Here is a 55036-nt window from a genome sequence, read left to right on the forward strand (position 1 = left end):
GCCTGGGCTTCGCCTGGCTGCCGCGCCACCTGATCGAGCGCGAGCTCAAGGACGGTCTGCTCAAGCCGCTGCCCCTGGACCAGGGCGGCAGTCGCAATACCCGCTACCTGCTGTACTCGAACAAGGACAAGCCGCTGGGCCCGGCGACGCAGATCCTCGCCGAGCTGATCCGCCGCTTCGACGCCGCGCCACTCGACGTGGCCTTCGCCGCCCCCCTGCCGCCCTCCGAAAGGTCCTAGTCCATGGCTTATTTCGACAGCGACGGCTGCCAGCTGCACTACGAGGAATACGGCCACGGCGCGCCGCTGCTACTGGTGCATGGCCTCGGCTCGAGCACCCGCGACTGGGAATACCAGATCGACGACCTGGCCGCCAATTACCGGGTGATCGCCCTCGACCTGCGTGGTCATGGCCGCTCCGACAAACCCCGGGAGCGCTACAGCATCGCCGGCTTCGCCGAGGATGTAGCGGCGCTGATCGAGCACCTGCGCCTGGAGGCGGTGCATCTGGTCGGCATTTCCATGGGCGGGATGGTCGGCTTCCAGCTCGGCGTCGACCGCCCGCAGCTGCTCAGGAGCCTGTGCATCGTCAACAGCTCGCCGGAGGTCAAGGCGCGCAACCTGCGCGAGCGCCTGGAGATCGCCAAGCGCTGGAGCCTGTCGCGCCTGCTCAGCCTCAGGACCATCGCCAAGGGCCTCGGCCGCCTGCTGTTCCCCCACCCGCATCAGGCCGAACTGCGGCGCAAGATCGAGCAACGCTGGCCACAGAATGACAAGCGCGCCTATTTGGCCAGCCTCGACGCCATCATCGGCTGGGGCGTGCGGGAACGCCTGGCGCGCATCACCTGTCCTACCCTGGTGATCAGCGCGGACCGCGACTACACCCCGGTGGCGCAGAAGGAGGCCTACGTCAAGGAACTGCCCGATGCGCGCCTGCTGGTGATCGAAAATTCGCGCCACGCCACACCCCTGGATCAACCACAGCGTTTCAATAGCAGCCTGCTGGCCTTCCTCGCCGAAGTCGAACGGGCCGCCTCCACCCACCACAAGGACCCATGACAATGCTCAAACAACTCGCCCTCGCCGCCTGTACCCTGCTGCTGTCCACCAGCCTGCTGGCCGCGGAGAAGCCCAAGGTGCTGCTGACCACCAGCGCCGGCGAAATCGAAATCGAGCTGGAAGCCGAGAAGGCGCCGATCAGCGTGGAGAACTTCCTCGCCTACGTGGACAGCGGCCACTATGCCGGCACCCAGTTCCACCGGGTGATCCCCGGCTTCATGATCCAGGGCGGCGGCTTCGACGCCGACCTGCAGCAGAAGCAGACCCGCGCGCCGATCAAGAACGAAGCCGACAACGGCCTGCACAACGTGCGCGGCACCCTGGCCATGGCCCGCACCCAGGTGCGTGACTCGGCCACCAGCCAGTTCTTCATCAACCACAAGGACAACGCCTTCCTCGACCACGGCAGCCGCGACTTCGGCTACGCGGTATTCGGCAAGGTGGTGCGCGGCATGGAGGTGGTCGACAAGATCGCCCAGGTGCCCACCGGCAACCGTGGCGGCCACCAGAACGTGCCGCGCGAGCCGGTGCTGATCCTCGAGGCCAAGCGCCTGTAAGCCTGGCCTGCGCCACTCCCCGGCGCCTGCTGCAGGCCGGCCCTCCGGCCCGGCCTGCAGCTGTCATCGACGCGCCTTCATTTCGTCATCATCGCGTCACGGCACTGGAGCAGATTCTCCGCCACCCTCAGGAGGAGTCTCACCATGTCACCACGCTTCATCTGCAAACCCCTCGCCCTCGCCCTGCTGGCTGGCGCATTGAGCGCATGCAGCCTGCAAGGCACCGCACCCGCGACAAGCGCGACGTCACCGAACAACGAGGACTGGTACCAGGTCCGCACCGACAACGAACTCTACGTGTTCGACGACTACCAGGTGTTTCGTGACTTCCTCGCCACCGGCAAGGCGCCCTACCTGAAGGACCTGGAACAGCAGGACAAGTATGGCCAGTCGGTCATCCTCGCCCTGCGCGCCGAGGACCAGGGCAAGGCACTGGAGCAGATCGCCGCCTACCGGTTCCTCAATGTCAGCCTGACGCCGGCCAATCCCTTCTACGGCGAGATCCGCCAGGACGGGGTGATCTACGTGTTCCAGCGCTACGGCGACATGATCGATACCATCAACCTGCGCGAGCCGATCTTCCGTCATACCGAAATCGGCTCCGGCCCGAACGGCGAGCGGGTGGTCTACGGCATGATCAAGGAAGAGAGCAAGCCACTCGCGCTGATCGAGCAGTTCCAGGCTCGCTACAAGCGCTAAGCGCCCGGCCGAGACTCCACGCCCGACGCCGCCCTGGCGCCGGGCGTTTTTCATTGCCTGACCCCTGCCCGTCGAGTGCCGGGCGTGGGAGACGGCAGCCCCTGCGGGGCAAAGGCAACACATCGAAATAAGCGTTCATCGGGGGGCAGCGGCCCGGCTCAGCCCTGCCGATAGGGCAGCAAATCGCGCGCCTGCTCGGCATAGCCCTGCACGCCGCCCCGCTCCTGCTCGAGAAAGTCCGCCACCGCCGCGCGCAGGCCCGGGTGGCAGAGGTAATGCCAGGAACGCGTGAGCACCGGCTCGAAGCCGCGGATCAGCTTGTGCTCGCCCTGGGCGCCGGCATCGAAGCGCTGCAGGCCCTGGGCGATGGCCTGGTCCATGCCCTGGTAGAAACAGGTCTCGAAGTGCAGGCGGTCGAACTCCGCCAGGCAGCCCCAGTAGCGCCCGTAGAGGCTGTCGCCACCGACCAGGCTGAAGGCCATGGCCACCGGCCGGCCGCCCTGGTGCGCCAGCACCACGCGGATGGCCTCGGGCATGCGCGCGGCCAGCAGGCTGAAGAAATCGCGGCTCAGGTAGGGGGCCTGACCGCGCACCCGGTAGGTATTGGCGTAGCAGAGGTAGACGAAGTCCCACTCCGCCTCGCTGAGCTGATGCCCGCCGCGCCAGTCGAAGTCGATGCCCTGGCCGGCCACCTGCTCGCGCTCCTTGCGGATCTGCTTGCGCTTGCGCGAACTGAGCGCGTCGAGGAAGTCCTGAAAATCCCGGTAACCACGATTGCGCCAGTGGTACTGGCAGCCCAGGCGCTCCAGCCAGCCCTCGCGGCCGCGCAGCAGCTCGTCGGCGGCCGGATCGGTGAAGTTGATGTGCAGGCTGGACAGGCCCTGGCGCTCCAGGCTCTCGCTCAAGGCATCGAGCAACCGGCCCGCCGCCAGTGGATCGCCGAGCAGGCGCGGACCGCTCACCGGCGAGAAGGGAATGGCCCCCAGCAGTTTGGGGTAGTAGGCGATGCCGGCGCGGCGGCAGGCATCGGCCCAACCGTGGTCGAACACGTACTCGCCATAGGAATGGTGCTTCACGTAGGCCGGCATGGCCGCCAGCGGCCGCTGCCGCTCGTCCAGCCAGATTTGGTGGGCCGCCTGCCAGCCGCTGCGGCCGCCGACGCTGCCGCTGTCTTCCAGCGCGGCGAGGAAGGCATGGCGCAAGAACGGCTGGCCGGCCGGGAGCAAGGCATCCCAGGTGGCGGCATCGAGTTCACTGAGGTGGTGCAGGGTGGCAATCGGCATGGCCGCAGTCTGGCCCCTCGCGCGGACGAAAAAAAGCCCCGCACGGGGCGGGGCTTCAACGGAGCGACAAGTCTTGCGTCGTAACGCCGGTTGCTTAGAACACGTACTGCAGGCGCAGGCTGACAGCATCGCCGTCGTCATCGCCAGCGGCGTTGCCCGTGTTGTCGACCTTGGCCTTGATGTAGTTGGCCGCCACCTTGACCGATTCGTTGGCGTACCAGTTCACCCCCAGGGTGTGGACCTTGCCCTTGGTATCGACGAAGCCACTCTCTTCGGCCTTGACGTTGTCGTAGCGGTACACCAGTTCCCAGGCGCCGGTCTGCTTGTCGGTCGGCTTGATGCTGTCGAACTTGGCGCCATCCAGCTTGTAGCCACGGGCTTCGCCGGTCAGGGTGTAGGCCAGTTGCACGTTGTAGCCGGTGGCTTCGCGGTCGCCACGGGCCGATCCGGACTTGGCGTCGATATCGCGCATCAGGTATTCGCTCTGCACCGAGAACGGCCCCGTAGCGTAGGCGAATTCCGCACCCCAGGCGCTGTCGCCGTCGAACTGGCCGGCCACGCCGGGGGCGAAGATAATGCGGTCCTGCTTGTTCTTGCCGTTCTCGGTCATGCCCCGCACATTCAGGCGCGAGCGCACGCGGCCATCAAAGTCCTCGACGTCACGCTGCGCGTAATCCACACCGAAGTGCAGCACCTTGCCAGGCTCGGCCATCGGCGCAAACACGCCGCGCAGGTTGTAGCCGCCGTTGGACTGGCCGTCGGCATCCTCGTTCTCGCTGCCCTCGCGGTGGAAGTAGCCGGCCGAACCGTAGAACACGCCGCCGGTCATGCCGGAGACCTGAAGGCCCATGCCGTCCTGCTTGTCGTTGACCCAGTCGGCCAGGTCATAGATCGCCGAGCGCTCGATGGTGCTGATCCACTTGGAGCTGGTGGCCTTCTCCAGGCCGAAGTCCGGGTCGAAACGGCCAACCTTGACCGCCAGGGGCGCGTAGCGGGTGAAGCCGGTGTAGGTCACCGACGCCTCGTCCCACTTACTGGTGCCATTATCGGCGGCGAAGTCCACGTTGAATGCGTACTTCCAGTCCTGGTAGGCGACACCGGAGATTTCCAGGATGGCGCGGCGGAAGTAGGGCTCATCGGAGCGGTTGCCGTTAGCACTGTAGAGGCCATCGAAGCTGTCGACGTCGGCCTGCAGGCGGCCACCGATCTTGAAACCGAACTGCTTGTCGGTGGTGGCGACTTCCAGGCCACCCTTGGTCTTGATCACGATATCGGTGCCGTCGGTGGTGACGGTACCGGCGAAAGCCTGGGCGGAAACGACCAGGGCCAGGGCGCTGGCTGCGAAACCGGCGAAGTGCTTACGGATCATCGAACATTCCCCTAATGGACTTAGTGTTGAAAACACCCGAGCACTCAGGCTCGTTCGTGTTGGAGGGGAATCTTCGCGGCGGAACATTTCAGTGCCGTGGCTGATATATAAATGTTTGATGACAAAGGAACTTTTCCAGCCTGCCGGACTGCAGCGCGAAGCGCCCCTGGCGCAGCTCCGGGCAGTCGCCAGCGCCAGGCGGCACCTGTTGCCTGGTCTGCTGGGAGAGGGGATAGCGCGTACACGCCGGCCAGCCTGCGTGGCGGCAGCGGCATCGGGAAATGGGTTCGGGCGGCGCCAGGCCTGGCTCGCCGAGCGATTCCTGGCGCGAGGAGGAATCAGCCGCCCAGTTCACCGGCCTGGGCAGCGACCTGGCCGTAGTGGGCCTCCAGCACCGCGCTGCGCACACCGGACATGACCTTGAGCAGCTCCGCGCGCGCCTGCTCCCGCGCCAGGCCCCGCTGCTCGAGGATGTTCAGCAGCCGGTCGAACTGCTCCCGGCGTTTATGTCCGGCCTCCGAGTCGTCGCGCCGCGAGCAGCAGGACACCAGCAAGGTGGAACCGCACACGCAGTTGCGGAAGACCTCGACCAGCGGCCCGTCCTCCGGGTCATCGACCCCCTTGAGGCCGGTGATCTCCGGGCGAATCGCCTGGGTCTCGCGGCAGTACTCCTCTTCGCTGGCGAAGGTTCGCCCGCAGTTGCGGCAGCGCTTGGGGAAGTCGTCGAGGCAGAGTGCCTTGAGTCCGGCGTACCAATCGTCATCGGAAGAAAAGCTAGGCATCTGTACTCCCCGGCCCAGGTGTCGAGCCGCTCAGTATAGCCACAGGCGTCATCGCCCCGGACGCGCCAGAGGCCCACCGCAGGCACGGCAGGCCAACCCGGCGCAAACACGGGTGCCTACAGCATATCGCGCCGCTGCCTGGCCAGCGCCTTCGCCAGGGCGTCCAGCTCGGGGCTCTGGCCCTCGGGCAGCTGGCGCAGCACCGCCTGGCTGAGACGCATCTGCCGGATGAAGCGTCGGCACTTGACGCACATCGCCAAGTGGGCGCGCACCGACAGGCGCAGCCGCAGGCTCAGCTGACGATCCAAAAAGTCGCTGGAGTTTGCCACCAGTTCCTTGCAAGTCAGCATTGGCCAGTCTCCTCGAAATGCTCCAGGGTGGCAAAGACCTTCAGACGCGCCCTATGCAGTAACACCCGGACATTGGAGAGCGAGATGTCCAGAAGATTACAGATCTCCTCCAGCTCCAGGCCCTGGCGCTCGCGCAGCAGCAGCACGCTACCCTGCAACTCGGACAGACTGACCAGGGTTTTCTCGAGGCACTCGCGCAGTTCGCTCTCGGCCAGCAGGGCCTCCGGGCTGTCCTGGTGCCAGGCGTGCGGCTCCAGCAACCAGTGGCCGCTTTCGGAGAAACGCTCTTCGCCGATCGAGCCGTGGGGCGCGGGCAGGTCATCCAGCAGCACCTCCCGGCGATTCTGCTTGAGGCGCGTCTTGGCGGCGTTGGCGGTGATGGTCAGCAGCCAGGTCTTCAGGCTGGAGCGCCCCTGGAAACCATCCAGGCTGCGCACCACCGCCAGCCAGGCGTCCTGCACCACCTCGTCGGCATTGCGACTGCCGACGATGGCGAAGGCCACCGCGCGCATGGCGCCCTGATAGCGGGTCACCAGCTCGGCAAAGGCCTGCTGTTCGCCCGCCAGCAGCCGGGCGAGCAATGCACTGTCGGCCGAGTAGTCCATCAGCGCTTACGCAGGATCACGCTGCCGATCGAATAACCGGCACCGAAGGAACTGAGCACGCCCAAAGCGCCACTGGGCAGATCGTCCTGGTGCTTGTGCAGGGCGATCACCGAGCCGGCGGAACTGGTATTGGCGTAGGTGTCGAGAATCACCGGCGCCTCATTGGGCTCGGCATCGCGGCCGAGCAGTTTGCGGGCGATCAGCAGGTTCATGTTGAGGTTGGCCTGGTGCAGCCAGAAGCGCTTGACCTGGCTGACCTCGAGACCGTTCTCCTGCAGGTGCGCGGCGATCAGTTCGGCGACCATCGGGCAGACTTCCTTGAACACCTTGCGCCCTTCCTGGACGAACAGCTTGTCGCGGGCGCCCACGCCCTCCTCGGCGCAGCGGTTGAGGAAGCCGAAGTTGTTGCGGATATTGTTGGAGAACTGGGTCAGCAACTTGGTGCCGACGATCTCGAACTGCTGCGCGGCAGTGGCCAGGTCGGCGCGTTCGACGATCACCGCGGTGCAGGCATCGCCGAAGATGAAGTGGCTGTCGCGGTCGCGGAAGTTCAGGTGGCCGGTGCAGATCTCCGGGTTGACCATCAGCACCGCCCGCGCCTGGCCCAGCTGCACGCTGTTGGCCGCGGCCTGGATGCCGAAGGTGGCCGAGCTGCAGGCCACGTTCATGTCGAAGCCGAAACCCCGGATGCCCAGGGCTGCCTGCACTTCGATGGCCACCGCCGGGTAGCCGCGCTGCAGGTTGGAGCAGGCGACTATCACCCCGTCGATGTCCGCCGCGGTCTTGCCGGCACGCGCCAGGGCCTGCTCGGCGGCGGCTACCGCCATCTCGCAGAGAATGCCCCACTGTTCGTTGGTGCGTTCGGGGATCCGCGGCAGCATGCGCTGCGGATCGAGAATGCCTTCCTTGTCGACCACGAAGCGGCTCTTGATGCCCGAGGCCTTCTCGATGAAGGCACTGCTCGACTCGGCCAGCGCCTCGACCTCGCCACGGGCGATGGCCTCGGCATTGTCGGCGTTGAACTGCTGCACATAGGCATTGAAGGACGCCACCAGCTCGTCGTTGGAAATGCTGTAGACCGGGGTGTACAGGCCGGTACCGCTGATGACGACGTTATGCACGCTCATTCCTCATGTTCGCTGCCGCACCTGGCGGCCGGTTATGCAGGAGCCTGTGGCCAGCACGGGCTGCAGGCGCAGATTCAGGGAGGCGGCGAGACGCCGGCGTTCGGCGCCCTGCCCCTCTTGCAAGGCGCAGAGTGTGCCACAGCCGAGCCGATTTCGTCCGCAGCTCAAACAAGCGACTGACTGGCGGCCTGCAGCGCCGACAGCGACTGCGATTCAGTGTAGCGAGGCGCTGTGCGGCGGCCAGCTCGATTCGCCCGCGACGGCTGGCGGCGGCAATTTCGGCTTGCACACAGGACATCGGCGTGGGGATCATGCCGTTCTGACGGTGAACTTTGCCTAAAGTACAGGTAGCGCTGGCTCGACCGAGCACAATGCGTCCACCCGGAGCCCCAGCAACCCATGCACTCCCCGATGCCACTAGCCCTGAGAATCCTCCTGCTGGCCCTGGCCTTTGCCGTTGCCGGCCGCCTGGCGCTGATGCTGGCCATTGCGCCCGGCTTCGCCAGCGCGGTCTTTCCGCCGGTGGGGATAGCCCTGGCTGCCGTGCTGATCTGGGGCTACCCGATGCTGGTCGGGGTATTTCTCGGCTCGACCCTGCTCAACCTCAGCATCGGCTTCAACAGCCTCGACCAGTTGAGCCTGCAGGACCTGCTGGTGGCCGCCGGCATCGCCCTCGGCACCACGCTGCAGGGGCTGGCGGCCAGCTGGCTGATTCGCAACTTTGTCGGTTTTCCCACCCCGCTCACCGGCCAACGCAGCATTCTCCTGCTGCTCCTGCTCGGCGGGCCGATGGCCTGCCTGATCAGCGCCAGCATCGGCACCGGGGTGCTCTACCTCAGCCAGATAATCGGCGCCGAGGAGTTGCCGTTCAGCTGGTGGACCTGGTGGGTCGGCGACAGCATCGGCGTGCTGCTCTTCACCCCGCTGATGTTCATCCTGTTCGCCGAGCCCCGCCCGCTGTGGCGCAGCCGCGCCAGCAGCGTCGGCCTGCCGTTATTGATCAGCTGCGCGATCATGGTGCTGCTCTTCATCCGCGCCAGCGAAGCCGAGCAGAACAACCTGCGCCTGCGCTTCCACGAGCAGGCGAAGATGATGAGCACCACCCTCAAGTTCCGCTTCGAGCTCTACAGCAAGGCCGCGCAGTCCATCGAACGGCTGTTTGCCTCCTCCGACGCGGTGTCACGCAAGGACTTCGCCCGCTTCGTCGCCAACCTGCCCAGCACCTATCCGGGAATCACCGCGCTGAGCTGGGATGCCCTGATAACCGGTGAGCAGCGAACGGAGTTCGAGGCACGGATGGCCGCCGAAGGCTTGGCGGATTTCCATATCCGCGAGCACGACGGCGCGGGCCAACTGGTCCCCGCCGGACCGCGGCCGTTCTATGTGCCGGTGACCTACGTCGAGCCCTTCGCCCTCAACAGCAAGGCACTCGGTTTCGACGTAGCCTCCATGCCGTTGCGCCGACGGGCCCTGGAGAGTGCCCGTGACAGCGCCCACACGGTAATGACCGCCCCTATCACCCTGATTCAGGACAACGAGACGCCACAGCCCGGGGTGCTGCTGCTGTATCCGGTCTACAAGGGCGACCTTCCACCGTCCAGCATCGCCGAGCGCAGGCGCCAGCTGCGTGGCTACGCGGCAGCAGTCGTACGCATGGCCGACCTGATAGAGAACGCGATGAAGGCCTACCCGGCTGACAGCTATCAGCTGCACCTGGAGGACATCACGGATGCCGAACCGCAGCCCCTCTACGGCCAGGCCGATGCCGCCCTGCCAGCTTATGCAGCGGACCTGCTCTGGGAGGAACAGCTGGAGATCGGAGAACGCCGCTTGCGCCTGGCGATCTCGCCGACCGAGGCCTTCCTGCAGCGCAACCACGGCCTGCAGCCCTGGGCCGTACTGGCAGGCGGCCTGCTGCTGTGCAGCCTGCTCGGCGGCTACCTGCTGACCACTACCGGGCGCGCCGATCAGATCCGCCATGAGGTACGGCAACGCACCCTGGAACTCAGCGAAATCCTGGAGAACGCCGCCGAGGGCATCCTCATCTTCGACGAGCAGGGCCTGATCGAGCGTGCCAACCCTGCCAGCAGCCGGCTGTTCGGCTACGCCACCAGCGAACTGGTCGGGCGTCCCATCGGCAGCCTGATCCCCAGCCTGCGGCCCTGCAGCGCAGCCGCGCTGGACGGACAACTGCGCAAGGCCCTGGAGGTCAGCGGCAGCCATGCGCACGCCAACCAGCTGGAGCTGGAGATCAGCCTGAGCAGCTATGAACTACCGGGACGCCGCCTGTATATCTGCATGCTCCGCGATATCAGCGCACGCAAGCAGGTCGAGCGCCTGAAGAGCGAGTTTATCGCCACCGTCAGCCATGAGCTGCGCACCCCGCTGACCTCGATCAAGGGTTCGCTCGGCCTGCTCACCGCCGGCGCGGTCGGCCCCCTCGGCGCCCAGGCCCACGAACTGGTGCGCATCGCCCAGAGCAACTCCGAGCGCCTGGTCAGCCTGGTCAATGACATCCTCGATATCGAGAAGCTGGAGTTCGGCCACAGCCGCATCCAGCTCACCCGCACCGACCTGCGCCCGCTGCTGCACGAGGCGCTGGCGCACAACCAGGGTTATGCCGACGGCCACCAGGTCAGGCTCAGCCTGGACGACAGCGCCCTGCCCGCCCAGGTGCCGGTGCGGGTCGACGGCCAGCGCCTGCAGCAGGTGCTGAGCAACCTGATCGCCAACGCGGTGAAGTTCTCCGAGCCCCAGGGCCAGGTGGAGATTTCCGCCGAGGTCGTCGATGCCCAGGTCAGGGTCCAGGTGCTCGACCACGGCCCCGGCATCGCCGATGAGTTCCGCGAGCGCATCTTCCAGAAGTTCGCCCAGGCCGACAGTTCCGACAGCCGCCGGCGCGGCGGCACCGGCCTGGGACTGAGCATCTGCAAGACCCTGATCGAACGCATGCACGGGCAGATCGGCTACCGCAGCCAGCTCGGTCAGGGCAGCACCTTCTACTTCAGCCTGCCGCTGGCCGACGCCTGAACCCTCGACAATGCGCGGCCAGCCCTCACCCGTCCGGGCGATGGCTGGAATCGATGCTGTCGTTAACCTCAAGCGACCCCACACAACAACAATAGAGGGATCGTTTCATGCGCAAGCTCGTTCTGCTGTTTCTGCTGACGCTTTCATCCCTGGCCGAGGCCGCCACCGGCGTGTTCCCCGACAGCACCTTCAACAACCTCGACCACGGCCTGTACTGGTTCGGCTACGGCGACAGCTGGCAGAAGGCCGTGCCGGGCTACAGCAACGCCTACTACAGTGCCAACAAGCCGACCGTGATCTATGTGCACGGCTGGCAGAACGGCTCCACCGTCAACAAGAACCGCGAGACCTTCAACCGCCTGGACGCCGGCGGCCCCAACCTGGACCTGGCCCACGCCTGGCTGGCGGCCGGCTACAACGTCGGCATCCTGTACTGGAACCAGTTCGCCGACGAGGGCGAGGTGAAGGACGCCGAGGCGAAGATCTGGACCGCCACCGGCCCGCGCGCCATGCGCTGGCGCAACGCCAGCGGGGTCTACAGCAACGGCCCCTCCCAATCGGTCGGCGACCTGCTGTTCCAGAGCTACAAGGACAACCTGGCCGGCTACACCGGCGACAACATCCGCCTGCTCGGCCACTCCCTGGGCAACCAGGTGGCCATCGTCCTGGCCAAGAAGATCAGCGACGCGGTCAGCTCCGGCACCGTCAGCAGCAAGCTGCTGCCCAAGCGCGTCGCCCTGCTCGATCCGTTCTATTCCAACCAGGCCAAGAGCTACCTGGGCAACAAGTGGGTCGGCGAGGTCTGCCGCAGCTACGTCAGCGAACTGAAGACCAAGGGCGTGATCTTCGAGGCCTACCGCACCTCGGCCGTCACCAGCACCATCTTCGTCGGCGACAACAACGTCGGCCTGATGAACATGACCGCCTTCAGCGAGGTCAAGACCGGCTATTTCGGCAGCACCCAGCAGGCCCAGAAGCACAATGCCGCGGTCTGGCACTACCTGTGGTCGTTCAGCTTCAACCCGCCGCTGATCACCGGCACCAGCAACCAGGCCGCCTCGGCCAAGACCTCCGATAGCCGCATCACCACCCTGATGAACGGTACCCAGAAGCTGGTCCATGACCTGGGCGGCACCACCAAGGAGCCGTCGGACGACAGCTTCAAGCTGTACGCTCGCTAAGTCCTGCCCGCCAGGCCGTCCCGGGGCGGGACGGCCTGCTTGCGGTTTCGCCATCGACTAAGCCCCTGCCGGCGTCTACATTGAGCAATCCTCGCCCGCTCCCGGAGCCCGCATGTCGCTGTCGCTGCTCAGCCGCTACGCCTTCTTCGCCTTCTGCCTGTCGTTCACCCTGGTCAGCCTGGCCTTCCTCGACCAGCAATGGCTGTGGCCCCTCACCCTGGTCACTGCGGCGCTCAGCCTGGTCGGCATCGGCGACCTGTTGCAGACGCGCCAGGCGGTGCGGCGCAACTACCCGATCCTCGGCAACATCCGCTACCTGGTCGAAGGCATCCGCCCGGAGATCCGCCAGTACCTGCTGGAAGCCGATGGCGACAAGCTGCCGTTCTCCCGCGCCCAGCGCTCGCTGGTCTACGCCCGGGCGAAGAACCAGGGCGCCGACAAGGCCTTCGGCACCCTGCTGGACGTCTACCAGAACGGCTACGAGTTCATCAGCCACTCCATGCGCCCGGCCCCGCTGGCCGACCCGGAGAGCTTCCGGGTCAGCATTGGCGGCCCGCAATGCCGCCAGCCCTACAGCGCCTCGCTGTTCAATATCTCGGCGATGAGCTTCGGCTCGCTCAGCGCCAATGCCATCCGCGCCCTGAACCAGGGCGCCAGGCTCGGCAACTTCGCCCACGACACCGGCGAGGGCAGCATCAGTCCCTACCACCGCGAGCACGGCGGCGACCTGATCTGGGAGATCGGCAGCGGCTACTTCGGCTGTCGCGACGGCGAGGGGCGTTTCGACCCGCAGCGCTTCGCCGAGCAGGCGGCCAGCCCCCAGGTACGGATGATCGAGATCAAGCTCAGCCAGGGCGCCAAACCGGGCCATGGCGGCATCCTGCCCAAGCACAAGGTCACTGCGGAAATCTCCGTCACCCGCGGCATCCCCATGGGCCAGGATTGCGTGTCACCGTCGCGCCACAGCACCTTCTCCACGCCCATCGAGCTGCTGCAGTTCATCGCACAACTCCGTCAATTAGCGGAAGGCAAGCCGGTGGGCTTCAAGCTGTGCCTGGGCCATCCCTGGGAGTTCATGGCCATCGCCAAGGCCATGCTGGAGAGCGGCATCCTTCCCGATTTCATCGTCATCGACGGCAACGAGGGCGGCACCGGCGCCGCGCCCCTGGAGTTCACCGACCACCTCGGCGTGCCGATGCGCGAGGGCCTGCTGTTCGTGCACAACACCCTGGTCGGCCTGAACCTGCGCGACAAGATCCGCCTCGGCGCCAGTGGCAAGATCGTCAGCGCCTTCGACATCGCCTGCGTGCTGGCCATCGGCGCCGACTGGGCCAACGCCGCCCGCGGCTTCATGTTCGCCATCGGCTGCATCCAGAGCCAGAGCTGCCACACCAACAAGTGCCCGACCGGGGTGGCCACCCAGGACCCATTGCGCCAGCGCGCCCTGGTGGTCGAGGACAAGGCCCAGCGGGTGCACAACTTCCACCGCAACACCCTCAAGGCGCTGGCCGAGATGCTCGCCGCCGCCGGCCTGGAGCACCCCGACCAGCTGGACGCCAGGCACCTGGTGCGGCGCATGTCGGCCACCGAGATCAAGCTGTTCGCCCAGCAGCACCAGTTCCTCGAGCCCGGCGAGCTGCTCGAAGGCCCCATCGCCAGCGCCTTCTACGCACGCATGTGGCAGATGGCCCGCGCCGACAGCTTCGAGGCGGCGCAGGCCTGATTCAGCCGCGTATCAACTGAGCGAATCGGCCAGCTGGCGCTCCTGCGCTTCGGGCCGATAGGCCGCGTCGATCAGCTGCTTGACCTTGTAGGCACGCCAGCCGAGCAGGCGCGCGGCGGTCAGCACCCCGCCCATCAGCGCGCCGCCGACCCCGGCGGTGACCACGTCGGAGCCGGTCAGGTAGAAATCCTTGATCGGCGTCTGCGGGTGGATCCAGTGCTGCTCGAAGCGCTGCACCGTGTGCTCGATGCCGTAGATCTCGCCGACCTGGTTCCACTGGAACCACTCGGTGGACAGCGGCGTGGACAGCTCACAGTAGTCCAGGGCTTCGCGCAACTGCGGCTGATGCTTGTACAGCGCCTCCAGCAGCACCTCGGTGATCTGCGCCTTGAACGCCTCGTAGTCCTCGCCGCGCTTGTTCCAGGTGCTGCCCTTCCAGCGCTCGAACCACTGGGGGAAACTCGGCGCGACGATTTCCACCGTCGACTTGCCGGGGTAGCGGCGCTCCCAGTCCGGGTCCTTGGCCGAGGGGAAGGAGATGTAGATCATCGGGAAGTCCAGCCCCGGCGAGTCCATGAAACGCTTGACGCTCAGGTCGTGGTCGAACTCGGGATAGAGCCAGAAGTTGGTCTTGGGGATGGCCAGCGTGGCGGCATCGCCCTTGAAGCCGGCATACAGGCACACATGGGAGGCCGAGGGTTCGACCTGCTCGAGCTTGTCGAGCAGGCCATGGCGCTCCACCACCTCGGCTGGCAGCAGGCGCTGGTAGGTCGGCAGCAGGCCGGCGCAGCTGACGACCTTGTCGGCGGTGATCTGGTGGCCGTCCTTGACCAGGCGCACGCCATAGGCGCGGTTGTTCTCGACCAGCACCTGCTCGACCCCGGCATAGGTGAACACATGGCCGCCGGCCGCCTCGATCACCGGGATGATGGTCTCGGCGATACGCACCGAGCCGCCCACCGGGTAGTTGCCGCCGGTGATGTAATGCTTGGCGACCATGGCGTGCATCATGAACGCCGCCTGCGCCGGCGGCAGGCCGTAGTCGCCCCACTGGGCGGTGAGCACGCCGATCAGCTGCTGATTGCTGGTCAGGCCCTCCAGCACCTGACGGGTGCTCTGGAAGAAATAGGCGGGAAACAGGTGCCGGCGCAGCCGGTTGTACAGCACGCCCAGGGTGCGCGGCAGGGCCTGGCCGGCGAAGAAGCGCGGGATCTTCTGGCTGACCTCGCTGATCAGCTCCACGTAGCGGTCGATGGCCGCGCCTTCCTCGGGAAAGTGCCGCTTGATCTCGGCCTTGAATTCATCGCGCCCGGCCAGGTAGCGGAACGGCTGGTCGCCGATGACGATATGGTCGTAATGCGCGTCCATCGGCGCCCACTGCAACTGGCCGTCGCTGATCACATCGAACACCCGGCGGATCACCGACCAGGGCTTGTGCACCTCGCCGATGTAATGCACGCCGACATCCCACTCATAGCCCTCGCGCTCATACACATGGGTGTAGCCGCCGGCGGTGTAGTGCTGCTCCAGCACGCAGACCCGCTTGCCCGCCTTGGCCAGCAAGGCAGCGGTGCACAGGCCGCCGACTCCGGAACCGATGACGATCACGTCGTAGTGGGCGTGGGCCTTGTTCTTGCGAAAGCGGGTTCCTGTGCGTTTCATCGGGGCTCCTGAGCGATTTTGTTATGCAAGTATTTGCATAGATAGTCCAGCGCAGCGACAAATGCAAATTTTTGCATAGCCCCTTAGAATGGCCACACCTCGTCGACCCCGGATTCAACATGTCCCTGCGCCACGCCATCCTCACCCTGCTGGAAACCGAACCGGCCAGCGGTTACGACATCGTCCGCCACTTCAAGGAGTCGCTCGGCTACTTCTGGAACGCCAAGCACCAGCAGGTCTACCAGGAGCTGCGCCGACTCAACGACGAGGGCTGGTTGCTGTGCAGCGAGCAGGCCCAGGCCGACAAGCCGGACAAGAAGGTCTATGCCATCAGCCCCGCGGGGCGCGCCGAGCTCAAGCGCTGGCTGGCCGAGCCGGCGGCGCCGAACAAGATCAACGACGCCCTGCTGGTCAAGCTGTTCGCCGGCGCCCTGGCCGAGCCGGCTGAGTTGCGCGCGGAGATGGCCCGCCACCGGGCCACCCACCAGGCCACCCTCGACAGCCTGCTGGAAATCGAGCGCCAGTACCGGCAACTCGATGCCGCGGAGCAGGCCCGCCAGCGCCTGCCCTACCTGACCCTGCGCCGCGGCATCCTCGGCGAACGGGCCTGGCTGGCCTGGGCCGACGAAGTCGAGGCGGAACTGGTGGCGCGGGTCGGTCAGTCGAGCGAGAAACCAGTCGGCAACTAGCCATAAAGACCGAAGTGGGTCCGTCATTTAACAGCTAAGTTGATGCGACTGGAGCCAGTACCAGCTCATCAGAACTGGCAAAGTAATATCACTTTATATTTGGGGAAAAGTTAAAACTTAACAGTCATACACCCACCAACTAACCCACCCAAAAACATCCACTTATCGGACAAACTTGTCGCCTTACTTTCGAACGCTACGCTCTAAGGGTCAGCCCGCAAGTGCTGGCATTGGCAAATCGAACAACAACCTCCGTGTCCATCAAGAGGAAGTTCCAATGCGCACCATCACCCTCAGTGTCGTGGCGCTAGCCGTTTCAGCGGCCACCTTGCAAATGGCCGCTGCCAGCCAACAAAGCGAAGCAAAAGGCTTTATCGAAGAAAGCACCTTCAATATTCTCAACCGAACTTTCTACTTCAACCGCGACTTCCGGAATGGCGGGTTCAATAGTGCCGGCACCAATGGCGCCAAACCGGGTCGCGAGAACGGCTATCGAGAGGAAGCGGCGCACGGAATCATGGCTGTGTACGAGTCCGGCTTTACCCAGGGCACCGTCGGTTTCGGCGTGGACGCCTATGGCCACCTGGGGATAAAACTCGACAGCGGTGGTGGCCGCACCGGCACCGCCTTGTTGCCGGTCGGCAGCGACGGCAGGCCCAGCGATGACTACAGCGAGGTGGGCGGCGTAGTCAAAATGCGCCTGTCCAACACCACCCTGAAAGTGGGTGAGAAGCGGGTCGAGAACCCGATGGTGGCAACCGGCGATGCACGGCTGCTGCCGCAGACCGCAACGGGGATCTTCCTCAACAGCGATGAAATCGAATCGCTGAATATCGACGCCGGCCATATCACCGCGATGAACGAGTTCGGCAGCACCAACTCCGACGGTGGTCTGCAGATTCAATACGCCGGCAATGTCGGCAACACGGCGGACTGGGCCGGCGGCACTTTCACCGCCACCGACACCTTGAACCTGAGCTTGTTCGCCTCGGAAGTAGAAGACACCTGGCGCCGTTACTACGGCAACGCCAACTACACCCTGCCGCTCGGCGACATGCGTTCGCTGAACTTCGACTTCAACATCTACCGCACCCTCGATGAGGGCAAGGCCCTGGCCGGCGCCATCGAGAACACCACCTGGTCGCTGGCCACGCAGTACGCCATGGGCGCCCATGCGCTGACATTGGGCTTCCAGAAGGTCAATGGCAACGACGGCTTCGACTACATCGGCTTCAACGCCATCTACCTGGCCAACTCGGTGCAGTACTCGGACTTCAACGCCCCCCGCGAGGAGTCCTGGCAACTGCGCTATGACCTGAACATGGCCGATTACGGTGTTCCGGGTCTGACCCTGATGGCGCGCTATATCCGCGGCGACAACATCGACAGCACGGACGCCGATCCGCTCAGCGGCTTCTTCAACGCCGCAGCCAACAACGAGAAACACTGGGAGCGCGACCTGGAAGCCAAGTATGTGGTGCAGGACGGCGCCGCCAAGGACCTGTCCTTCCGCGTCCGCCAGGCGACCCACCGAGGCTCGGCGAACCAGATCGACGGCGACGTCGACGAGGTACGCTTTATCGTCGAATACCCGCTGAGCGTGCTCTGAAACAGCCGCCGCATCGGCCTGACGGCTAGCGGTTGCACCAACCAACAGGCCGGGTTGCCGCGATGCAATCCGGCTTTCCAGTGCCCGTACCGCACAGTCGATGCCCGCGCGGGGCCTTCGGCCCGAGTTACCCTTGCCCCCCCCCGTAGCGCGGCTCACTTGACCGGCCACGGCCGCCAGCATACAAAGAGCGCGACACCTCATCCCTATGCCCCACTTCGACGGAGCCGATCCATGGCCCTGCACACCTGGCTGCTCTACCTCACCGCCGTCATCGGCCTGGCCCTGACCCCCGGCCCCAATGGCCTGCTGGCGCTGACCCATGGCGCGCTGTACGGACACAGGAAGACGCTGTGGACGGTGGCCGGCGGGGTCGGCGGCTTCGCCCTGCTAATGGCCCTGTCGATGTTCGGCATCGGCGCCCTGCTGCAAGCCTCGGCCAACGCCCTGGTCATCCTCAAGTGGATCGGCGGCGCCTACCTGGTCTGGCTCGGCTTCCAGCTCTGGCGCGCCCCGGCGCTGCAGCTCGATGCACCGACCCAGGCCGTAACCAAGTCCGGCGCGAGCCTGCTGCGCCAAGGGCTGCTGTCGGCGCTGTCCAACCCCAAGGTGATCCTGTTCTTCGGCGCCTTCCTGCCGCAGTTCCTCGATCCTAATGGCGACCTGCTGCTGCAGTTCGCGGTGATGGCCATGACCTTCGCCGTAGTCGAAGGCCTGGTGGAGTACCTGCTGGCCCGCACGGCGCACCGCGTGCGGCCCTGGCTGCAACGCAGCGGCCGCGGCTTCAACCGCTGCTGTGGCGGACTGTTCGCCGCCATGGGAGCGGCGCTGCCGCTGACCCGCTGACCCGCTAACCCGCCACAGCCAGTCGCGGCCATGCGTGGCCGCGATGCGCCCGAGCCCGGCTGCGCGGCGCCATGCACGATCCGCTTCCTGACCTTCCGACCCGAGCCCCTTCATGTACCAGCAAGAGCTGCTCTACAGCTACAACAGCTTCGCCATCACCGCCGTGCTGTTCGTCCTGATCATCCTGTTCAACGAGTTCGGCTTTCGCCTCGGCCGCTACGTGCAGAACCGCACCGATGTCGAGATCAAGGAGCTGACCGGCTCGGTACAGGCGAGCATCCTCGGCCTGCTGGCCCTGCTGCTGGGCTTCACCTTCAGCATGTCCATGCAGCGCTACGACGACCGCAACCAGGCGCTGATCGAGGAAGCCAACGCCATCGGCACCACGGTGCTGCGGGTCCAGCTGCTGCCCGCGCCGCGCCAGGAACGGATGACCGAGATGCTGCGCCAGTACATCGAGCTGCGCATCACCCTCGGTGAGATCAACCTGACCCAGCACGCCGAACGCAACCGCTACAACCAGCAGGTCAAGCAGCTGCAGGGGCAGCTCTGGGACCTGGCGGTGCAGGCCACCAACGAGGACCCACGGCCGGTGACCACCGGGGCCTTCGTCGCCGCCCTGAATGAAATGATCGACAACCAGGGCAAACGCCACGCCCTGCTGCAGATGCACGTCCCCGAGGTGGTCCTGCTATTGCTGTTCATCGTGTTCATCGCCTCGGTCGGCATCCTCGGCTACTCCAGCGGCCTGAGCGGCAAGCGCATCGTCGCGCCCACCGTGCTGGTGTCCTTCCTCATCTCCATGATCGTGTTCATCATCATCGACCTGGACCGCCCCATGCGCGGCCTGATCCAGGTGGACCAGGGCATCATGCAGGAGCTGCGCGACGCCGGACGCTGATCAGCGGTCGGCGTAGCACACCGGTGAGCTGGCATCGCCGCGGCGATCCAGCTCCTCCTCGAGAAACTCCGCCAACACCCGGGCGTTGTTGTGCGCGCTGTCGGCGGCGGTGAACAGCAGGGTCAGGGTGCCCTGCCCGGCGAACTCCAGCAGCCCCTGCCAATGCTCGGGATGGCCGGCCAGCTCGCGCCGATAGGCCTCGCGAAACTCGGCGAACGCCAGCCGCTGCTGGTGGAACCGTTTGCGCAGCTCGGCGGACGGCGCCACCTCGCGCAGCCAGCCGTGCAGCTGCAGCGCCGCCTTGCGGCAACCGCGCGGCCACAGGCGATCGACCAGCACCCGCCGGCCATCCGCCGCATCGACCGCCTCATAGACCCGCTTGCACTGGATCATCCGCGCGCACCCTTGTGATCGTCCGGAGGCCTGGGTAACGTGGCCGCTCCCGCCAGGAGAGCCCCGATGCCCGCTAGCCGCACCCTATTGTTTGCCCTGTTGCCGCTGTTCGCCAGTTGCCAGGTATTCACCGAGCAACCCTCCGACACCGTAGCCGAACAGACCCGCTTGCAGGGCCAGCTGAGCCTGCAGGCCGGACAACTGCTGTTCACCCCCTGCCGGGAGCAGCGGCGCTTCGTCATCGAGGATGCCGGCGCCACCGACATCGAGGCCGAAGCCACCGAGCAGCTGGCCGGCAGCAGCGAGGCCTTGTTCGCCGATGTGCGCGGCAGCCTGGCGGCGAGCCAGCAGGTCGGGGTCGACGGCCAGCTGAACCTGCAGCGGGTCTACCGCCTACACTATCAGGGCCCGGGCTGCGACGATCCCAACTTCAAGCGCACCACCCTGCATGCCAGCGGCCAGGAGCCCGGCTGGAGCGTGACGGTCGGTGGCCGTGGCCTGGTGCTCGAGCGCCAGGGCCAGCCGCCCCTGGCCCTGCCCTACCTGGAGGAACGCCTGCCGGAGGGGCGCCTGAACCTCACCAGCGAGGCCAACGGCCAGCGCCTGGAGCTGTGGGTCGCACCGCAGCGCTGCGCCGATCCCAAGAGCGGCGCGGTGCAGCACCTGAGCGCCGAACTGCGCCTGAACGACGAGGTCCTGCGTGGCTGTGGCTACTACGGCGGCGCGCGCAGCGACTGAGGCGGCCGGTTACACCGTCACACAGATTGGCGCGGCAGCTCCGCCACCCTCTCCTAAGCTGAAGGCTATACGGCAGACAGGAGGCGGCTATGTTGCGAGTGGCGATCAACGGATACGGACGCATCGGGCGCGCGGTGCTGCGCGCCCTGTTCGAGCGCAAGCTGGAGCAGAAGATTCACCTGGTGGCGATCAACGACCTCGGTGACCACCCCGCCCTGGTACACCTGACCGCCTTCGACTCGACCTTCGGCCGCTTTCCCGGGACCGTCAGCCTGCAGGACGGGCTGATGCAGGTGAACGGCCAGGCGATCCACCTGCTGCGCGAGCGCGAGGCAGTAGAGCTGCCCTGGGACCGCCTCGGCGTCGACCTGGTGCTGGAGTGTTCCGGGCACTTCAAGCAGCGCGCCCAGGTCGAGCAGCACCTGACTGCCGGCGCGCCGCGGGTGCTGCTCTCCCACCCGCTGGAAAGCGCCGACCTGAGCGTGGTCTATGGCGTCAACCAGCAATTGCTCGGCAGCCAGCAGATCGTCTCCAACGCCTCCTGCACCACCAACTGCCTGGCGCCCCTGGCCATGGTCCTGCACCAGGCCGTGGGCATCCGCCAGGGCCTGATCAACACCGTGCACGCCTACACCAACGACCAGAACCTGCTCGACAAACCCCATCGCGACCTCTATCGCGCCCGCGCCGCCGCGCTGTCGATGATCCCCACCAGCACCGGCGCGGCCAAGACCATCGGCCTGGTGCTGCCCGAACTGGACGGGCGCCTGGACGGCCTCTCGGTGCGGGTGCCGACGGCCACGGTATCCCTGCTCGACCTGACCTTCAGCGCCGAACGCCCGGCCAGTCGCGAGGCGATCAACGCCGCGCTGCAACAGGGCGCGGCGCAGTTGCCGGCCGGGGTGATGGAATGCAACGAGCTGCCGCTGGTATCCAGCGACTTCCGCACCTACCCGGTGTCCTGCGTGGTCGACCTCAACCACACCCGGGTCCAGGGCGAGCTGGTCAAGGTGCTGGCCTGGTACGACAACGAATGGGCCTTCGCCAACCGCATGCTCGACGTACTGCTGGCCTGGCTCAAACCCTGACCCGCTTGCTGCACCATGTGCACCATCTCGCCTCCGCGACCTACCACCGATCCAATGCAAACCCCGCCCCGTAGGGTGCGCCATGCGCACCGCCTCGCCTCCGCAACCGGTGCGCGCGGCGCACCTTACTCGGCTGCCGACCGGCGATGACGTGCACCAACGAGCGCGCCGACACCCACCGCCTACGCGACCTGCCGCCGACCCAACACAAACCCCGCCCCGTAGGCTGCGCCATGCGCACCACCTCGCCTACGCAACCGGTGCGCGCGGCGCACCCTACTCGGCTGCCGACCGGCGATGGCGCGCACCAACGAGCGCACCACACCCACCGCCTACGCGACCTACCACCGATCCAATGCAAACCCCGCCCGTAGGGTGCGCCCTGCGCACCGCCAGCAATGAGCCAGAATCGCGCGCAAGCGCCGGGCACTGCGGCGACGGCCGCGTCACCGGCTGTTCGGCAATCGCGGGTATAATCGCCGCCTCCCCAAAGTTGCCGGGTTGCCTCCGGCCCTGATCCTGGATTGCCCCATGCTGCGCATCACCGAACTGAAACTGCCCCTCGACCACCCCGAAGAAGCCCTGCGCCCGGCCCTGCTCCAGCGCCTGGGCATCGCCGACGAGCAGCTGCTCGACTTCACCCTGTTCAAGCGCAGCTACGATGCGCGCAAGAAGTCCAGCGAACTGCAGTTCATCTACACCATCGACTTCAACGTACGTGACGAGGCGGCCCTGCTGGCCAGATTCCGCGACGACAAGCACATCGGCCCCGCTCCGGATACCAGCTACAAGCCGGTCGGCCAGGCCAGCCAGCCGCTGGAAGAGCGCCCGATCGTGGTCGGCTTCGGCCCCTGCGGCATCTTCGCCGCGCTGATCCTGGCCCAGGCCGGCCTGCGGCCCATCGTGCTCGAGCGCGGCAAGGAAGTGCGCCAGCGCACCAAGGACACCTGGGGCCTGTGGCGCAAGAACGTGCTCAACCCCGAATCCAACGTGCAGTTCGGCGAGGGCGGCGCCGGCACCTTCTCCGACGGCAAGCTGTACAGCCAGATCAAGGACCCCAAGCACCTGGGACGCAAGGTGCTGCAGGAGTTCGTCAAGGCCGGCGCGCCGGAGGAGATCCTCTACGTCAGCAAGCCGCACATCGGCACCTTCCGCCTCACCGGCGTGGTCGCCACCATGCGCGAGGAGATCAAGGCCCTGGGCGGCGAAGTGCGCTTCCTGCAGCGGGTCAGCGACGTGCTGATTGAAGACGGCCAGCTGCTCGGCGTGGAGCTGGAAAGCGGCGAGCAGATTAGCAGCCGCCACGTGATCCTCGCCCTCGGCCACAGCTCGCGCGACACCTTCCGCATGCTCCACGCCCGCGAGGTGTTCATGGAGGCCAAGCCCTTCTCGGTAGGTTTCCGCATCGAGCACCCGCAGTCGCTGATCGATCGCGCCCGCCTGGGCAAGTACGCCGGCCACCCCAAGCTCGGCGCCGCCGACTACAAGCTGGTGCACCACGCCAGCAACGGCCGCTCGGTGTACAGCTTCTGCATGTGCCCGGGCGGCACCGTGGTCGCCGCCACCTCCGAGCCGAACCGGGTGGTGACCAACGGCATGAGCCAGTACTCGCGCAACGAGCGCAATGCCAACGCTGGCATCGTCGTTGGCATCACCCCGGAGCAGGACTACCCGGGCGGCCCCCTGGCCGGCGTCGAACTGCAGGAGCGCCTGGAGTCCCACGCCTACATCCTCGGCGGCAGCACCTACGAGGCACCGGGCCAACTGGTCGGCGACTTCATCGCCGGGCGGCCTTCGACCGAATGGGGCAGCGTCGAGCCCTCCTACAAGCCCGGGGTCAAGCTGGGCGACCTGGCGCCCTCGCTGCCGGATTTCGCCATCGAGGCCATCCGCGAGGCGCTGCCGGCCTTCGACAAGCAGATCAAGGGCTTCGCCCTGGCCGACGCCGTGCTCACCGGCATCGAGACCCGCACCTCCTCGCCCCTGCGCATCACTCGCGGCGAGAACCTGCAGAGCCTCAACGTCAAGGGCCTGTTCCCGGCCGGCGAAGGCGCCGGCTATGCCGGCGGCATTCTCTCGGCCGGGGTGGACGGCATTCGCGTGGCCGAAGCGGTGGCGAAGGAGATGCTTGGCGGCTGATGCGCTCGGCGCAGTCGGCCGCAGCCTGTAGGTTGCGCGCTGTACCGAAACGAAAAGGCCCATCGTTTGATGGGCTTTTTTTATTGGGCTAGAAATTCGGCGAGCCTAACGCATCAGCCGGTCGGGGCGACAATAGATCTGCCCCCTTTCTTCAGTGGAGTATGGATAGAAGCGCGGCAAACAAGTGCGCAACCTGCCTCCTGACTGGGTATGGCTCCAGGCCAGCTCAAGAGCCGAATTGCACAGGGTGACGCCGCTCACCGCTTGGCGGCGCGGTCAGCCAGACGCAGACAGCAGACCGTGGTGCGCCCCGAACCATTGGGCCGGCGCGCCGGGTCGGCGAAGGTGGCCAGCTCAAGGAAGCCGGCCTTGCGCATCATCCCGGCCGAGGCGGCGTTCTCCTCGTGGCGGTCGATGTAGATGTCCTGTACTCCCTGCCCCGCCAGTTGCTGCACCGCCTCGCTGAGCAGGCGCGCGCCGAGACCCTGGCCGGCCGCGGCGCCATGCACCACCGCTTCGCAGATGTAGGCATGCCGCTGTTCGCGGCGCTCGGCCGGCTGGTAGCGCTGGAAATCGTGGCACAGGCGGTAGCTGACGAAGCCTAGGGGCTCGCTGCCGCTGTCGCCTTCGGCCAGCACGGCCTGCACCGAGCCGTCTTCGATGGCCAGCAGGTGCGCGCGCACCTCGGCCTCGGGCAGGTGGTTCCAGGGATTGGGGCCGTGGCTGAGGATCAACTCGGTCATGCCGGAAATATCGCTGGCAACGGCCCGGCGCATCTTTATTTCGTTCATCTCATCCTCCGGCGCTGACTGATTGGTAGCCCGAACTGCATCCGGGCACGCGTTATAACCCGGCAGTGGGCAGATCACCCGGCAGCGCCTCGCCGCGCTCGACGCAGGCGGCCACCGCCTCGATCAGCGGCGCCAGCTGGAAACCCTGGGCGTGCAGCCAGGCATCGTCGTAATAGCTGGTGGCGTAGCGTTCGCCACTGTCGCAGAGGATCGCCACCACCGAACCGGATTCGCCGACCGCGACCATGCGCCGGGCCACCAGCAGCGCGCCGATCAGGTTGGTGCCGCTGGAGCCGCCGACCCGCCGGCCCAGACGCTGCGCCAGGTAGTGCATGGCGGCCAGGGACAGGGCGTCGGGCACCTTGCACATGGCGTCGATCACCGCGGGCAGGAAGGAGGCCTCGACCCGCGGCCGGCCGATGCCCTCGATGCGCGAGCCGCTGGCGAGGGTCAGGCTGGCATCGCCGCTGCGGTAGTAGTCGAAGAACACCGAGCGCTCGGCATCGGCACACAGTACCCGGGTGCGGTGCTGGCGGTAGCGCACATAGCGCCCCAGGGTGGCCAGGGTGCCTCCAGTACCGGGGCTGGAGACCAGCCAGGCCGGCTCGGGATGATGCTCGCGCTGCAGCTGCTGGTAGATCGACTCGGCGATGTTGTTGTTGGCGCGCCAGTCGGTGGCGCGCTCGGCGTAGGTGAACTGGTCCATGAAGTGGCCGCCGCTCTCGCGGGCCAGGCGCTCGGACTCGGCGTAGATCTGCGTGGGGTCCTCGACCAGATGGCTCTGGCCGCCATAGAAGGCGATCTGGGCGATCTTCTCCCTGGAGGTGCTGGCCGGCATTACGGCGATAAAGGGCAGGCCGAGCATGCGCGCGAAGTAGGCCTCGGAAATCGCCGTGGAACCGCTGGAGGCCTCGATCACCGGGGCGCCGGGCTTGAGCCAGCCGTTGCACAGGGCATAGAGGAACAGCGAGCGGGCCAGGCGGTGCTTGAGGCTGCCGGTGGGATGGCTGGATTCGTCCTTGAAGTACAGCTCGACGCCGGGCAGACCCGGCAGCTCCAGAGGAATCAGATGGGTGTCGGCGCTGCGCTGGAAATCCGCCTCGATGATGCGGATCGCCTCGCGGGTCCACTGCCGTGGCTCGCTCATGTTCATCTCCTCAGTCCAGGACCCCGGCCGGCACCGGCGGCGCGCTGCGCCACTGGCTCAAGGCCACGCCGACGAACACCAGGGCGGCGGCCAGCAGCTGTTCGGGGTTCAGGCGCTCGCCGAGCAGCAACATGGCGAACACCAGGGTGAACACCGGGATCAGGTTGACGAAGCCCGACGCCTGGCTGGCCGGCAGGTGGCTGACCCCGTAGTTGTACAGACCATAGGCCCCCACCGTCACCACCACGCCGAGGTAGAGCAAGGCACCGATGCCCAGGGGGCTGATGCTCAGCGGCATGGGCGCCTGCAGCGCCGCCAGCGGCAGGAAGAACAGCGCGCCGATAAAGGCCTGCATGGCGGTGAGGATAAAGGCCGAGTAGCGCGCCGACAGGTGCTTGAGCAGCAGCGTGTAGCCGGTGGCGCAGAGCATGGCGAGCAGCTCGTAGAAATTGCCCAGCAGCGGGTTCGGCGCATGGGCGTCGGCGCCACCGGCCAGGCTCAGCCAGACCGCGCCGGCCATCGCCAGGAGGAAGCCGGCCAGGGTGGTGCGGCTGGTGCGCTCGCGCAGGAAAACAAAGGCACCCATGGCCACCAGCAGGGGCAGCAGCGCGGTGATCATGCCGGCCTGGGAAGCGCTGGTGTTCTGCAGCGCCAGGGCCTCGAAGATGAAGTACAGGCAAGGTTCGCAGGCAGCCAGGCCGAGCAGGTATTTCCAGTCGCCGGCGCGGTACAACAGACGCCCGCGCCAGCGCCAGGCGAGGAGGAACACCAGGCTGCCGAGGGCCATGCGGGCGAAGATCACCCACAGCGGCGGCAGCTCGGCGAAGGCCAGCTTCAGGGCGATGAAGGAGCTGCCCCACAGCGCCATCGCCACTACCAGACACAACACCGCCGTTGCCCTGCCCTGCCCGCTCATCGCCTACTCCCTGCAAAACGCCGAGTCTAGAGAGGCAGGCGCGGCGTGCACAGATACAGTCAGGCGCGCGAACTGTGCGCGGCTACTGCTCCCAAGGCTTGCCGTGGGTCTTGTCGCTCAGGCGCACCTTCTGCTGCAGCGCGGCCTTGGCCAGCATATGGGCGCTGACCGGCGCGGTGATGAACAGGAACAGGGTGATCAGCAGCTCGTGCAGGCTGATGCCCTCGGCGCTGCTGCCGAAGTAGATCAGCGAGGCGACGACCATGCCGCCGACACCCAGGGTGGTGGACTTGGTCGGCCCGTGCAGGCGCATGAAGAAGTCCGGCAGGCGGTACAGGCCGATGGCGCCGACCAGGGCGAACAGGCTGCCGAGCAACAGTGAGATGGCGACCAGCGCCTCGATCCAGATGTTCATCAGGGCTCCTTATTCGATGATATCGCCGCGCAGCAGGTACTTGGCCACCGCCACGGTGCCGACGAAGCCCATCACCGCGATCAGCAGGGCCGCCTCGAAATACAGCTTGGACCCCAGCCAGACGCCGAACAGCACCAGCAAGGCGATGGCGTTGATGTACAGGGTGTCCAGGGCGAGGATGCGGTCCGGCATGTCCGGGCCCTTGATCAGCCGCGCCAGGGTCAGCAGCAACGCCAGGCCCATGATCGCCAGGCAGACCGGGATCACGTAGTCGAGCATGGGAATACCTCCAGCAACGGCGCCTCATAGCGCGCCTTGATCTCACGCACCATGGCGGCCTCGTCGGCCACATCCAGGCTGTGCACCAGCAGGGTCCGGCGGTCGTCGCTGAGGTCGGCGGACACCGTACCGGGGGTCAGGGAAATCACGCTGGCGAGCATGGTCAGGGCCAGCTCGTCCTCCAGGCGCACCGGTATCTCGACGAAGGCCGGGCGCAGCCGGGCGGTCGGGCCGAGGATCAGCTTCGCCACCTGCAGGTTGGCGACCACGATGTCGCCCAGCACCCGCAGCAGGAAGAAGCACAGTTTCAGCGGCTTCTGCAGGCGCGGCGGATTGATCCAGAACACCTGGCTGACCAGGGGGATCAGCCAGCCGAGCAGGCCGCCGAGCAACCAGTGGCCGAAGCCCAGGTCGTTGACCAGCATGAGCCACACCAGCAGCAGGGACAGGCTCAGCAGCGGCTGGGGCAACCAGCGATAGGTCTTCATCGGGCACCTCCGCCGAGCACGGCCTGATGGTAGAGCGGCAGGTCATGCAGCTGGCTGACCGTAGCCTGGGCATACTCCAGCAGCGGCGCGGCCAGGCCGGCCAACAGCGGGCTGAGGGCCAGCAGGCCGGTGCAGGCGAGCAAGCGACCGTAGTCCAGTTCGGCGCTGTCCAGCTGGCTCTGCCCGACCCGCCAGAACAGCGTGCTGCCGGCGCGACTCAGGCCGATCAGCGTGGCCAGGCCGCCGACCAGCACCACCGACCAGAGCAGCGCCGCCTGCACGCCCGGCTCCACCGAGCGCAGCAACAGCAACTTGCCGAAGAACCCGGACAGCGGCGGCAGGCCGGCCACGGCGATGGCGCCGACGAAGAACAGGGCGCCGAGCAGATGCGGGTTCTGCAACTGCGGGCCCTGCACCAGCTTGGTGTGCTTGCGCCCGCGCTGCCGCGCGATCAGGTCGGCGACCAGGAACAGGCCGCCGGAGATCCAGGTGCTGTGGACCAGGTAGAACAGCGCCGCGGACTGGGCCTGGGGCGTGCCCAGGGCGATGCCGGCCAGCAGGGTGCCGACCGAGACGACCACCAGATAGGCCAGCAGGCCGTGCAGGCTGCTGGCCGCCAGGGCGCCAATTACGCCGCAGGCGATGGTCAGCAGCGCCAGCGGCCAGAGCCAGTCCTGGGCCATGTTGGCCAGGCTGCCGGCCTCGTCGCCGAAGACCAGCGTGAACACCCGCAGGATCGAATACAGGCCGACCTTGGTCATGATCGCGAACAGCGCCGCCACCGGCGCCGAGGCCGAGGCGTAGGCCCTGGGCAGCCAGAAATACAATGGCAGGAAGGCCGCCTTGAGGCCGAACACCACCAGCAGCAGCAGGCCGGCGGCGCCCAGCAACGGCGCCTGGTCGACACTGGCCGCCGCCACCCGCTTGGCCATGTCGGCCATGTTCAGGGTGCCGGTGATGCCGTACAGCACGCCGACCGCGATCAGGAACAACGAGGAGCCCACCAGGTTGAGGATCACGTAGTGCAGCCCGGCGCGCACCCGCTCCGGCCCGCCGCCGTGCAGCAGCAGCGAGTAGGAGGCGATCAGCAGGATCTCGAAGAACACGAACAGGTTGAACAGGTCGCCGGTGAGGAAGGCGCCGTTGATCCCCATCAACTGGAACTGGAACAGCGCGTGGAAGTTGCGCCCGCGCTGATCATCGCCGCGCACCGCATAGAGCAGGGCGAACAGCGCCAGCACCGCGGTCACCATCAGCAGCAGCGCGCTGAGGCGATCGAGCAGCAGGACGATGCCGAACGGCGGCTGCCAGCCACCCAGGGCATACAGCTGCAAGCCACCCTGATCGGCCTGCTGCAACAGCAGGAAACTCACCAGCACCAGCAGCACGGTCGATGTCATGGACAGCGCGCGCTTGGCCGGCATGCTCAGGCGCGCGCCGAACAGCAGCAGGCTGCCGACGAACATCGGCAGCAGCACCGGCAGGATCAACGCATGGTTCATCGGGCGGGCTCCCGACCGTCGACGTGGTCGCTCTGCGACTCACCGACACTGCGCAGCGCCAGCACCACGACGAAGGCGGTCATGGCAAAGCCGATGACGATGGCGGTGAGCACCAGCGCCTGCGGCAAGGGGTCGACGTACTGGCTGCCCTTGCCGATCACCGTGCTCGCGCCGCTCTGCAGACGGCCCATGGCGAACAGGAACAGGTTGACCGCGTAGGAGATCAGCGTCAGCCCCATCACCACCGGAAAGCTGCGGGCCCGCAACAGCAGGTAGACGCCGCTGGCGGTGAGGATGCCGAGGGTTCCGGCGAACAAAGCTTCCATCTCAGAGTACCTCTTGTGCAGCTTTTTCCTGGGTCAGCTTGCCCAGGTTGGCGAGAATCAGCAGGGTCGCCCCGACTACCGTCAGGTACACGCCCAGGTCGAACAGCATGGCGCTGGCCAGCTCGATCTCGCCGATCAGCGGGATCGCCCAGTGGCCGAAGGCCGAGGTCAGGAACGGCTTGCCGAAGACCCAGCTGCCGAGACCGGTGAGCCCGGCCAGGAGCACCCCGGCTCCGGCCATGCGGTGATAGTTGAGCGGCAGGCGCGACTGGGTCCACTGCACGCCGTTGGCGACGTACTGCAGGATCAGCGCCACGGCGGTGATCAACCCGGCGATGAAACCGCCGCCCGGCAGGTTGTGGCCGCGCAGGAAGATGAACACCGAGATCAGCAGGGCCATCGGCAGCAACACCCGCGACAGGGTGGCGAGGATCAGCGGGTGACGGTCGCGGGCCCAGCTGCGGCCGGCATAGTCGACCCGCGGCTGGATCAGGCGCAGGCCGTCGAGCATGGCGTAGATGCCCACCCCGGCGATCGCCAGCACGGTGATCTCGCCCAAGGTATCGAAGCCACGGAAGTCCACCAGGATGACGTTGACCACGTTGCTGCCGCCACCGCCGGACAGGCTGTTGGCCAGGAAGAAGCCGGCGATGCTGTCATAGGGGCGGGTCAGCACGGCGAACACCAGCATCGCCACCATCACCCCGCTGCCCACCGCCAGGACGAAGTCGCGCAGGCCGCGCATGCTGCTCGATTCGCCACGGGTCTCCGCCGGCAGGAAGAACAGCGCCAGCATCAGCAGGACGATGGTCACCACCTCCACCGACAGCTGGGTCAGGGCCAGGTCAGGCGCCGAATACCGGGCGAAGGCCAGGGCCACCATCAGCCCGACCACGCTGAGCATCAGCAGCGACACCAGGCGCTGGCGATGGAAGATCACGGTGACCAGCGCCGCCAACGCGAGAATGCCCATGCCCAGTGCGCTGAAGCCATCGATCGGGGTCATGGGCACCGAACCGGTGACCTGCGGCAACGGCGCCAGGCCCAGGGTCACCACCACCAGGGCGGCGCCGAGCAACAAGGCCAGGTAGCGCTGCAGCGAACCGCTCTCCAGGCGCCCGGTGACGACTGCGCAGCACTCCACCATCAGCCGCACGCCGCGCTCGAACAGCAGGCTGGCGTCCATGCTCGGCAACCCGGCGTACCAGCGGAACAGCGGCTGGCGGCAGGCATAGATGAGGAGGCCGCCGAACAGGGCGATGAAGCTCATCAGCAGCGGCAGGTTGAAACCGTGCCAGATCGCCAGGCTGTATTCCGGCAGCTCGCCACCGAGGCTGGCCGAAGCGGCGGCGGCGAGCAGCGGGGCCACGGTGTAGGCCGGCAGGATGCCGACCAGCAGGCAGAGGAACACCAGCACCTCCACCGGCACCTTCATGTAGCGCGGCGGCTCATGGGGCGGGTATTTCGGCAGGTTGACCGGCTCGCCGTTGAAGAACACGTCATGGATGAAGCGCAGCGAGTAGGCCACGGAGAACATCCCGCCGAGCGTCGCCACCGCCGGAATCAGCCAGTCGAAACTGCCGAGCATGTGCAGGTTGAGGGTCTCGCTGAAGAACATCTCCTTGCTCAGGAAGCCGTTGAGCAACGGCACCCCGGCCATCGCCGAGGCCGCCACCATGGCCAGCATCGCGGTGTGCGGCATGTACTTCCACATGCCGTTGATCCGCCGCATGTCGCGACTGCCGGTCTCGTGGTCGATGATCCCCGCGGCCATGAACAGCGAGGCCTTGAAGGTGGCGTGGTTGATGATGTGGAACACCGCCGCCACCGCCGCCAGGCGGGTGTCCACGCCGAACAGCAAGGTGATCAGGCCCAGGTGGCTGATGGTCGAGTAGGCCAGCAGGCCCTTCAGGTCATGCTGGAACAGGGCCATGGCGGCGCCCACCAGGAACGTCGCCAGGCCGGTGATGGTGACCAGGTAGAACCACCACTCCGTGCCGGCCAGCGCCGGGTACAGGCGCGCCAGCAGGAAGACCCCGGCCTTGACCATGGTCGCCGAGTGCAGGTAGGCCGATACCGGGGTGGGCGCCGCCATGGCATGGGGCAGCCAGAAGTGGAAGGGAAACTGCGCCGACTTGGTGAACACACCGAGCAGCACCAGCACCAGCGCCACGGGATAGAGCTCGTGGGCGCGGATCGCGTAGCCGCTGGCCAGGACCCGCGACAGCTCGAAGCTGCCGGCGATGTGACCGATCAGCAGGATCCCGGCGAGCAGCGCCAGGCCACCGCCGCCGGTGATCGCCAGTGCCATGCGCGCACCCTTGCGCGCGTCCGAGCGGGCGCTCCAGAAACCGATCAGCAGGAACGACGACAGGCTGGTGAGCTCCCAGAACATCAGCATCAGCAGCAGGTTTTCCGACAGCACCACGCCGAGCATGGCGCCCATGAACAGCAGCAGGAAGGCGAAGAAGCGCCCCATCGGTTCTTCTTTCGACAGGTAGTAGCGGGCGTAGAGGATGACCAGCAAGCCGATGCCGAGGATCAGCAGGGCGAACAGGAAACCCAGGCCGTCCAGGCGCAGGCTGAGGCTCACCCCCAGCTCCGGCAACCACTCCAGCCGGGCCCGCATCACCTCGCCGGCGAACACCGCCGAACGCTGGTTGAGCAGCAGCACGAGCGCCAGCAGCGGCGCGACCCCGGTCGCCACGGCACAGGCCGAGCGGCCCAGGCGCTCGGCGAACAGGGGCAGCAACACCCCGAGAAATGGCAAGGCGACTATCAGCGCAAGCGCCATAAACTAAAACCCCTTATGCAAGCCCGCCGGACTCATCATGGCCGGCAGTCAGCTCCCCACAGACGATCCGGCGGCGTCACGCTGACGCGCGTCCACCTCGATCGTCCTCCCTCATGTTTCAGGCTCACGCCGGCCGCCGGATTTAAGCCTTTGTCTGCGCAGGATATTTTGCCGATTATCCATAGCTATCGGTAGAGATTCATGAATAGAAGTATTACTAAAAGCTGTCCCTCAGGCGTCTACAGACTCTAGCCGGGCCCCGGATCGACGCCTGCCACGCCCTGGGATAGCGGCGAGCACGCAAGAAAAAGCCGGATCAGCTTGCGCTGACCCGGCTCGAGATACGCTCAATGGGCGACGCGACTGGTGCCGTTGACGCTGAGAATCCGCACCCGCTCGCCGACGCGGAAGATCTGGTTCGGCTCGACCTGCTGTACGTAGGCGCGCATGGTGCCATCGTCTTCGCGCACGGTGATCTCCACGCCCTGGGTACGGGTCAGGCCTTCCTCCGCCGCAGCGCCGAGCAGGCCACCGGCCACTGCACCGACCACCGCCGCCACGGCGCTGCCGCGACCGCCGCCGACGCCGCTACCGGCCACGCCACCGACCACCGCACCGGCACCCGCGCCGATCGGCGTCTTGGTGCCTTCGATCTTCACCGGACGCAACGACTCGATGGTCCCCATGCGTACGGTCTGTACCGTGCGCGCTTCGGCACGGGAATAGGTGTCACCGGTCAGGCTGGACGCGCAACCGCCCAGTGCCAGGGCCATCGCAGTAAACGAGGCAACGAGCAAAGTGGGTTTACGCATAACGATTCCTCCAATAGCTTTCAGGGCATTAGACCGCGCCATTTCGGGCACTGTCACTGCTGTAGCGCAACAATAGCCGAAATCAGCCTCGGAACCTAAGACCCAAGCTGTTGCGCCATGTGCCAGACCCGGGCGATATCGCAGGCGCGCGCCTCCAGTTCCGCCGCCGCGCTGGCGCAGGCCTGCTCCAGGCTGATCGGCCCCGGTGCCAGGCTGAAGGCCGCCCCAATGCCGACCTGGTACATGCGCTGGTAGCCTTCGCCGAGGCTGCCGGCCAGGGCGATCACCGGCACGCCGGCGGCTTGCGCCAGGCGCGCCACGCCGACCGGCGTCTTGCCATGCAGGCTCTGGGCATCCAGGCGCCCCTCACCGGTAATCAGCAGGTCGGCGCCGGCCAGTGCCTCGGCCAGGCCGGAAAGCTCGGCGACCTGCTCGATTCCGGAGCGAAAGCGCGCGCCAAACAGGGCCTTGGCGGCAAAACCCAGGCCACCGGCGGCGCCGACGCCGGGAAAATCGCTGAAATCTTCGCCCAGGGCGGCGGCCACCACCTCGGCGAAATGTCCGAGTGCTGCGTCCAGCTGCGCCACCTGGGCGGCACTGGCGCCCTTCTGCGGCCCGAACACAGCGGACGCGCCACGCGGGCCACACAGGGGGTTGTCGACATCCGCGGCGATCTCCACCTGCACCGAGGACAGGCGCGGGTCCAGACCGCTCAGGTCGAGGCGTTCCAGATCCGCCAGGGCCGCGCCGCCGGGCGCCAGCTCCTGGCCGGCGGCGTCGAGCAAACGCGCGCCCAGGGCCTGCAACAAGCCGGCCCCAGCATCGTTGGTGGCGCTGCCGCCGAGGCCGAGAATGATCCGCTGGGCGCCGGCGTCCAGCGCCGCGCGAATCAGCTCGCCGGTTCCATGACTGCTAGTGCGGGTGGCATCGCGGCAGTCCCGCGGCACCCAGTGCAGGCCGCTGGCGGCGGCCATCTCCAGCACCGCGGTATTGCCCGCCAGCCAGCCCCAGTGGGCCTTCACCGGCGCTCCCAGGGGGCCGCACACCTCTAGCTCGCGGCGCTCGCCGCCGCAGGCCGCCAGCAGCGCATCCACCGTGCCCTCGCCGCCATCGGCCATGGGCCGCAGGCACAGCTCGGCCTGGGGAAACACCGCCGCCCAGCCGCGGGCGATGGCCGCCGCCACCTCAGGCGCGCTCAGGCTCTCCTTGAACGAGTCGGGGGCTATGACGATTTTCATGGAGTTCCTTATTGGGATCGTACGGCGTCGGCCGCCCATCGCCGCCCAGCGGTCGGCGCGGCGCCGCTCGCAACGTCAGGGGGCCAGGCGCTCGCGCAGCCAGGCGCCATCCTGCAGGCGGTAGTTGAGGCGGTCGTGCAGGCGACTGGCCCGCCCCTGCCAGAATTCGATGCGCTCGGGCAGCAGGCGATAGCCGCCCCAGTGCGGCGGGCAATCCGGGGCCTGGTCGAGAAAGCGCTGTTCGGTCTGCGCCAGCAACCCTTCCAGCTCGGCGCGATCGGCGATCACCCGACTCTGGGGCGAGGCCCAGGCGCCCAGGCGGCTGCCCAGCGGGCGCACCTGGAAATAGGCATCGGACTCCTGGGGCGTGACCCGCTCGACCCGCCCCTCGATGCGCACCTGGCGCTCCAGGGTCGGCCAGAAGAACGTCATCGCGGCGAATGGCCGGGCCGCCAGCTGCTGGCCCTTGGCGCTCTCATAGTTGCTGAAGAAGGAGAAACCGCGCGCATCCAGCCCCTTGAGCAGGACCACGCGACAGTGCGGACGACCCTCGGCATCGACGGTCGCCAGGGTCATGACATTGGGCTCGACAGGCAGCTGCTCGGTCTCCACCGCATCGGCGAACCACTGCTGGAACAGCGCCAGCGGCTCGTCCGGCGCGCGCTCCTCGCAGAGGCCGTCACGGGTGTAGTCGCGGCGCATGTCGGCCAGGGTCTGGGTCATGGCAAAGCCCTCTATGACTGAGAGCGACTAGCATAACCGGCCCCGGCCCGGTTGGCTCACTCCGCTGCAACCACCTGCTTGGCCTTGGCCACGGAGGCCTTCTTGGCCTGGGCAACCGCCGGAACCACAGCCGGCGCCGGCTGACTGTACTGGGCGTACAGCGCATTCAGGGTGCTTTGCGGTGTCAGCATGATCTCCACTCGACGATTGCGCGCCCGGCCTTCCGCGCTGTCGTTGCCGGCACGCGGCGAGTCCGAGCCGAGGCCCTTGACCAGCAGACGATCCTGCTTGAGGCCGCTGAGGCGGAAGATCGCGGTAATCGCCCGCGCCCGCTCATGGCTGAGCTCGCGATTGAGCGTCGCGGCGCCACTGCTGTCGGCGTGACCCAGCACCAGCACGGCGATGTTCTTGTCGGGCTCCACCAGCTTGGCCACCCGGCTGATCGGCCCCAGCGTAACGGGAAGCAGCATATGCGGACGGTCGGGATTGAAGGAACCGAGCACCGGCGCGGTCACCACCAGCAGGTTGTCGCGGCGCTCCAGCTCGAAATGGCTGCCCTGGATCGCCACGCGCAACTGCGCCTCGTAGTTATCCAGCCAGGCCTGGCTGACCTGTGGTGCGGGTTTGGCGACAGGTTCGGCCTGCGGCTTTTTCTCGGAGCCGGCACAGCCGGCGACCAGCAGACAGAGGGCGAGCGCGAGAGTCTTATTGGCAAACATCATAGATCCACACAAATCGGTCGAGGGAAGTGGCCACAGGCCAGTAGTAACTGTCAGTAAAGTCTGCTTGTGCCGCGAGTCTAGCCAGACTTCTACATACAATCCGCCAATACCCGCGCAAGTTTCTGCGCACGGGGGTCCATTAAGACGAACGGTCCTAGATTGTTGGTGACGAAGCCCAGGGCGACGTCGCGCTGGGGGTCGGCAAAACCAATGGAACCACCCGCGCCCGGATGGCCGAAGGCGCCCGGCCCCATGCCATAGGTGGCATTGGCCACCTGCGGCTGTTCCAGCATGCAACCGAGGCCGAAGCGCGTGCGGGTCAGCAGGGTTCTGTCGTCGCCGCAACTGTGCTCACGGGTCAGCTCGCCGAGCAGCTCGCTCTCCAGCAGACGACCGTCGAGCAGGCCGCTGTAGAACCCGGCCAGGCTGCGCGCATTGCCGTGGCCGTTGGCCGCGGGCTGCTGCATGCGCCGCCATTCCGGCTTGTTGGTGCTGGTCATGATCGACGGAGGATTGGTGAAGGCTCGCGTACTCAGGGCGGCCGGCTCGCTCATCGTCACCTTGAGCAGACGCTGGGCCGCGGCATCGCCCAGGTTGCCCTTGCCACGACCGATATGCGCCACCCGGTGGAACTCGCTGTCGGCCAGGCCGACGTGAAAATCCAGGCCCAGTGGCTTGGCGATGCGCGCGACGATGGACTCACCCGGCCCGCGCCCCTCGACGCGCCGCAGCAGCTCACCGACCAGCCAGCCATAGGTGATCGGGGCATAGCCGTGACCTTCGCCCGGCGTCCACCAGGGTTGCTCGGCAGCCAGCGCCGCGCTCATCGCCTGCCAGTCGTACAGGGCTTCGGCCGGCATCGGTTGGCGCAGCGCCGGCAGACCGGCCTGGTGGCTGAGTAGATGCCGCAGGGTGATCTTCTCCTTGCCGGCCGCGGCGAACTCGGGCCAGTAGCGCGCCACCGGCGCATCCAGCTCGAGCTTGCCTTCGCCGACCAGCTGCAGGGCGGTGACCGCGGCAAAGGTCTTGGTGCAGGAGAACAGGTTGAGGATGGTGTCGCTGTGCCAGGGCTGCTGGCCTTCCTTGTCGGCTACCCCAGCCCAGATATCCACCACGGTTTCGCCGGCGATCTGAATGCACAGCGCCGCACCACGCTCCTGGCGATCCTCGAACAAGGCGGCGAACGCATCCTTGACGGCCTCGAACTGGAGGTCGAAATAGCCCTGAATCTGCAAATGCGGCTCCTAGGTCTTTGAAATCAACAAGATGCCGCGCATTGTTCCAGCCCCGGCGGTGCTTGTGAACCGTGCGAGGGCGCCACCTGGGGCTTTCTAGGCGATCTCCCGACGAAACGGCGGCAAAGCGTTGAGAATCGCCTTGCCGTAACGCTGGGTCACCACCCGTCTATCGAGCAGGGTGATGGTGCCGCGGTCCGCTTCGGTGCGCAGCAGCCGACCGCAGGCCTGCACCAGACGCAGCGAGGCGTCCGGCACGGCGATTTCCATGAACGGATTGCCGCCGCGTGCCTCGATCCACTCGGCCAACGCCGCTTCCACCGGGTCGTCCGGCACGGCGAAGGGAATCTTGGCGATCACCACGTGCTCGCAGTAGGCGCCCGGCAGGTCGACCCCTTCGGCGAAACTTGCCAGGCCGAACAGCACGCTCTCCTCGCCGCCGTCGACCCGTGCCTTGTGCTTGTTCAGGGTCTCCTGCTTGGACAGGTTGCCCTGGATGAACACCCGCTTGCGCCAGTCGCGCTCCAGCCCGTCGAACACCTCCTGCATCTGCTTGCGCGAGGAGAACAGCACCAGGGTGCCGCGCGAGCCGGCGACCAGCTGCGGCAGTTCGCGAATGATCGCCGCGGTGTGCGCCGCGGCCTCGCGCGGGTCGGCCTTGAGGTCCGGCACCTTGAGCACGCCGGCGTCGGCGTGATGGAAGGGGCTCGGCACCACCGCCGTGACCGCCACTTTGGGCAGGCCGGCGCGCATCCGGTAGCGATCGAAGGTGCCCAGGGCGGTCAGCGTAGCCGAGGTGACCAGGGCGCCATAGGCGACATTCCACAGGTTGCGCCGCAGGGTTTCGGCGGCGAGGATCGGACTGGCGTTGACCTCGATGTCGAACAGCGCGCCGCTCTCGGCCAGGGTCAGCCAGCGCGCCATGGGCGGGCTGTCCTCGGGGTCCTCGGCGGTGAAGGCCAGCCACAGCTCCCAGTTGCCCTTGGCGCGCGCCAGCAGGCTGCCGAACAGTGGGTACCACTCCTCGGCCTGGTGGCTGGCGATGCCGATCGTGGCCTCGCCGTCCATGGCTTCCTTGAGTTGTTCGGCGACCCCGGTGAACAGATCGGTAAGCCGGGAGAAACCCTTCTTCAGCTCCAGACCCAGCTCCTGCAGGTGCTCCGGCACCAGGCCGCCGACGAAGCGGTGGCGCGGCCGTTCGCGGCCCTCCATGTCCTCGCCGGGGCGGAAGTCGGCGAGCTGCTCGCAGGCGCTGAACATGAACTGCTGCTGGGTCTTGATCTCCCGCGCCAGCTCCGGCACCTGCTCGATCAGGCGTCCCAGGTCACCGGGCAAAGGGTGCTGGGCCAGCAGCTTGGTCAGGTTCTTCGCCGTCTGCTCCAGCCAGTCGGCGGTCGAGCGCAGGCGGGTGAAGTGGGCGAAGTGGCCGATCGCCTTGTCCGGTAGGTGATGACCTTCGTCGAATACATAGAGGGTCTCGCGCGGGTCGGGCAACACCGCGCCGCCGCCCAGGGCCAGGTCGGCCAGGACCATGTCGTGGTTGGTGACTATCACATCGACCTTGCCCATGCCCTCGCGGGCCTTGTAGAAGGCGCACTGCTGGAAGTTCGGGCAATGCCGGCTGGTGCACTGACTGTGGTCGGTAGTCAACCGTGACCAGGTGCCGTCTTCGAGCTCCTGGGGCCAGCTGTCACGGTCGCCATCCCATTTGTTGCCGGCGAGCTTCTCGATCATCGTGGTGAACAGCTTCTGGCTCTGCTCATCGACGTCGATCTTGAAGCCCTCCTCCTCGAACAGCTGGGCAGTGGCGCTCTGCGCCTGGCCCTCCTGCAGCAGCAGGTCCAGCTTCGACAGGCACAGATAGCGGCCACGCCCCTTGGCCAGGGCGAAGCTGAAGTTCAGGCCGCTGTTGCGCATCAGGTCCGGCAGGTCCTTGTGCACGATCTGCTCCTGCAGGGCCACGGTGGCGGTGGCGATCACCAGGCGCTTGCCGGCGGCCTTGGCGGTAGGAATCGCCGCCAGGCTGTAGGCCACGGTCTTGCCGGTGCCAGTGCCGGCCTCGACCGCCACCACCGCCGGTTCGCCCTCGCGCCTGCCCTCGCCATCGGCCTTGATGGCCCCCAGCACCTTGGCGATCTCGGCGATCATCAGGCGCTGCCCATAGCGCGGCTTGAGCCCCTTGGCCTCGAGAAAACGGGAGTAGGCGCCCTGGATCTGGGACTTGAGTTCGGTACTGAGCATGATGATCTGGGCGCGAAAAGGCTGGATAAATTTTCAGTGTTTGCAATCGGCGGCTATGATAGCGCGCCAATCAATTCCGCGCAGAACCGCTTGCCCGACTGGAGTACTTGCATGACCCCTTACGCCGCGATTTACGCCCTGCACCTGCTCGCCGCACTCGTCTGGGTGGGCGGCATGTTCTTCGCCTGGATGATTCTTCGTCCCTCGGCGGTCACCACCCTGGAAGCCCCGGCACGCCTGAAGCTATGGCTCGAGGTGTTCCGCCGCTTCTTCCATTGGGTGTGGGCCGCCGTGCTGATCCTGCCGATCAGCGGCGTGGGCATGCTGCACCTGCGCTTTACCGGCTTCGAGACGGCGCCGCGCTACGTGCACATCATGATGGGCTTGTATATCGCCATGCTCGCGCTGTTCCTGCGCATCCAGGCGCTGCAACTGCCCGAGTTGCGCCGCGCCGTGGCCGCCGAAGACTGGCCAAGCGGCGGCGCCGTGCTGGGGCGGATTCGCCGCCTGGTCGGCATCAACCTGATATTCGGCCTGCTGCTGGTGAGCATCGCCGCCGCTCGCCCGACGCTCTAGGAACTGCCCGAACAGATGCCCGCAGCCGAACGCGCCTCCGGGCGCACCGCTGCGGGGCCTTGCCGGGAAAGCCTTCTACGCCTGTTCGGCGACCAACGACTCCGTGGCCTCTGCTTGCGCCTGCGGCAAGGCCAGCAGATGAAAGATGCCGAACAGCATGACCTGCCCAGCCTGCAGCAGCGGTCGTAAACACTGCTTGAGCTGCTGCCGGAACAGCAGCAGCTCGGCAGCGTGAATCAGCAGGACCGCGGCTCCAGCCAGGTTAAGCAGCAGGGCAAACGGCTGCACGAACGGATCGAGCAGGTTGGCCAGCAACGCCCCCCAGAACAGCGCCGCCAGTAATTTGCCCATCCCCAGCAGTGCCTTCATGATCGCCCCTCGTAGCTGTTAGATCGTCCGGCACCTTAACCGCTTCGAGACAATGCGACCAGCACGGCTGAGGCCCCGGGCCTGCCGAATTCCGCCAAACCGACGGCCGGACGAACCGCGCCAGGACCTCTGCCACTGTCAGGGCTGCACTTCCACCTCAGCCTCCACCCGACGATTGATCGCGCGACCCGCATCGGTGCTGTTGTCCGCGACCGGGCGAGTCTCGCCATAGCCAACGGCGGAAACGCGGCCGCTCTGAATGCCGTGCTGGTTGACCAGCACGTCGCGCACCGCATTGGCCCGTCGCTCGGACAGCTTCTGGTTGTAGGCGTCGGTACCGATAGAGTCGGTATGGCCTTCGACCGTCGTGGAAGTCTGGGGATACTGTTTCATGAAGTCGGCGAGGCTCCGAATGTCATCCTGACTATCCGGCTTGACCACCGACTTGTCGAAATCGAACTTCACGTCCAGTTCGACGCGAACAACCTCGACAGGCTCCGGCTCGGCTGGCGCCGGACTGGCCGGATAGACCTTGAGCGGGCAACCGTTGTGACGAACCGGGGTTCCGCTTGGGGTGTGCGGACACCGATCGCGGCGATCGAACACGCCGTCGCCGTCCTCGTCACCGTCCTGCGCATAGCAGATCAGGCCACCGATTACGGCACCGGCCAGAGCACCCCCGGCGGCGGCGGTCGAACTCTCGATTGCGCCCAGGCCACCGCCGGCCAAGCCGCCGATTGCACTGCACAGAGGCCAGTTCCCCTGGTTCAGCGGCGCATCTCCCGTACTGGAAGTCGTGACGCAACCCGAAAGAACACTGCTGACCAGGAAAAAGGGAACAACCACCCTTGCGTGGCAGATTCTCATGTTGTGGTCTCCTGTGTAACCGGCAGCTACCGGCATACCTTAGGAGTAAAGTTCGCGCCCAATAGCAGCACAAGCCAAACCTCGGCATACATCGATAATTACCGAGGTCAGCGCTTGCACTCAGCCATTGGCCGGACTTATTGACGGGCCTCGACTTCGGCCTCTACCCGGCGGTTGATGGCGCGTCCTTCGCTGGTGGCGTTGTCGGCAACCGGGCGCGACTCGCCGTAACCGACCGCGTTGACCCGTCCACCCTCTACGCCATATTGATTGACCAGCACATCGCGCACGGCGTTTGCGCGGCGCTCGGACAGCCCCTGGTTGTAAGCATCCGTGCCGATCGAGTCGGTATGGCCTTCAACCACGGTGGTGGTCTGCGGATACTGCTTCATGAAGTCCGCCAGGTTCTTGATATCGCCATAGCTTTCTTCTTTGACCCGCGACTTGTCGAAGTCGAACTTCACGTCCAGCTCGACCCGCACCACCTCGACGGGCTCAGGCATGGCGGGCTTCTCCATGACCTCTTCGACCATGACCATCTGTTCGGCTTCGGCACCGTGCACCCAGCAATAGGCCGCGGCCATGCCGGCACCCACCGCCGCTCCACCGGCCGCCCATGACGAACTCTCGATCGCGCCCAAGGCAGCACCGCCGACACCGCCGACCGCCGCACAAGTAGGCCAGTCGCTCTTTTGCAGTCCGGCGCACCCCGTCAACAAGCTGGTCGCCAGAATCAGGGGTCCTGCTTTCCTGGTAATGCTCATATACAAGTCTCCTGTAGAAATCGGCCCAAAACCGACACTTAAGGATTAAAGACGGCAGTTTCACAATTCGCCAGACGATCGTCCACCGCGAGGCCAATAGCTTCTAGGACAGCAGCGTGCGGCGCGTTAGTCTTGGCATCCTGATCCAGGAGTCTTCGATGAACGAACAGCCATCTTCCCGCACACCGCAGCAGGCGCTGGCTGCCCTGCTGGAGCGCTACACACCGAGCCGACTGCTGCTGGTGGGAGCCAGCGAATTGCCGGCGCTGGCCGCCTTCCACAGCGCCCATGCCAATTGCCAGATCACTCATGCCGAGGCCGGCGCGTTGCCGAGCGAACTGGCCGCCCAGCGTTTCGATCTGGCGCTGATAGTCGACTGCCTGGAGCATCTGCCCAAACGCACCGGACTGGAACTGCTCGGCGGCATCCGCAACCTGAACGCCAGCCGCCTGGCCGTGCTGGTCGACCTGCAAGCCTGCAGCTGGCAGGACACCGATTTCTTCGCCCTGGCGATGCAGGCCAGCGAGCGCTTCCAGCGCGGCGAACAGACCCTCAGCCTGTTCACCTATGACCTGCTCGACTATAAACAGGTGCCCGACTGGCTCAACGCCAAGTTCTGGGCCAACCCCGAGATGTTCGGTAAATACTGGTGGTGACCCATGCCGACACCTGACACTGCGGCCAGTTGCCCTTGCGGCAGTGGCGACCTGCTGAACGCATGCTGCGGCCGCTATCACGCCGGCACGCCGGCACCCAGCGCGGAAAGCCTGATGCGCTCGCGCTACAGCGCCTACGTCCTGGGCCAGGTTGATTACCTGCTGGCCACCACCCTCCCCGCCCAACAGTCGGGGCTGGACCGCGAAGCTATCCGTACCTGGAGCCTGCAGAGTACCTGGCTCGGCCTCGAGGTCGAGCAGAGCGAGGTGCTTGGCGGCCAACCCGAGCACGCCTTCGTCACCTTCACCGCGCGCTGGCACGATGACGCCGGCGAGCATAGCCACCGCGAGCGCTCAGCCTTCGTCCAACACGACGGCCAGTGGTTTTTCATCGACCCGACGGTGGACCTGAACGCCGGCCGCAACGATCCATGCCCCTGCGCCAGCGGGCAAAAATTCAAGAAATGCTGTGCGGCCTACCTGAACTGAGGGCCACCGACGGACAACGGAACCAGCTGATTCAACTGCATCAATCGACCTCCGGCGCATCGATTGGGGGCGACGGACACTCGACAAGGAAAAACCATGTACAAGCAAACTGGATTGCTGCTCGTCCTCGCCAGCCTGCTCTGGGGCTGCGCCAGCCAACCTTCCGGCGAGCACCTCGACCTGGGCAGTACGGAGCGCGTGAGCCGGCTGTTCGCCTATCCCAACAACTGCAGCGTGGTCTGCTATCGCCCCTGGACCCTGGAGCAGACCGTCGAGCATTACCTGGAGCAGAGCCTGAGCCGTGACGGCCACGACGCGGCCAAGGTCCGGGTCACGCGTCGCGGCGACCGGATTTACGCCAGCTTCAGCGGCGTACCCGCCGACTACGGCAGGCCGCTGCGACAGCTGCTCGACAGCGGTGATCTGGCCTTCAAGGGGGCCGAGCGACTCAACCAGGACGGCAGGTGGCAGTACGACTGGTACTTCTTCCTGCCCCTGGGCATGCCCCTGGACAACCGCAAGAGCGTCGAGCTCCTGCACTTCCCGCCCGACTATTCGTTGACCCAGGCCCAGGACTACCTGCGCTCCAGCACCACCGACCGCTGGGCCGAACTGCTCAGCGTCAACGGCGTACCGCCGGCCGAGACCCCGGCCTACCAGACCATCGTCGACATCGCGCCCATTGCCGCGCCGGCCAGTGCCGGCAGCACCTTGGAAGGGGTCTACGACTATTTCAGCGACTACCAGCAACGCATGGTCGCCGAGCTTACCGCGGGCAACGGCGAAGGCGCCCTGCCCATGGTCGCCTTCGGCAGCCCGGTACGCAACTGGGTGAAGCAGCGCTACGGTGTAACGCTTGAGGTACTCGGGCTCGGCCAGATTAACCCGGCGCCTAGCCAGTCGGTGGCCGTGCTGGGGGCCAATCACCCCAGCTATATCTGGTATGCCGCCGACCCCAGCAACTATGGCGGCGACCAGCGCAAGGCCGACCAGGCCGGCCTCAAGGTCATGGGCCAGGATCTCGCCGCCGCCTGCTGGCAAGCGCGCATGGGCCAGCAACCAGGCACCGACCCGCAGGCGACACTGAGTCGCTGTACGCAGAAATGGCAGGTCAGCGACCAGCAACAGAGTTGCACGCTGTTCTACACCTCGATCCGCGACCTGACCCCGGCCCAGGCGCAAGCCAAGTGCAGCGCCGACAGCAACAGCCTGGCCGGCCGCTGATCCGCACAACGGCTCAGCGCCCGCCGCGATTCAAGCGCCCAACAGATGCGCCAAGGCCCGCCTGAGCGGGCCTTGGCGGGTCAATCCTGCAGCTTCAGGTGCGAGATGTCGGGTGCCGCGGTCGCGGGCTCTGTGCGGGCCTGCCCCATGTCGCTGCCGGGCGGCGCCAGGCTGAACTGGGTCAGATCCAACTCGGGCGCCTGCACGTCCGGCTTGTCGTCCTGCAGGTCGTCGCCCAGCGGGGCGATGCCGAAGTCCGGCGCATCCACCTCGGCAAATGCGGCCATGTATTCATCGCGCGGCAACACCTTCAGGCGCCCAGGCGCGACCTCGGCCCGGATCTCGGCAGCCGCCGCTGGCGCTTGCGCCTGGCTTGGCTCGGCAGGGCGCGCCGCCTGCTCGATCGCGGCTGCAGCCGGCATTACGGAGACCTCGACCAGGGCGCCGGCGCGCTCCAGGGTTGCCCGGTATTTCTCCGCGCCTGCCGCGTCCAGGTTGTTCTTGATCACGATGCGCCGCCCCGAAAACAGCAGGGCTATTCGCTGGGCATCGGCCTGAAACAGCTTGGCCAGGTTGGCCTTGACCACCTCCCCCTGGGCACCCGGTACCAATTGCCCGGCGAAGGCGATCTCGTAGCTAGCCATGGTCACACTCCTGTCCTAATCGACGCTCAGTATGGCGCAGGTTTTTTTACGCTCACAACACGTTGCAGCCGAGCACTTGCTTGTTACACTGTGGCGTCCATCGGAGTAACAAATGTTTTATCAGGCAAAAACTATAAGAATTCTTAGCCTACTGATATTCCTTGGCCTGCTTTCGGGCCTCAGCGGATGCTCCACCTGGATGTCGGGTGGCTTCAAGGATCCGGATATCCGTCTGGTCAAAGTCGACGTCATTCGCGCCAAACTGCTGGAGCAGCGCTTCGTCCTGCGCTTTCGCATCGACAACCCCAACAGCGTCAGCCTGCCGGTGCGCGGCCTCGACTACCGGGTTCACCTCAACGAGGTGAAACTGGCTGAAGGCGAGTCCGACGCCTGGTTCACTGTGCCCGCCCATGGCCATCACGTGTTCGACGTGCCGGTGCGCACTAACCTCTGGCGACACGTGCGGCAGATCGTCAAGTTGCTGGAAGAACCCGACGAGCCGATTCGCTACCGCCTCGACGGCGCGGTAAAAACTGGCTTTCTGTTCGGCCGCAGCGTGCACATGTCGCGCAATGGCGAGATAATCCCCGGCGATTTCATCCCGGAGTAACCGCACATGAACCAGCAACCCCACGTCCACGGCCCCGACTGCAACCACGATCACGATCACCATGACCACGATCATGTGCATGGCCCCCATTGCAATCACGGCCACCAAGAGCCGGTGCGCAACGCCCTGAAAGACGTCGGCCGCAATGACCCGTGCCCCTGCGGCAGCCAGAAGAAGTTCAAGAAGTGCCACGGCGCCTGAGTCGCCAATGAGCAACCTCACCCTGTCTCTGCTGCTGGCAGGTGCCCTCCTGCTACTGGCCCTCGCCGCCTACGCCCTGCACCTGTGGCGCCGGGTCTGGGCGCAACAGCGTCAGCTGGAGCAGGCCGCCGAAGAGCGGCGCGAACGCCTAGGCGGTGACCTGCAGATCCTCGCCGGCAGCCTGCTCGACGGGCAGCTGCCGCTGATCGAAGGCTCGATCCGCATCAAGGTGCTGCTCGACAACTACGACAGTACGCTGAGCCAGGACGCCCGCTGCGAGGTCTTCCACCAACTGTTCGCCGCCACCGCCCACGTGCCGACCCATGCCGACTGGAAGGCCCTGGACAAGGCCGTGCGCCGGCAACACGAGAAGAACTTCAACGAACTCGAACTGCAGCATAAGGCGGCGGCCCGCGCGGCAGCCCGCTGGCTGCTCGACGAGGGCCTGCAGCAAGCGCCCAAGCGCGCCTGAGCAACTGCGCGCCTGGCCTCTTGCCAGGCGCCGCAGCGCTGTCTACCTTACGCCGCACCCTACACCAGCCATCGTTCATGGCAGCTCGCCCGGCCGAACTTGCTAGGCTAACGGGCGGCGCCCCACTGCGACCAACCATCCCATTCCTGCATCCTGCAAGGAGCCCGCTGCATGCTATCGCGCGCGTTTCGCCCACTGGCCCCGCTGTGCCTGGCCACAACCCTCGCCGTCAGCCTGCTCCTGGCCGGCTGCCAGTCGTTTCTCGACAGCCGCTACCGCGACAGCGTGCACCCCACCCAGGGCATTGTCCGGGTGCAGGGCCTGGCCCAGAGCGTGGTGGTGCGACGCAATGCCCTGGGCATGCCGCTGATCGAAACCACCACCTTCCACGACGCACTGTTCGCCCTGGGTTACGTGCACGCCAGCGATCGGCTCAGCCAGATGGTAGGCCTGCGCCTGATGGCTGAAGGTCGCCTGGCGGAAATGGCCGGCCCGGGTGTACTGGAAATCGACCGTTTCATGCGTGCGGTCAACCTGAGAAAGAGCGCCGAGCTGCTCTACCGCAACGCCTCGCCGCGTCTGCAGCGCTTCTTCGAGGTCTACGCCCGCGGCGTCAACGCCTACCTGTTCCGCTACCGCGACAAGTTGCCGATGGACCTGGCGGAAACCGGCTACCGCCCGCCCTACTGGAAGCCGGAAGACTCGGCGCTGGTGTTCTGCCTGCTGAACTTCAGCCTGTCGGTCAACCTGCAGGAAGAGCTCGCCGCCCTGATGCTGGCGCAGAAGGTCGGCAGCGAGCAACTGGCCTGGCTGCTACCGACCTACCCCGACGAGCCGCTACCCTTCGAGGAAGCCGCCAAGCTTGCCGGCTTGAACCTGGCCGGCCAGGTCGCCGGCCTAGAAGCGGTCAGCCAGGCCGCCGGCCAACTCACCGAGACCCATATGCTCGGCGTCGCCGCATCCAACAACTGGGCCATCGCCCCGCAGAACAGTCGCAGCGGCAGGAGCCTGCTGGCCAACGACACCCACCTGCCCCTGGCGCTGCCCTCGGCCTGGAACTTCGTGCAGATCCGCTCGCCGAAATTCCAGGCCGCCGGCGTCTCGATCGCCGGCGTGCCGGCGGTGGTCGCCGGTTTCAATGGCAAGCTGGGCTGGGGCATGACCATGGTCATGGGCGACAACCAGGACCTGTTCCTGGAGAAGCTCAAGCGCGAAGGCGGCCGCCTCCTCTATCAGGCCGACGGCCAGTGGCTGGCGGCCACCGAGCGCCAGGAAACCTTCTTCATCAAGGGTGAGCGACCGATCCGCGAAACCATCTATGAAACCCGTCACGGGCCACTGCTCAACTCGGTACTGGGCGAGCGCAAGCATCGCCTGCAACCGCTGCAGCTGAGCAGCGGCTACGGCCTGGCGCTGCAGACTGCGCAGTTCGAGGCGGACCAGAGCCTCGATGCGTTCTTCGACCTGTCCCGCGCCCAGTCGGTGGAGCAGGCCTTCGAGGCAACCCGGGAAATCCGCGCGATGCCGCTGAACATCGTCTTCGCCGACGCCCAGCACATCGGCTGGCAGGTCACCGGACGCTTCCCCAACCGCCGCGAAGGTCTCGGCCTGCTGCCATCCCCCGGCTGGGAGGGGCGCTATGACTGGGATGGTTTCGCCGACCCGATCCTCCACCCCTACGATCAGGACCCGCCCCAGGGCTGGCTGGGCAGCGCCAACCAGCGCAGCGTCAACCGCGGCTATGGCATGCAGCTGTCCAATTCCTGGTACTACCCCGAGCGCGCCGAGCGCATCGCCACCCTGGCAGGCAGCGGCAAGCACGACCGCGCCAGCATGATCGCCATGCAGTACGACCAGAACTCGCCGTTCGTCGCCAAGCTCCAGGGCATGTTCACCGCTCCGGGCATGGCGGAGTCGTTGAAGCAGGCCATCGAGGCGCTGCCACAGGGCCAGCGGACCAAGGCCCAGGTCGCGCTCGAGCGCCTGCTCGCCTTCGATGGCAGGCTCGCCGCCGATTCGGCCGACGCCGCACTGTACGGGGCCTTGCTCCACGAAAGCGCACGGCAGATCTTCCTCGACGAGCTGGGCCCGGACAGCAGTGCCGCCTGGAAAGCCCTGGTGCAGACCGCCGACACCTCCTACTCGGCCCAGGCCGACCACCTGCTCGGCCGTGACGACAGCCCGTTCTGGGACGACCTGAGCACCCCGCAGAAAGAAGACAAGCCGGCCATTCTCGCGCGCAGCCTGGCGGCTGCCATGACCCTCGGCGAGACCCGCCTGGGCAGCGACCCGCGGACCTGGCAGTGGGGCAAGCTGCACAGCTACAGCTGGACCAGCGAAACCTCTCAGCTGGCCAAGTACATGAACGCCAGCCAGCGCAGCAGCATCAACGCGCTAAAGGGCTACCTCGACCGCGGCCCCTACCCTGCTGGCGGCGACCACAGCACCCTCAACGTCTCGGCCTACCACTGGGGCGAGGACTTCGACACCTGGCTGATTCCGGCCATGCGCATCGTCGTCGACTTCGGCAGCGAAGAGCCACTGATCGGCCTGAACAGCTCGGGACAGTCCGGCAACCCGGCCAGCGACCACTATGCCGACGGCATCGAGGCCTGGTTCAAGGGTCGTTACATGAGCTTTCCGTTCCAGCCGCAGAACCTCGACAAGGTCTACGGCACCCAGCGCCTGCTGCTGATGCCGGGTCAATGACTACCGTTCGTCGGGAGTTTTTGAACCAATAGCCCGCATCGCGGCTCTGAAGCTGCGGACTTACTCCATAGTTCATCGTTTGAGGGCGCCTGCTGGCGCCCTTTCTTTTGGTTCTTCGCGGACTCTGGGGAAAGAGCGAGTTGACAGTCAGGGAAATGGGTAGATTGGCAGTCGCCAAACACACCAACTCCCAGTCCCTGCTGTCGCCGTGCATCCTATTGATCTTGCCGCTTTCTGGCCAGGCTACGAGGTCGTCGCCTGCCGCCCCGCCGCTGAAAACACCCTGCTGATTGAGCTGGAGCCCCAGGCCAACCGGCTACCCCAGTGTGGGCGCTGTGGCCAGCCCTGTCCGTTGATCCACGAACGGCGCATGCGCCAGGTGCGTGACCGTGACCTGCTGGATCGGCGTGTTGTTCTGCAGTTACCCGTGCGCCGCACCGACTGCCTGACCTGTGGACGCGTGACCGAGCGTATCGACTGGTTGGGACCGGCCGCACGCCTGACTCGGCGCTTGCAGATCTGGCTCGAAGGCCTGTTGCAGCTCTTGCCGATAAGCCATGTCAGTCGCCTGACCGGCTTGCACTGGCACACCCTCAAGGCCATCGACAAGCGTCGATTGGAAGCCGCAGTGGGCGCCTTCGAGCCCGCTGACGTGCGGCGCTTGGTGATGGACGAGTTCGCCCTGCACAAGGGCCATCGCTACGCCACGGTGATCATGGATGCCGAGCGAACCCGCGTGCTGTGGGTCGGGCACGGCAACAGCCGCGAGGCTGTTCGGCCGTTCTTCGAGCTGCTTGGCGAGCGCTGCCAGCAGATCGAGGCGGTGGCGATGGACATGAACACGGCCTTCGACCTGGAGGTGAAGCGCCATTGCCCGCGGGCCGAGGTGGTGTACGACCTGTTCCATGTGGTGGCGCGCTACGGCCGCGAGGTGATCGACCGTATCCGCGTCGACCAGGCCAACCTGCTACGGCATGACAAACCGGCGCGCCAAGTGGTCAAGCGCAGTCGCTGGTTGCTGCTGCGCAACCGGGCCAACCTCAAGAGCGAGCAGGCGGTGCAGTTGCAGGAGCTGCTGCAAGCCAATCAATCACTGGCCACCGTCTACCTGCTCAAGGATGCGCTCAAGGACATCTGGTACGCGCCCGGCGTCTGGGAGGGCTGGCGGCGCTGGCGGGACTGGCAACGGCACGTCCGGGACAGTAGCCTGGCGCCGCTGCAGCGCTTCGCCAAGAACCTCAGGCGTTACCTCCGCGGCATCCTCGCCAGTGCCCGCTTCCCGATGCACACCAGCGTGCTGGAGGGGGTGAACAACCGCATCAAGGTCATCAAGCGCATGGCCTATGGCTTCCGCGACTCGGACTACTTCTTCCTGAAAATCAAGGCCGCCTTCCCCGGGAAAGTGCGATGAACCTTTCTTTTGCCTGGAATATGCCAGCGACCCCACCTTTGCAGCCGCGTCACTCCTCGCAGATGCTGGTCACGGCGATACCGTAGCGCTCCAACAGGCGCACAGCTGGTGTCTGTTCCTCGTAGGGCCGCTCCTTCGGCTCCTCGCGCTCGTAGGTCTGCTCGGCCATCTCCAGCAACCACTGCACCGCCTGTTCCATGCTCGGCCGGGTTGCCGATTCGATCTCCAGCACCCCGACACCCTCGTCCTTGCTGTAGGTAATCATCCACTTTGCCATAACCCGTGGCTCCCTCTCTGACAGTCTTGTCAACCCGCCTACGACGAGCTCCCTGTGCGTTAGAGTGCGCCAGCGCCCGGGCAGTTCGCTCGGCCCGCCCATGGCAACCCGCATCGGGTTCACGTGCGGCCGCATCGGGCTGCCCCCGAACCGCACGACAGGCAGAAAAAAACCGGGCTCAGCCCGGTTTTTCGCTCCAGCCAACTGCCGTCAGGCACTCAGGCCTTGGGCAGGGTCACGCCCAGCTGGCCCTGGTACTTGCCGCCGCGATCCTTGTAGGACACCTCGCAGGCCTCGTCGGACTCGAGGAACAGCATCTGCGCCACGCCCTCGTTGGCGTAGATCTTCGCCGGCAGCGTGGTGGTGTTGGAGAACTCCAGGGTCACGTGCCCCTCCCACTCCGGCTCCAGCGGCGTCACATTGACGATGATGCCGCAGCGCGCGTAGGTGCTCTTACCCAGGCAGATGGTCAGCACATTGCGCGGGATGCGGAAATACTCGACGGTGCGCGCCAGGGCGAAGGAGTTCGGCGGAATGATGCACACGTCGCTTTTCACGTCGACGAAGCTCTTTTCATCGAAGTTCTTCGGGTCGACGGTGGCCGAATTGATATTGGTGAACACCTTGAATTCGTCGGCGCAGCGCACGTCGTAGCCGTAGCTGGAGACCCCGTAGGAGATCAGGCGCGCATCGCCCTCGGTGCGCACCTGGCGCTCGACGAAGGGCTCGATCATGCCGTGTTCCTGGGCCATGCGGCGAATCCACTTGTCCGATTTGATGCTCATGGCGGGCGTCCTGAATGGGCTGATGGTGAAAAAGTGAGCGCATCTTACCGGGGCCGGCGGCAGGGTTCAAAGGCTGTCGACCGACGCATCCGCGCCACCGAGTTCGTCGCCAATGACCATTAATTAGTGAAAAGGCGCACAGAGCATTCGCGCTCGGCGGCAAAAGCAGGTATGGTGACCCCACTGTGCTGCATGTGTCACCGCGAATCGCTACTTGATGCCTAGATTTCGATCCAAACATCGTCCGACTCCTAGTACTCGTTGCACTCAGTCCCGGCCTGGGCTTTTCCAGGGCTGCTATTACTTTTGTTAGGAGATATCACATGTCCAATCGTCAGACTGGCACCGTTAAGTGGTTCAACGATGAAAAAGGCTACGGCTTCATCACCCCGCAATCCGGTGACGACCTGTTCGTACACTTCAAAGCTATCCAGAGCGATGGCTTCAAGAGCCTGAAAGAAGGCCAGCAGGTTTCCTTCGTGGCCACCCGTGGTCAGAAAGGCATGCAAGCTGAGGAAGTTCAGGTTATCTAACCTGAACTGACTTAAAAAAGCCCCGCTTCGGCGGGGCTTTTTTGTGCCTGGTAGAAATTCAGTCGTCGCTGACCTGGATGGTCGGCATGGCCAGCTGACCGGCCTGGGCGATGCGCGCGCCGACGCTGCGTGCCATGGACTGGTAGAGCATGGCGATCTGGCTTTCCGGGTCGGCGATGGTGGTCGGCTTGCCGCCGTCGGACTGCATGCGGATGGCCATCGACAGCGGCATGGAGGCCAGCAGGTCGACGCCGAACTGCGCCGCCAGCTTCTCCCCTCCGCCTTCGCCGAACAGGTGCTCGGCATGGCCGCAGTTCGAACAGATGTGCACCGCCATGTTCTCCACCACACCCAGTACCGGAATGTGCACCTTGCGGAACATCTCCACGCCCTTCTTGGCATCCAGCAGGGCCAGATCCTGCGGCGTGGTGACGATCACCGCACCGGCCACCGGCACCTTCTGCGCCAGGGTCAGCTGGATGTCGCCGGTGCCCGGCGGCATATCCACTACCAGGTAGTCCAGGTCGTTCCACGCGGTCTGGGTGATCAGCTGGATCAGCGCGCCGGAGACCATCGGCCCGCGCCAGACCACCGGGGTGTTCTCGTCGGTGAGGAAGGCCATGGACATCACCTGCACGCCATGGGCTTCGAGCGGAACGAACCACTTCTGCTCCTTGACCTCGGGCCGGGTGCCTTCGGCGATGCCGAACATGATGCCTTGGCTGGGCCCGTAGATATCCGCATCGAGGATGCCCACCCGCGCGCCCTCGCGGGCCAGGGCCAGGGCCAGGTTGGCGGCGGTGGTCGACTTGCCCACCCCGCCCTTGCCGGAGGCCACGGCGATCACATTCTTCACGCTGGCCAAGGCCGGGATCTGCTCCTGGGCCTTGTGCGGCTCGATCAGGCAATCGACCTGCACCTCGGCCCCCTCTACGCCATCGAGGCCCTCCAGGGCCATTTGCAGCATCTGCGCCCAGCCGCTCTTGAACAGCCCGGCGGCATAGCCCAGCTCGAGGCGCACGCGCACCTTGCCGCCCTGGATGTCGACCTCGCGCAGGCAGCCGGCGCTGACCGGGTCCTGGTTGAGGTGGGGATCGGTGTACTGACGCAGTGCGGCTTCCACCGCCTGACGGGTCACGAGGCTCATGGCAACTCCAGATAAAGACCGAGCAAAACAGACGACTATGCTAACCGAGCGGCGAGCTCGACGCATTCGCGCGAGCCGCCGCCTGGCCCGCCTGTCGCCGACGAACACGCGGAAGGCGCCGCCAGGTGCATCCACCTGGGCGCAGCGCACGGGTGAAAAAAAAACGCTGCGCCTATATAGTTGCCGACTTCCTTCGTTTTACCAGTGCAGCCGATCCCCATGCCCGAAGCCCGCCAGATTCTCGTCACCAGCGCCCTGCCCTATGCCAACGGTTCGATCCACCTCGGCCATATGCTCGAGTACATCCAGACCGACATGTGGGTGCGCTTCCAGAAACTGCGCGGCAACCAGTGCATCTATGTCTGTGCCGACGACGCCCACGGCTCGGCCATCATGCTGCGCGCCGAGAAGCAGGGGATCAGCGCCGAACAGCTGATCGCCGAGGTACAGGCCGAGCACACCGCTGACTTCGCCGACTTCCTGGTCGACTTCGACAACTACCATTCGACCCATTCGGACGAGAACCGCGAGCTGTCCTCGGCCATCTACCTGAAGCTGCGCGAAGCCGGTCATATCGCCACCCGCTCGGTGACCCAGTACTTCGACCCGGAAAAGGGCATGTTCCTCGCCGACCGCTTCATCAAGGGCACCTGCCCGAAGTGCGCCGCCGAGGACCAGTACGGCGACAACTGCGAGAAGTGCGGCGCCACCTACGAGCCGACCGAGCTGAAGAACCCGCGCTCGGCCATCTCCGGCGCGGTACCGGAGCTGCGTGACTCCAAGCACTTCTTCTTCAAGCTGCCGGACTTCCAGGCCATGCTCGAGCAGTGGACCCGCAGCGGCACCCTGCAGGACGCCGTGGCCAACAAGATCGCCGAATGGCTGGACGCCGGCCTGCAGGAGTGGGACATCAGCCGCGACGCGCCCTACTTCGGCTTCGAGATTCCCGACGAGCCCGGCAAGTACTTCTACGTCTGGCTGGACGCGCCGATCGGCTATATGGCCAGCTTCAAGCATCTGTGTGCCAAGCGCCAGGAGCTGGACTTCGACGCCTTCTGGAACCCGGATTCCAACGCCGAGCTGTACCACTTCATCGGCAAGGACATCGTCAACTTCCACGCCCTGTTCTGGCCGGCGATGCTCGAAGGCGCGAGCCTGCGCAAGCCCACCGGCATCAACGTGCACGGCTACCTGACGGTCAACGGCCAGAAGATGTCCAAGTCCCGCGGCACCTTCATCAAGGCGCGCACCTACCTGGACCATCTGAATCCCGAGTACCTGCGCTACTACTACGCGGCCAAGCTGGGCCGCGGCGTCGACGACCTCGACCTCAACCTCGAGGACTTCGTGCAAAAGGTCAACTCGGACCTGGTGGGCAAGGTGGTCAACATCGCCAGCCGCTGCGCCGGGTTCATCCACAAGGGCAATGGCGGCCTGCTGGTGGCCGGCAATGTCGCCCCCGAGCTCACCGACGCCTTCAGCGCCGCCACCCCCTCGATCGCCGAGGCCTATGAGGCCCGCGATTTCGCCCGCGCCATGCGCGAGATCATGGCCCTGGCCGACCGCGCCAACGCCTGGATCGCCGACAAGGCGCCCTGGGCACTGAGCAAGCAGGAAGGCAAGCAGGCCGAGGTCCAGGCCATCTGCGCCGTGGGCATCAACCTGTTCCGCCAGCTGGTGATCTTCCTCAAGCCGGTGCTGCCGAAGCTGGCCGCCGACGCCGAGGCCTTCCTCAATGTCGCGCCGCTGACCTGGAACGACCACCAGTACCTGCTGGCCGACCACCAACTGAACCCGTTCAGCGCCCTGCTGACCCGCATCGAGCCGGCGAAGATCGACGCCAT

General features: G+C 66.1%; 54 protein-coding genes and 1 pseudogene (2 of these 55 cut by a window edge). 25 read left to right on the forward strand and 30 right to left on the reverse strand.

Features of this window, described 5'->3' with window-relative positions; all coding sequences use genetic code 11:
* The 4 genes from ACSX1D_RS14540 to ACSX1D_RS14555 all read left to right on the forward strand — a co-directional run.
* Window positions 1-239, forward strand: partial view of a LysR family transcriptional regulator gene (locus ACSX1D_RS14540; RefSeq protein ID WP_439859177.1) — the 3' end only. The gene continues 697 nt to the left of window position 1, outside the view; the window shows 239 of its 936 coding nt (coding positions 698-936); its start codon lies beyond the left edge, outside the window; it ends in the stop codon at window positions 237-239.
* Between the two features lie 3 nt (window positions 240-242).
* Window positions 243-1058 carry an alpha/beta fold hydrolase gene (locus ACSX1D_RS14545; protein WP_439859178.1) on the forward strand — a complete coding sequence of 272 codons (816 nt, stop codon included), beginning with the start codon at window positions 243-245 and terminating at the stop codon, window positions 1056-1058.
* Window positions 1059-1060: 2 nt separating this feature from the next.
* Window positions 1061-1615 carry a peptidylprolyl isomerase gene (locus ACSX1D_RS14550; RefSeq protein WP_439859179.1) on the forward strand — a complete coding sequence of 185 codons (555 nt, stop codon included), beginning with the start codon at window positions 1061-1063 and terminating at the stop codon, window positions 1613-1615.
* A gap of 144 nt (window positions 1616-1759) precedes the next feature.
* Window positions 1760-2314 (forward strand): hypothetical protein, encoded by a 555-nt coding sequence (locus ACSX1D_RS14555; protein ID WP_439859180.1) that lies wholly within the window; start codon window positions 1760-1762, stop codon window positions 2312-2314.
* A 158-nt stretch (window positions 2315-2472) separates the two neighbouring features.
* Here ACSX1D_RS14555 and ACSX1D_RS14560 read toward each other — a convergent pair whose 3' ends face one another.
* From ACSX1D_RS14560 to ACSX1D_RS14585, 6 genes are all read right to left on the reverse strand, one after another.
* Window positions 2473-3597 (reverse strand): GNAT family N-acetyltransferase, encoded by a 1125-nt coding sequence (locus ACSX1D_RS14560; RefSeq protein ID WP_439859181.1) that lies wholly within the window; start codon window positions 3595-3597, stop codon window positions 2473-2475.
* Window positions 3598-3691: 94 nt separating this feature from the next.
* Window positions 3692-4966 carry an OprO/OprP family phosphate-selective porin gene (locus ACSX1D_RS14565; RefSeq protein ID WP_439859182.1) on the reverse strand — a complete coding sequence of 425 codons (1275 nt, stop codon included), beginning with the start codon at window positions 4964-4966 and terminating at the stop codon, window positions 3692-3694.
* 338 nt (window positions 4967-5304) lie between these two features.
* A complete protein-coding gene (locus ACSX1D_RS14570; protein WP_439859183.1) occupies window positions 5305-5748 on the reverse strand; it encodes a hypothetical protein in 444 nt (147 codons plus the stop codon).
* A gap of 116 nt (window positions 5749-5864) precedes the next feature.
* Entirely contained in the window at window positions 5865-6098 is a 234-nt protein-coding gene (locus ACSX1D_RS14575) for an anti-sigma factor family protein (RefSeq protein WP_439859184.1), read from the reverse strand.
* Window positions 6092-6703, reverse strand: a complete 612-nt coding sequence (locus tag ACSX1D_RS14580) for an RNA polymerase sigma factor (RefSeq protein ID WP_439859185.1) — start codon at window positions 6701-6703, stop codon at window positions 6092-6094. The genes ACSX1D_RS14575 and ACSX1D_RS14580 overlap by 7 nt, the downstream gene beginning before the upstream one ends.
* Entirely contained in the window at window positions 6703-7824 is a 1122-nt protein-coding gene (locus ACSX1D_RS14585) for a beta-ketoacyl-ACP synthase III (protein ID WP_439859186.1), read from the reverse strand. Before ACSX1D_RS14585 ends, ACSX1D_RS14580 begins: the two co-directional genes overlap by 1 nt.
* Before the next feature lie 417 nt (window positions 7825-8241).
* Here ACSX1D_RS14585 and ACSX1D_RS14590 point away from each other — a divergent pair, with 417 nt between their 5' ends.
* The 3 genes from ACSX1D_RS14590 to ACSX1D_RS14600 all read left to right on the forward strand — a co-directional run bounded on the left by ACSX1D_RS14590 (window position 8242) and on the right by ACSX1D_RS14600 (window position 13764).
* Window positions 8242-10860: a CHASE domain-containing protein gene (locus tag ACSX1D_RS14590; protein WP_439859187.1), complete on the forward strand. Its 2619-nt coding sequence runs from the start codon at window positions 8242-8244 to the stop codon at window positions 10858-10860.
* A gap of 107 nt (window positions 10861-10967) precedes the next feature.
* Window positions 10968-12041: a hypothetical protein gene (locus ACSX1D_RS14595; RefSeq protein WP_439859188.1), complete on the forward strand. Its 1074-nt coding sequence runs from the start codon at window positions 10968-10970 to the stop codon at window positions 12039-12041.
* A gap of 112 nt (window positions 12042-12153) precedes the next feature.
* On the forward strand, window positions 12154-13764 hold the full coding sequence (locus ACSX1D_RS14600; protein WP_439859189.1) for an FMN-binding glutamate synthase family protein: 1611 nt from the start codon (window positions 12154-12156) through the stop codon (window positions 13762-13764).
* 12 nt (window positions 13765-13776) lie between these two features.
* On the opposite strand, the gene ACSX1D_RS14605 is transcribed toward ACSX1D_RS14600, so the two are convergent.
* Window positions 13777-15426, reverse strand: a complete 1650-nt coding sequence (locus ACSX1D_RS14605; RefSeq protein ID WP_439859190.1) for a phytoene desaturase family protein — start codon at window positions 15424-15426, stop codon at window positions 13777-13779.
* Window positions 15427-15545: 119 nt separating this feature from the next.
* Between ACSX1D_RS14605 and ACSX1D_RS14610 the strand changes: the two genes are divergently transcribed.
* From ACSX1D_RS14610 to ACSX1D_RS14625, 4 genes are all read left to right on the forward strand, one after another.
* Window positions 15546-16115, forward strand: coding sequence for a PadR family transcriptional regulator (locus ACSX1D_RS14610; protein ID WP_439859191.1), 570 nt, complete (start codon window positions 15546-15548; stop codon window positions 16113-16115).
* Between the two features lie 277 nt (window positions 16116-16392).
* Window positions 16393-17724 carry an OprD family porin gene (locus ACSX1D_RS14615; protein WP_439859192.1) on the forward strand — a complete coding sequence of 444 codons (1332 nt, stop codon included), beginning with the start codon at window positions 16393-16395 and terminating at the stop codon, window positions 17722-17724.
* A gap of 234 nt (window positions 17725-17958) precedes the next feature.
* Entirely contained in the window at window positions 17959-18570 is a 612-nt protein-coding gene (locus ACSX1D_RS14620; RefSeq protein WP_439859193.1) for a LysE family translocator, read from the forward strand.
* 112 nt (window positions 18571-18682) lie between these two features.
* On the forward strand, window positions 18683-19471 hold the full coding sequence (locus tag ACSX1D_RS14625; RefSeq protein ID WP_439859194.1) for a hypothetical protein: 789 nt from the start codon (window positions 18683-18685) through the stop codon (window positions 19469-19471).
* Here ACSX1D_RS14625 and ACSX1D_RS14630 read toward each other — a convergent pair whose 3' ends face one another.
* On the reverse strand, window positions 19472-19864 hold the full coding sequence (locus ACSX1D_RS14630) for a DUF488 domain-containing protein (RefSeq protein ID WP_439859195.1): 393 nt from the start codon (window positions 19862-19864) through the stop codon (window positions 19472-19474).
* Window positions 19865-19930: 66 nt separating this feature from the next.
* Between ACSX1D_RS14630 and ACSX1D_RS14635 the strand changes: the two genes are divergently transcribed.
* The 3 genes from ACSX1D_RS14635 (at window position 19931) to ACSX1D_RS14645 (ending at window position 23829) form a co-directional block, all read left to right on the forward strand.
* Entirely contained in the window at window positions 19931-20602 is a 672-nt protein-coding gene (locus ACSX1D_RS14635) for a COG3650 family protein (RefSeq protein WP_439859196.1), read from the forward strand.
* An 89-nt stretch (window positions 20603-20691) separates the two neighbouring features.
* On the forward strand, window positions 20692-21690 hold the full coding sequence (gene gap, locus ACSX1D_RS14640) for a type I glyceraldehyde-3-phosphate dehydrogenase (protein WP_439859197.1): 999 nt from the start codon (window positions 20692-20694) through the stop codon (window positions 21688-21690).
* 531 nt (window positions 21691-22221) lie between these two features.
* Window positions 22222-23829, forward strand: coding sequence for an NAD(P)/FAD-dependent oxidoreductase (locus ACSX1D_RS14645; RefSeq protein WP_439859198.1), 1608 nt, complete (start codon window positions 22222-22224; stop codon window positions 23827-23829).
* Between the two features lie 257 nt (window positions 23830-24086).
* Here ACSX1D_RS14645 and ACSX1D_RS14650 read toward each other — a convergent pair whose 3' ends face one another.
* From ACSX1D_RS14650 to dinG, 15 genes are all read right to left on the reverse strand, one after another.
* On the reverse strand, window positions 24087-24620 hold the full coding sequence (locus tag ACSX1D_RS14650; RefSeq protein WP_439859199.1) for a GNAT family N-acetyltransferase: 534 nt from the start codon (window positions 24618-24620) through the stop codon (window positions 24087-24089).
* A 52-nt stretch (window positions 24621-24672) separates the two neighbouring features.
* A complete protein-coding gene (locus ACSX1D_RS14655) occupies window positions 24673-25767 on the reverse strand; it encodes a PLP-dependent cysteine synthase family protein (protein WP_439859200.1) in 1095 nt (364 codons plus the stop codon).
* Window positions 25768-25777: 10 nt separating this feature from the next.
* Window positions 25778-26683 carry a DMT family transporter gene (locus ACSX1D_RS14660; RefSeq protein ID WP_439859201.1) on the reverse strand — a complete coding sequence of 302 codons (906 nt, stop codon included), beginning with the start codon at window positions 26681-26683 and terminating at the stop codon, window positions 25778-25780.
* Window positions 26684-26765: 82 nt separating this feature from the next.
* Entirely contained in the window at window positions 26766-27098 is a 333-nt protein-coding gene (locus ACSX1D_RS14665) for a Na+/H+ antiporter subunit G (RefSeq protein ID WP_439859202.1), read from the reverse strand.
* Window positions 27099-27107: 9 nt separating this feature from the next.
* Window positions 27108-27377 (reverse strand): K+/H+ antiporter subunit F, encoded by a 270-nt coding sequence (locus ACSX1D_RS14670; RefSeq protein WP_439859203.1) that lies wholly within the window; start codon window positions 27375-27377, stop codon window positions 27108-27110.
* Complete coding sequence (locus ACSX1D_RS14675; protein ID WP_439859204.1) at window positions 27362-27865, reverse strand: Na+/H+ antiporter subunit E; 504 nt, start codon at window positions 27863-27865, stop codon at window positions 27362-27364. The genes ACSX1D_RS14670 and ACSX1D_RS14675 overlap by 16 nt, the downstream gene beginning before the upstream one ends.
* The gene (locus tag ACSX1D_RS14680; RefSeq protein WP_439859205.1) at window positions 27862-29367 is read right to left on the reverse strand and encodes a monovalent cation/H+ antiporter subunit D; all 1506 of its coding nucleotides are present in this window, start codon (window positions 29365-29367) and stop codon (window positions 27862-27864) included. The genes ACSX1D_RS14675 and ACSX1D_RS14680 overlap by 4 nt, the downstream gene beginning before the upstream one ends.
* A complete protein-coding gene (locus tag ACSX1D_RS14685; protein WP_439859206.1) occupies window positions 29364-29693 on the reverse strand; it encodes a Na+/H+ antiporter subunit C in 330 nt (109 codons plus the stop codon). Before ACSX1D_RS14685 ends, ACSX1D_RS14680 begins: the two co-directional genes overlap by 4 nt.
* A gap of 1 nt (window position 29694) precedes the next feature.
* Window positions 29695-32487, reverse strand: a complete 2793-nt coding sequence (locus ACSX1D_RS14690; protein WP_439859207.1) for a monovalent cation/H+ antiporter subunit A — start codon at window positions 32485-32487, stop codon at window positions 29695-29697.
* Window positions 32488-32834: 347 nt separating this feature from the next.
* Complete coding sequence (locus ACSX1D_RS14695; RefSeq protein WP_439859208.1) at window positions 32835-33299, reverse strand: hypothetical protein; 465 nt, start codon at window positions 33297-33299, stop codon at window positions 32835-32837.
* Window positions 33300-33394: 95 nt separating this feature from the next.
* Window positions 33395-34537 (reverse strand): glycerate kinase, encoded by a 1143-nt coding sequence (locus ACSX1D_RS14700; RefSeq protein WP_439859209.1) that lies wholly within the window; start codon window positions 34535-34537, stop codon window positions 33395-33397.
* Between the two features lie 75 nt (window positions 34538-34612).
* Window positions 34613-35260: a pyridoxamine 5'-phosphate oxidase gene (gene pdxH, locus ACSX1D_RS14705; protein WP_439859210.1), complete on the reverse strand. Its 648-nt coding sequence runs from the start codon at window positions 35258-35260 to the stop codon at window positions 34613-34615.
* Window positions 35261-35316: 56 nt separating this feature from the next.
* A complete protein-coding gene (locus ACSX1D_RS14710) occupies window positions 35317-35979 on the reverse strand; it encodes an OmpA family protein (protein WP_439859211.1) in 663 nt (220 codons plus the stop codon).
* A 92-nt stretch (window positions 35980-36071) separates the two neighbouring features.
* Complete coding sequence (locus ACSX1D_RS14715; protein ID WP_439859212.1) at window positions 36072-37217, reverse strand: serine hydrolase domain-containing protein; 1146 nt, start codon at window positions 37215-37217, stop codon at window positions 36072-36074.
* A gap of 96 nt (window positions 37218-37313) precedes the next feature.
* Window positions 37314-39458 (reverse strand): ATP-dependent DNA helicase DinG, encoded by a 2145-nt coding sequence (gene dinG, locus ACSX1D_RS14720; protein ID WP_439859213.1) that lies wholly within the window; start codon window positions 39456-39458, stop codon window positions 37314-37316.
* A 111-nt stretch (window positions 39459-39569) separates the two neighbouring features.
* Between dinG and ACSX1D_RS14725 the strand changes: the two genes are divergently transcribed.
* Window positions 39570-40034, forward strand: a complete 465-nt coding sequence (locus tag ACSX1D_RS14725; protein WP_439859214.1) for a CopD family protein — start codon at window positions 39570-39572, stop codon at window positions 40032-40034.
* 75 nt (window positions 40035-40109) lie between these two features.
* On the opposite strand, the gene ACSX1D_RS14730 is transcribed toward ACSX1D_RS14725, so the two are convergent.
* From ACSX1D_RS14730 to ACSX1D_RS14740, 3 genes and pseudogenes are all read right to left on the reverse strand, one after another.
* The gene (locus ACSX1D_RS14730; protein ID WP_439859215.1) at window positions 40110-40403 is read right to left on the reverse strand and encodes a DUF1145 domain-containing protein; all 294 of its coding nucleotides are present in this window, start codon (window positions 40401-40403) and stop codon (window positions 40110-40112) included.
* Between the two features lie 138 nt (window positions 40404-40541).
* The gene (locus ACSX1D_RS14735) at window positions 40542-41270 is read right to left on the reverse strand and encodes an OmpA family protein (RefSeq protein ID WP_439859216.1); all 729 of its coding nucleotides are present in this window, start codon (window positions 41268-41270) and stop codon (window positions 40542-40544) included.
* A 137-nt stretch (window positions 41271-41407) separates the two neighbouring features.
* A pseudogene (locus ACSX1D_RS14740) lies at window positions 41408-41770 on the reverse strand (OmpA family protein); the annotation flags it as partial.
* Window positions 41771-42192: 422 nt separating this feature from the next.
* Between ACSX1D_RS14740 and ACSX1D_RS14745 the strand changes: the two are divergent.
* The 3 genes from ACSX1D_RS14745 (at window position 42193) to ACSX1D_RS14755 (ending at window position 44403) form a co-directional block, all read left to right on the forward strand.
* Entirely contained in the window at window positions 42193-42690 is a 498-nt protein-coding gene (locus tag ACSX1D_RS14745) for a DUF6231 family protein (RefSeq protein WP_439859217.1), read from the forward strand.
* Window positions 42691-42693: 3 nt separating this feature from the next.
* Entirely contained in the window at window positions 42694-43179 is a 486-nt protein-coding gene (locus ACSX1D_RS14750; RefSeq protein WP_439859218.1) for a YchJ family protein, read from the forward strand.
* A gap of 96 nt (window positions 43180-43275) precedes the next feature.
* The gene (locus tag ACSX1D_RS14755) at window positions 43276-44403 is read left to right on the forward strand and encodes a hypothetical protein (RefSeq protein WP_439859219.1); all 1128 of its coding nucleotides are present in this window, start codon (window positions 43276-43278) and stop codon (window positions 44401-44403) included.
* Window positions 44404-44483: 80 nt separating this feature from the next.
* Here the strand turns inward: ACSX1D_RS14755 and ACSX1D_RS14760 are convergent, their stop codons facing one another.
* A complete protein-coding gene (locus tag ACSX1D_RS14760; RefSeq protein WP_439859220.1) occupies window positions 44484-45047 on the reverse strand; it encodes a hypothetical protein in 564 nt (187 codons plus the stop codon).
* Window positions 45048-45159: 112 nt separating this feature from the next.
* On the opposite strand from ACSX1D_RS14760, the gene ACSX1D_RS14765 reads away from it, so the two are divergent.
* The 5 genes from ACSX1D_RS14765 (at window position 45160) to ACSX1D_RS14785 (ending at window position 50450) form a co-directional block, all read left to right on the forward strand.
* Window positions 45160-45657 (forward strand): LEA type 2 family protein, encoded by a 498-nt coding sequence (locus ACSX1D_RS14765; protein WP_439859221.1) that lies wholly within the window; start codon window positions 45160-45162, stop codon window positions 45655-45657.
* Between the two features lie 6 nt (window positions 45658-45663).
* Complete coding sequence (locus ACSX1D_RS14770; RefSeq protein WP_439859222.1) at window positions 45664-45858, forward strand: SEC-C metal-binding domain-containing protein; 195 nt, start codon at window positions 45664-45666, stop codon at window positions 45856-45858.
* 7 nt (window positions 45859-45865) lie between these two features.
* Window positions 45866-46330 carry a DUF2489 domain-containing protein gene (locus tag ACSX1D_RS14775; protein ID WP_439859223.1) on the forward strand — a complete coding sequence of 155 codons (465 nt, stop codon included), beginning with the start codon at window positions 45866-45868 and terminating at the stop codon, window positions 46328-46330.
* A gap of 171 nt (window positions 46331-46501) precedes the next feature.
* Entirely contained in the window at window positions 46502-49039 is a 2538-nt protein-coding gene (locus tag ACSX1D_RS14780; protein ID WP_439859224.1) for a penicillin acylase family protein, read from the forward strand.
* Between the two features lie 208 nt (window positions 49040-49247).
* Entirely contained in the window at window positions 49248-50450 is a 1203-nt protein-coding gene (locus ACSX1D_RS14785) for an ISL3 family transposase (protein ID WP_439859225.1), read from the forward strand.
* A 49-nt stretch (window positions 50451-50499) separates the two neighbouring features.
* Here ACSX1D_RS14785 and ACSX1D_RS14790 read toward each other — a convergent pair whose 3' ends face one another.
* Window positions 50500-50727, reverse strand: coding sequence for a hypothetical protein (locus tag ACSX1D_RS14790; RefSeq protein ID WP_439859226.1), 228 nt, complete (start codon window positions 50725-50727; stop codon window positions 50500-50502).
* 218 nt (window positions 50728-50945) lie between these two features.
* Window positions 50946-51512, reverse strand: coding sequence for a dCTP deaminase (gene dcd, locus ACSX1D_RS14795; protein ID WP_439859227.1), 567 nt, complete (start codon window positions 51510-51512; stop codon window positions 50946-50948).
* A 323-nt stretch (window positions 51513-51835) separates the two neighbouring features.
* Here dcd and ACSX1D_RS14800 point away from each other — a divergent pair, with 323 nt between their 5' ends.
* Complete coding sequence (locus ACSX1D_RS14800; protein WP_003245585.1) at window positions 51836-52045, forward strand: cold-shock protein; 210 nt, start codon at window positions 51836-51838, stop codon at window positions 52043-52045.
* A 58-nt stretch (window positions 52046-52103) separates the two neighbouring features.
* Here ACSX1D_RS14800 and apbC read toward each other — a convergent pair whose 3' ends face one another.
* Window positions 52104-53192, reverse strand: coding sequence for an iron-sulfur cluster carrier protein ApbC (apbC, locus tag ACSX1D_RS14805; RefSeq protein WP_439859228.1), 1089 nt, complete (start codon window positions 53190-53192; stop codon window positions 52104-52106).
* Window positions 53193-53411: 219 nt separating this feature from the next.
* Between apbC and metG the strand changes: the two genes are divergently transcribed.
* On the forward strand, window positions 53412-55036 hold the 5' portion of the coding sequence (metG, locus tag ACSX1D_RS14810) for a methionine--tRNA ligase (protein ID WP_439859229.1). The gene runs 427 nt beyond the window's last position; only the first 1625 of its 2052 coding nucleotides appear in the window; the start codon lies at window positions 53412-53414; its stop codon lies off the right edge, out of view.

The sequence above is a fragment of the Pseudomonas sp. MBLB4136 genome (assembly GCF_051904765.1).
Lineage (GTDB): Bacteria > Pseudomonadota > Gammaproteobacteria > Pseudomonadales > Pseudomonadaceae > Aquipseudomonas.

Excerpts from the sequence above, each read along its gene's own strand:
- ACSX1D_RS14545 (WP_439859178.1), top strand. The coding sequence starts at position 243 with ATGGCTTATTTCGACAGCGACGGCTGCCAGCTGCACTACGAGGAATAC.
- ACSX1D_RS14550 (WP_439859179.1), top strand. The coding sequence starts at position 1,061 with ATGCTCAAACAACTCGCCCTCGCCGCCTGTACCCTGCTGCTGTCCACC.
- ACSX1D_RS14555 (WP_439859180.1), top strand. The coding sequence starts at position 1,760 with ATGTCACCACGCTTCATCTGCAAACCCCTCGCCCTCGCCCTGCTGGCT.
- ACSX1D_RS14560 (WP_439859181.1), bottom strand. The coding sequence starts at position 3,597 with ATGCCGATTGCCACCCTGCACCACCTCAGTGAACTCGATGCCGCCACC.
- ACSX1D_RS14565 (WP_439859182.1), bottom strand. The coding sequence starts at position 4,966 with ATGATCCGTAAGCACTTCGCCGGTTTCGCAGCCAGCGCCCTGGCCCTG.
- ACSX1D_RS14570 (WP_439859183.1), bottom strand. The coding sequence starts at position 5,748 with ATGCCTAGCTTTTCTTCCGATGACGATTGGTACGCCGGACTCAAGGCA.
- ACSX1D_RS14575 (WP_439859184.1), bottom strand. The coding sequence starts at position 6,098 with ATGCTGACTTGCAAGGAACTGGTGGCAAACTCCAGCGACTTTTTGGAT.
- ACSX1D_RS14580 (WP_439859185.1), bottom strand. The coding sequence starts at position 6,703 with ATGGACTACTCGGCCGACAGTGCATTGCTCGCCCGGCTGCTGGCGGGC.
- ACSX1D_RS14590 (WP_439859187.1), top strand. The coding sequence starts at position 8,242 with ATGCCACTAGCCCTGAGAATCCTCCTGCTGGCCCTGGCCTTTGCCGTT.
- ACSX1D_RS14595 (WP_439859188.1), top strand. The coding sequence starts at position 10,968 with ATGCGCAAGCTCGTTCTGCTGTTTCTGCTGACGCTTTCATCCCTGGCC.
- ACSX1D_RS14600 (WP_439859189.1), top strand. The coding sequence starts at position 12,154 with ATGTCGCTGTCGCTGCTCAGCCGCTACGCCTTCTTCGCCTTCTGCCTG.
- ACSX1D_RS14605 (WP_439859190.1), bottom strand. The coding sequence starts at position 15,426 with ATGAAACGCACAGGAACCCGCTTTCGCAAGAACAAGGCCCACGCCCAC.
- ACSX1D_RS14610 (WP_439859191.1), top strand. The coding sequence starts at position 15,546 with ATGTCCCTGCGCCACGCCATCCTCACCCTGCTGGAAACCGAACCGGCC.
- ACSX1D_RS14615 (WP_439859192.1), top strand. The coding sequence starts at position 16,393 with ATGCGCACCATCACCCTCAGTGTCGTGGCGCTAGCCGTTTCAGCGGCC.
- ACSX1D_RS14620 (WP_439859193.1), top strand. The coding sequence starts at position 17,959 with ATGGCCCTGCACACCTGGCTGCTCTACCTCACCGCCGTCATCGGCCTG.
- ACSX1D_RS14625 (WP_439859194.1), top strand. The coding sequence starts at position 18,683 with ATGTACCAGCAAGAGCTGCTCTACAGCTACAACAGCTTCGCCATCACC.
- ACSX1D_RS14630 (WP_439859195.1), bottom strand. The coding sequence starts at position 19,864 with ATGATCCAGTGCAAGCGGGTCTATGAGGCGGTCGATGCGGCGGATGGC.
- ACSX1D_RS14635 (WP_439859196.1), top strand. The coding sequence starts at position 19,931 with ATGCCCGCTAGCCGCACCCTATTGTTTGCCCTGTTGCCGCTGTTCGCC.
- gap (WP_439859197.1), top strand. The coding sequence starts at position 20,692 with ATGTTGCGAGTGGCGATCAACGGATACGGACGCATCGGGCGCGCGGTG.
- ACSX1D_RS14645 (WP_439859198.1), top strand. The coding sequence starts at position 22,222 with ATGCTGCGCATCACCGAACTGAAACTGCCCCTCGACCACCCCGAAGAA.
- ACSX1D_RS14650 (WP_439859199.1), bottom strand. The coding sequence starts at position 24,620 with ATGAACGAAATAAAGATGCGCCGGGCCGTTGCCAGCGATATTTCCGGC.
- ACSX1D_RS14655 (WP_439859200.1), bottom strand. The coding sequence starts at position 25,767 with ATGAGCGAGCCACGGCAGTGGACCCGCGAGGCGATCCGCATCATCGAG.
- ACSX1D_RS14660 (WP_439859201.1), bottom strand. The coding sequence starts at position 26,683 with ATGAGCGGGCAGGGCAGGGCAACGGCGGTGTTGTGTCTGGTAGTGGCG.
- ACSX1D_RS14665 (WP_439859202.1), bottom strand. The coding sequence starts at position 27,098 with ATGAACATCTGGATCGAGGCGCTGGTCGCCATCTCACTGTTGCTCGGC.
- ACSX1D_RS14670 (WP_439859203.1), bottom strand. The coding sequence starts at position 27,377 with ATGCTCGACTACGTGATCCCGGTCTGCCTGGCGATCATGGGCCTGGCG.
- ACSX1D_RS14675 (WP_439859204.1), bottom strand. The coding sequence starts at position 27,865 with ATGAAGACCTATCGCTGGTTGCCCCAGCCGCTGCTGAGCCTGTCCCTG.
- ACSX1D_RS14680 (WP_439859205.1), bottom strand. The coding sequence starts at position 29,367 with ATGAACCATGCGTTGATCCTGCCGGTGCTGCTGCCGATGTTCGTCGGC.
- ACSX1D_RS14685 (WP_439859206.1), bottom strand. The coding sequence starts at position 29,693 with ATGGAAGCTTTGTTCGCCGGAACCCTCGGCATCCTCACCGCCAGCGGC.
- ACSX1D_RS14690 (WP_439859207.1), bottom strand. The coding sequence starts at position 32,487 with ATGGCGCTTGCGCTGATAGTCGCCTTGCCATTTCTCGGGGTGTTGCTG.
- ACSX1D_RS14695 (WP_439859208.1), bottom strand. The coding sequence starts at position 33,299 with ATGCGTAAACCCACTTTGCTCGTTGCCTCGTTTACTGCGATGGCCCTG.
- ACSX1D_RS14700 (WP_439859209.1), bottom strand. The coding sequence starts at position 34,537 with ATGAAAATCGTCATAGCCCCCGACTCGTTCAAGGAGAGCCTGAGCGCG.
- pdxH (WP_439859210.1), bottom strand. The coding sequence starts at position 35,260 with ATGACCCAGACCCTGGCCGACATGCGCCGCGACTACACCCGTGACGGC.
- ACSX1D_RS14710 (WP_439859211.1), bottom strand. The coding sequence starts at position 35,979 with ATGTTTGCCAATAAGACTCTCGCGCTCGCCCTCTGTCTGCTGGTCGCC.
- dinG (WP_439859213.1), bottom strand. The coding sequence starts at position 39,458 with ATGCTCAGTACCGAACTCAAGTCCCAGATCCAGGGCGCCTACTCCCGT.
- ACSX1D_RS14725 (WP_439859214.1), top strand. The coding sequence starts at position 39,570 with ATGACCCCTTACGCCGCGATTTACGCCCTGCACCTGCTCGCCGCACTC.
- ACSX1D_RS14730 (WP_439859215.1), bottom strand. The coding sequence starts at position 40,403 with ATGAAGGCACTGCTGGGGATGGGCAAATTACTGGCGGCGCTGTTCTGG.
- ACSX1D_RS14735 (WP_439859216.1), bottom strand. The coding sequence starts at position 41,270 with ATGAGAATCTGCCACGCAAGGGTGGTTGTTCCCTTTTTCCTGGTCAGC.
- ACSX1D_RS14745 (WP_439859217.1), top strand. The coding sequence starts at position 42,193 with ATGAACGAACAGCCATCTTCCCGCACACCGCAGCAGGCGCTGGCTGCC.
- ACSX1D_RS14750 (WP_439859218.1), top strand. The coding sequence starts at position 42,694 with ATGCCGACACCTGACACTGCGGCCAGTTGCCCTTGCGGCAGTGGCGAC.
- ACSX1D_RS14755 (WP_439859219.1), top strand. The coding sequence starts at position 43,276 with ATGTACAAGCAAACTGGATTGCTGCTCGTCCTCGCCAGCCTGCTCTGG.
- ACSX1D_RS14760 (WP_439859220.1), bottom strand. The coding sequence starts at position 45,047 with ATGGCTAGCTACGAGATCGCCTTCGCCGGGCAATTGGTACCGGGTGCC.
- ACSX1D_RS14765 (WP_439859221.1), top strand. The coding sequence starts at position 45,160 with ATGTTTTATCAGGCAAAAACTATAAGAATTCTTAGCCTACTGATATTC.
- ACSX1D_RS14770 (WP_439859222.1), top strand. The coding sequence starts at position 45,664 with ATGAACCAGCAACCCCACGTCCACGGCCCCGACTGCAACCACGATCAC.
- ACSX1D_RS14775 (WP_439859223.1), top strand. The coding sequence starts at position 45,866 with ATGAGCAACCTCACCCTGTCTCTGCTGCTGGCAGGTGCCCTCCTGCTA.
- ACSX1D_RS14780 (WP_439859224.1), top strand. The coding sequence starts at position 46,502 with ATGCTATCGCGCGCGTTTCGCCCACTGGCCCCGCTGTGCCTGGCCACA.
- ACSX1D_RS14790 (WP_439859226.1), bottom strand. The coding sequence starts at position 50,727 with ATGGCAAAGTGGATGATTACCTACAGCAAGGACGAGGGTGTCGGGGTG.
- dcd (WP_439859227.1), bottom strand. The coding sequence starts at position 51,512 with ATGAGCATCAAATCGGACAAGTGGATTCGCCGCATGGCCCAGGAACAC.
- ACSX1D_RS14800 (WP_003245585.1), top strand. The coding sequence starts at position 51,836 with ATGTCCAATCGTCAGACTGGCACCGTTAAGTGGTTCAACGATGAAAAA.
- apbC (WP_439859228.1), bottom strand. The coding sequence starts at position 53,192 with ATGAGCCTCGTGACCCGTCAGGCGGTGGAAGCCGCACTGCGTCAGTAC.